Origin of the sequence: Haladaptatus litoreus, from assembly GCF_900156425.1 — an archaeon.
GTDB classification, from domain to species: Archaea; Halobacteriota; Halobacteria; order Halobacteriales; family Haladaptataceae; genus Haladaptatus; species Haladaptatus litoreus.
On the sequence record NZ_FTNO01000008.1, the window covers coordinates 55,363 to 113,033 of the forward strand.

The following is a 57,671-nucleotide window of genomic DNA, read 5'->3' on the forward strand; positions in this document are numbered from 1 at the left end:
TGCATCCGCTCGTTCCGCACGAACTTTCGCGTAGTGTAATCTGTTCGAATGAAAGACCGACCAGTAATCACGACGCTCAGCACTCTCTCGTCCCACAGTATGATAATTCTGCAAATCCAGCCACACATCCATCGGAGGCGGTGAGAGCCGTTTCAGATGGGTTGGAAGTCGCCGACCGTGGGTTCGGTCACTACTCCCGGGGATGGCATCCGTTGTCTCGACAATCCAGTCCATTTCTTCGTCTGGTGGATAATGCAGATGCTGCCCGTCATCGCAACTCCGAATCGCCATTGCCCCGTTATCTCGTACCTGTTCCCAAAGGAGCGAGAGTATCGACTCTTGGTTGGCAACGTGATGAAAGAGATAGCTGGAAAACACTATATCAAACGTCCCGAGATTCGCCTTGTTGAGGTTGTTTACATTCAACCATCGGTACTCAATATTCGACGCCGAATATCGGTCTTTGGCAACTTTCAGGACTTCTTCGGCGTCATCAATCGCAACAACTTCGAACCGGTCGTCATCACCAAAGCGAGACTGAGTGACCGTCCCGTAGCCACATCCAGCATCGAGAACGGAGTAGGGTTGTTCAATGCCTTTCTCTTGCAAATGTCCGACAATCTGGTCGATATTACGATTGTCTTGTTCCTCATGCATCGCGGCAGACAATTGCAGGCGGTCATGATCGACTTCGGGATCATACTCACTCGGCCCCTCATGCTCTTCAGCAGTATTCGAAACACAGTCCGATGACGAGAGCAACTGATCCATCGTCCGCGCTAGAGCGTTCGTAAGTTGTTCTTCATACTCTTCCTGATCCACATACGTGAAATACCCCGTCGATCGGCAGTCGTCCCGAAATTCTTGCAGGCGCTCGTATTGCTCCGGATCAAGCCGATTCGGTGGAATATCGCGCTCGGAAAATCCAATCACTGCCGGCAAATCTTCTTCAATCGCCAGCCGTTGCACGGCGTCAGCAAGGCTCTCGCCACTGGCCGTTCCAGCGTCAACTGTCGTCCAAAACGCACCTAACACAATGTCAATCTCGTCCGCAAGATCGGACCGACTCACATCGACGTGATTGGCATCGACAGGTCCTAAGTAGATGTTTTGCTGGCGGCCGATCGAGGCGTTCCAATTCAGGACGACATCTTTTGCGACTTGCCGCTCTGCTGTAATCTCGGAGGGCATCGCGAGGAGCACACGATATACAGTTGATTCAGTGGGCATTGATGATTCGTAGTTCAAAGCCCCGGACAAAATGCGTACCGAATCAGATGTCTGAGGGGTCGAATTCCTCTAACTGTTGGCGTTCATCGTCTGTCAGCTCGCCTGCCAAGTAGTGCTGACCCAAACCTGTAATCTTATAATAACCACGTGTTTCATCCGTTCGCTCAATGAGGCCCGCAGCTCGCAATACCCGCACCCGGTTCCAAACGGTGCCTTCAGCAAGGTCCATATTGACAGCGATGGCTGTAGGTGGAACCTCATAGTCTGGGAGCGCATGACCGTCTAGAAATTCCAGAATGTCAAGATCGCTCATTCGGAGCCAGGCTATTCGCGCTCTCATGGGAAGTGGTAAGTACTCTATGTTCGCATAGCACCGGCTAAAAACCCACGCAAAGTCCTGCTCGCTCTCGTCGGCGTCGATGAGTATATACTCATTTAGTAGTGAGCGTACCCAACCAATTTATTACAATGGGCCATATAGATGGGAGTAAGAGCCGATGATCGAAGTCGCACTTCCCAATGCGAGAAGAAGTCGAAGCGACGCAGGTGTGCGTTGGAAATGTAGGGATGAAACGAGGAATCACTCGTATGTGGGAGCTCATGTGCGCACTGACGTCATCGAGCTGGCACGGTTGAGAGAGATGAAACTACACTAAGCAAACTTCAACGCCAAGAAATGACTGCCACGCCAGAGGTCATTTCCCGGCCCAATAGCCAGAAGACATCGTCGTATGGTTCCAGACAGACGACGCATGTCAATCGCATGGCTCTTGGGTCAATTGCCGCCGGTACGCAAATTAGCGAACGTCCGTGGGTCCAATCACTCGTTCGCAGGCGTACCGGCCACCTCTGGCACAGAACACATCCAAGTAGTACACTTAGCTATGTCCCAGAGCAAACGCAACTTAGACACCAGTTCTTGTAAAGCTTCCCCGCTGTCCGACACGCAATGCCGGCTAAATCAGTGGGCAAAATCTCCAGAGCAGAATCATCCGAGCTCGTCGTCGACGGGCCCCTCCACATCCTCCCCACGTCTCTCAAAGCGCATATCCTCACTGACGACCGCCAACGAACTCAAGCAGCATCCGTACCGTGATCCCGAGCAGTTGCAGACTGTCTTCGAGCAAGCAGGAACAATCGCTGACACCGCTGCCCACTTCGACATATCTCAAACGACGGCTCGCCTGTGGTTGATTCAGTATGAGCTGTACGATCCCGAACGGCAAGGAATGTCATCTGTTGCGAATCGGTTGGAAGAGCTATCACCTGAGGATCTTGGACTCCCACCTTTGGGGGAACACCAATGAGAACGACGGATTCCGGAGGTGAGTACTGATGTCGATCGGACTATCGCCCGACGAAGGTGATGAGAACTCGGTATCAGACGACGACTTTGCCGCTGCGATGGGGATTGACGTACCAGAGCCAAGCACATCGAACGCGACCACGGCAGAACAGGAGGCCCCAAGCCGGGAAACGATGTGGGCGAAACTCCAGCAGCAGGCTGAGCAGATTAAATCGCTTCAGCAACACCTCGAAACGCTCGAGCAAGATCATACGGAGGTCAAGAAAGAACTGGCCGACGCACGAAATCGTGCCGACCACGCCGAAGCCGTAGCCGACGCTGCAATTGGTCACGTTCGAAACCTCCACAAGGAACTCAATTCACTTCGGAATGGTCAGCAGGGTATCAATAAGACACTCTGGGAAGACCGTGATAGCCACGATGGAACGGGGAAAATCAAGTCATTCAACTCTCGAATCTCTGATTTGGAACACGACCGAGTCGACGTGAGCGACCTCATCAATTCGGATGCGACCCACGACCTCGAAATTCAACGGAAGACGGCCGCACGGCTGGCCGCTGAGCGCGAGGACGCCGACTCGCCTCTGTCGGGGAACAAGCATCGCATGACGTTCCTCTGGCGCGAGTTCATCGAATCAGCGCAGAAAACGAAAGGCGGGAAACTCGAGCTTGATTCGTCGGCGTGCCGCCGTCGGTTGGAACACCGCGCCGGGATTCACGATCCGAACACAAACACGGTACAGCGGTCGATGAAAATGCTGGCGCGTCACACACGGCAAGACGGCGGGGTGAGTGGGTCGGACGAATGGGACGACGTGGACAACCTTGTCCGCTTCGAACCCGGCGAGCGAGGCGGACAAGCCGCTCGGTTGGTCGCTGATGCGGATGAATTCCGTGAGTTTGCTGCTGAACAATCACGGGCTGCGCTCGAACAGGGAGGTGACGAGTAGCGATAATTACACTGTCGTAATTATCTCTTGAACGCGGGGCGTAATTTCGTCCTGAAGCGGTTCCGGAGTATTCCTCCACAGATGACAAGGGGGGCGCAAATTGCGCCCTCCTTCGATGCGGAACGAACGGTTGGCTACTGTGGGGTGTAATTACTCTCACTTTTCTCACCGCGCTTGCGAGGTGGAAAATGGTGGGTGAACAGGTCTGGCGTGATTACGCTCCACTTTCGGGCGTTAATTACGACAGTGTAATCTTGTTTGGGTGTGCATCGGTGAGAACGAAAATTCATGTATCGTGTTTCCGCCATGTCTTTCGGTGATCATCGTCCAATTTCATTGGAATCACTAAGGGGTTATCACCCAAGGAGACGTGCCAGCAGACCCGTCAAACCGGCCAATTTGGGATATTTGGGCCAGCCGCTGTCCAAACCCGGACACTGGGTTGAGCATCCGGCTGATGACATCCACGGCAAACTTGTGTGCCAGTCAGTGACAACGAGATCATCGATCGGCCTATTGAGAACCTTGGATGTGACATGCGGACCGTCCGATCAAGAGTCGGATTTGTCCGGTATCTCTATCCTTTTCTTGAGGACTGTCTCTTGTCTAATACGAGTGTTGAGTAATGTCGAGATTCATACTACTTGGGATGCTAAGGTACCTGCCCGTCTTATTGGAGTGAATATGACAGCTTGAATATTCTGCCTTAATAGTTAATTATAAAAATTGATCAGCTAAATCCCTTACATAGGTTCGCTACTAATGCATACTCAGCTGAAACCACACCAACTCTTGTTGGTACCTGTGAAAACTTGCATGCTCCAGGAGGCCAAATCAATTCAAACGCTCTATCTCCGGCTCCGGAATCAGCCTAACCGGTCCAACGGAGCTTAACGAGACTATGACATCTTTATCGAAATTAGAGAACGCTTCTGACTTTATAAATAATTATTTCGTCGTTTGGGTGATTGTCGCTTCGTTGTTAGCGCTCTATCAGCCGGAGTTATTCACATGGATTGGCAGCTATATCTCCCCTTTGTTGGGTGTTGTCATGCTTGGGATGGGGCTAACGCTGACGCCGGTTGATCTCAAACGAATCGTTGACCGGCCACGAGATGTAGTCATTGGGTCGCTCGCACAATGGACGATCATGCCAATTACGGCGTACCTCTTGGTACAGATTTTCAATCTGCCCACAGAACTCGGAATTGGTATCATTCTCCTCGGGGCTGCTCCAGGCGGAACGTCGTCGAACGTCATGACGTATCTAGGAAAGGGAGACGTTGCACTCTCGATTGCGATCACGTCATTAACCACTATCGTGGCTCCGATTGTGATGCCAGCGTGGGTACTCTTTCTCGCTGGCGCGGATGTACAGGTTACATTCGCCGAAATGTTTCAGGAGATCTTGTTCGTAGTGTTCATTCCTGTCGTTGCAGGTGTCATAATCCGTCAGTTGATGGAACGAAAGGCGCCGACCGCCGCAGAGACTAGCTTAGTCGTCTTTCCCTCGATTAGTGTGATCGCTATCGTCGTTATCGTCTCGGCTGTGGTCGGTCTCAACGCCGAGAATATCCTCTCCGTGAGTGCGATTGCGGTCGCTGCAATGATCATCCACAATACAGTCGGATTTGGTTCCGGGTATGCGATCGGGCACGTAGCAAACATGCCAGAGGATCGTGTTCGTGCCTGTACGTTTGAAGTAGGACTACAAAACTCGGGATTGGCGACTGCGCTCGCAGTTGCGTTTTTCAGTCCGTTGACAGCGCTCCTTCCCGCACTGTTCAGCGTCTGGATGCTCATTGTCGGTCCCACGCTCGCGACTTATTTCGCTCGCAAAACCGACGATAGTCACAAACCACAAACCGATCACAGTACAGTGGGAACTGATTAATAGAGTCGATACCTCTATGTTGATCTTGATTATTGACCGTCTTCAACAGATCCTTCGGACGGGATGATTTTTCCAGGATTCAGTGTTCCCTTCGGATCGAGTGCACGTTTGATTGCTCGCATTGCATCGATTGCGGCCGTACCGTGCTCCTGTTCCATGAATTTTTGTTTCCCGATTCCGATGCCGTGTTCGCCGGTCGCGGTTCCGTCGAGTTCGATGGCGCGTTCAATGAGTTCCGCATACGCCTCGCGAGCGCGGGCGGCCTCTTCGGGGTTGTCGTAGTCAGCGAGTACAAAGTAGTGTAGATTACCATCTCCAGCGTGGCCGAAGCATGGGATAAAAAAGTCGTACTCCTTAGCGACGGTAACAACCTCCGCGATCATCTCAGGGTATCGGCTAATAGGGACAGTCACGTCGCCAGGTGGCCCGATGTCGAGATCAGGGCTGTGCTCTTCGGCGGCGTAGGTGATATCCTTTCGAACTTGCCAGAGCCGTTCCATCTCCTCACCCGAAGCGATTTCCATCCGGTCGAGGTCGTGCCCTTCGAAGATGGTCCGGCAAAAGTCGATCTCCTCTGCAATGCCGTGGTTGGCGTGGAATTCCACGAACACCATTGGTTGTTTCGGTAGATCGACATCGGCATACTCGTTGGCTAGCATCGCGGTCTGGTCGTCGATGAGTTCTATTTTAGCCACGTCTACACCCGACGTGATTGCATCGGAGATTGCCTCGGTAGCGTTGTTGAGCGTTGGAAAGACAGCACGGCCACCTTTGATTTGTTCGGGACGCCCAGCAAGTTCGAGGGTTGCTCGGGTGATGATGCCTAACGTCCCTTCACTCCCGATGAGGAGTTCTTTCAGGTTGTACCCGCTTGACGTCTTTGCCGCTTTACTTCCGGCTTCGATGACTGATCCGTCAGCCAACACCACCTCTAGCTCGAGTATCCAGTCAGCAACTTCACCGTACTTTACGGTCCGTTGGCCAGACGCGTCGGTGGCAATCATTCCCCCAATAGTTGAAATCGCACCGGACGACGGCAACGGCGGGAAGAACAATCCGTACCGCTCAAGCGCCTCATTCACTTCGTCGCCAATGATTCCCGCTTCCACGTCGATTTGGAGGTCGTCGGGCCGAATTTCTCGGACAGCATCCATCCGCGTCGTGTCGAGACTAATGCCCCTGTCGACCGGCGTGGCGTTTCCCTCTAATCCCGTACCTGCAGCATACGGAGTAACTGGGACACCGTGATCGTTCGCAGCTTTCACGACTGCGGCGACGTCCGCAGTAGATTCGGCGAAGACGACAACGTCGGGTTCGGTCTCGTCCGCTTCTCGGGTGCCAAAATCTCCCGCGTGGTTCTCCAAATCGGAATGGCCCTGGGAAACCTCGCCGTCCAACTCGAGGTTCGTAAGGAATGAGCAGTCATATTCCATACAGCATCGAAGCCAGCGTTAAGACATAAAGTTCCGGTCAGTGGTAATTTGTGAGAAACGATCTTGGTATGGCGAGGATTGACGGTTGAATACAAGCGATCGCCTGTTGTGGCGGCAGACACGGTGTTCAAGTTGCTGAAGCAAACTGACATCGGCTAGAATAGATTTCGATGTGGTGACCGCGGGTCGATGAGCAACTGCTCTGATTCAAACAGCGGTTATGTCGTAAATGCGTTGATATCGTAACTAGAAGAAACGACTCTCTGGCTCTGTATGAAGCGCATGTAGAAGTGAGAGGTGCTAAAATCGTGCATTCTGGGATTGCTATTGCCTGCGTAGTCTCATCTTCAGACTCTGCCAGAAGTTGAGATTGCTGATCTCAATGCACGAGTGCTGGGCGAGGATTATCGACCGTCCATTTAGCGCTCGTAGACCTCGTCGATCGCGGTGACGAACTTCTCGACGTGTTGTGTTCCGATAAGGATGTCTCGGCCATTTGTACGCTGGATCCACACGCCACGATTGCCACTCACGTTGTAGGCTATCTTCCCCGGTGTCCAGCGGATGCCCCACCCGCCAAACTCGCGAATCGGATCGTATGTTTTCGCCTCGTATCGCTCGATCTCTGACCAGGAGACCCGACGGAATGACTGATGAAGGGGCCACATTTTGACGTAGATTCCGTCGTTTCTGACTTCGGTTGTGAGACGAATGCTGTAGACAAACGCCGCGATAGCTCCAACGAGAGCGAGTCCGATTACTGAGACTGGCCCTAGCACAAGCATGAGCAGCGCAATACTCGTGAGGAGTGTCCAGATCCACCACTGGCGAAACCGCTGCACTTCACGATATGCCGGGTCTGTGTCCATGAAATCGTCACTATAAGTTGGTGCTCCTCAGTAATGGGGTCATCGAATACCAAGGGGAGGCTCCATTATATCGAATTTATTATTGGGATTCTAATTCGTCGAAGAACTCACTAACACGCTGTTCGATTTCATCTCGAATTGCACGTACTTCCTCCATCGATTTCCCATCCGGATCGTCGAGTCCCCAATCACGATTGTCGCCACTCCAGGTGGCAGGACAGACGTCCTGTGCTGAACAGCCCATCGTGACTACGTACTCGGACGCTTGGAGCTCTCCAACGGTGATATCACGCGGCACGTTTTCGGAGAGATCAATTCCGATCTCATCCATCACAGTTACGACTTCTGGATGCACATGAGGCTTTGAGCAGAAGTTGGGACTGGCTCTCTCAATGCATTCACTCACGGTGTGGAGCTCAAACTCTGTGGGGATATCTCGGGCGGAGATGCTGCTGGGATGCTACCGTAGATGTTCCGAATGACCGTCGAACAGTGAGGCGAACTGTATCAACAGTGCAAGCACGATGGCCAGTCCAAGCATGGGGTACTCAACCCTGACGAGCATCCATTTCACCGTTTCAGAGGCGTTCATAAGGCTGATCAGGACGGTCGCGTAGTGTTCGGGATTTGTGTAGATTAGGATAACCCAGAGATTCTCCAGGGAATCGAAGAGTCGAAAGGAGATCGACAGTGTCGGAGACGACGACGATGTCCTCTACGAACTCCCCCGCTGCAACGACAACAACAACGTCACCGAAACCAAGGTCGGCGTCATTGGCATTTCAAACGACTTTACATTCCGCGACAATCTCTCAGGCCGTGTTACCGATTCGCTTTGCGACGAAGAGATTCATTTCCCGCCATACGATGCGAATCAGCTCCGTAATATCCTTGACCAGCGTGCCGACGAAGCATTCGTCAATGAAGTTCTCAAAGACGATACGATCCCGCTTGCTGCTGCTCTTGCTGCCCAAGACAGTGGCTCTGCTCGACAAGCACTCAAACTCCTTTTTAAGGCTGGTGATCTCGCCCGTTCTCGCAATGAAAGCCGGGTAACCGAGGATCTTGTTCAAGAGGCTGATGAGATCGTCCAACGGGGAAAGGTGGAAGACGAGTTAGCGAGTCTGCCAACACAGAGCCATCTCACCCTGTTTGCAGTGTTCCAACAGGAACGCCAGGGGAAGACTCCTGCTCGAAGTCGTGACATCTACGAAGTCTATGCTGATGTTGCCAGCACGATCGACGCTGATGTTCGGACCGATCGAACAATTCGCGAGCGCCTTCGGCATCTCTCGCTAAAGGGCTTCCTCAATGTATCTGAAGTGAATGAAGGACTGTCCGGCGGGAGCTATTATGAATATTCGCTCGGCATCCAGCAAGACACGATCGCAGAAGCACTCCGGGAAACAAACCGCCTTTCAGGTCTATTTTGATATGAGAGTAACGACGGTTTGAGCAATACCTGAATGGTCAAAGTAGATTGCACCGTGGTCCTAAAAATGGCAAATATCGATGGCGTCGGTCAGGAATTCTAACAGCAAGTCCCGCATAACAATGCCCATCGCGACCTCTTAATGAAATGCGGACGTCGACGGGTGGTTCCTCGCTTGCCATGCCGCGCGATGTCCGAGCCAACAAAAAACGTCAGGTCACACGTCATACTCCCACAGATGGCCATGCTCTGCTTTCCAGCATGGCCATATTGTGTGCTCCGATGGGGGATTCCGGAGACGAGAGAACGGGTTGCTTACTGGCAAAAGCACCATCGGCATCCTGTCAATGGCGGCACTCTGTGCCGTGGTGGTTCGAATCCACTCCCGTTCGTAGTGCCATCAGGTGGCGGCGGTGGATGAGACGGTGGTATTATACAGATGCAGAGAAAAGTACCAGGTGCATTCAGAGGGCGTTCCTGACTTCCTACACAAAAACGAGTGGGCGGGGGGGAGTAAAGAAGATTCGGTCGTGACGTAGTTCCTCAGTTCTCTTTTCTGCCATGTGACTGGAAAAGACTCTCACAGCGGCCCTTTTTATTCGTCATTCTATATTAATAAAAAACTCTTTCAATATTGAAATGATATTTTTCTCCAGTCGCTTTTAAAAGAGAACGTCGAAATTATCCAGGATGTGGAGGAACTCGTCCGCGCCGTAGACGCCCCCGGCGACCTCACGGCAGTCTACTCATCGTCCTGTAATCCACCACTTCATTCGTTTCCAAATAGGTGCATCTTGCCGCTCAATCCGGCGTTCTTGTAACGACTTTTCTTGCTCGACATACTCAACGAGTTCCTTATTCTCCTCGCGCTGGGCCAGAATCGTTCGTTTTTCGTTCTTGAGCCGGTCGATTTCTCGATCTTTCTCTGTGAGGCGCTCTTCATAGCGCTCACGCACAGTGTCAAGTTCATTTTCGTATTCATCACGCACCGTCTCAAGTTCGTCCTCCACCTCGCGAACCCTGCCGTATGCTTCGATGCATGTGCGGATTTTTTCCGGTGCACTCTCACCCTCGATCTCCGCAAGGATCGCCTCGTGCTCGCCATACGTTGTAACCGTATAGCGGTCTTTTGTCGCCTCCTCCCGTGACTGACCCATTTGTGCATCCGCACGCATGCCGTGCATATCAAAACATAGCAGACGCGCGTCAGACATGGCGAAAACATGCGTATATGCCTACGCATGCGAATATGCATGGCACGTGCATGTGAGAACATGCGCGTATGTCGGCGTATGTTCGCTGATGCACGCGAACCACAACCTCGGAGGATGGGATCGCTGTGTGCCTTTGTTTCTATTCCAAAAATCCTATAACAGATGCTAAGTAGCTACTGCGCAGCGAGGACATATTCATTATCACGGTTTCTGTGACTCAGTTAAATCTCAAAGATGGATAAAGAATTTTGAAATGTCACTTCGAAAATGATGGCCTTGTGCAGAAGTTGAGACTGCTGTTTTCAATGCATAGCGGTCGGTTACATCCGTCCTGATGAATACTTCCGTTTCGAGGGACAAACTCAATTGAATCGTGCATCCTGGGTACGCTGTTGCCGGTGTAGTCTCAACTCCCACGTCCGCTACAGAAGTTGAGACTGCCGTTCTCAATGCATAGAGAAGGAGATCTTATCGCTTGTTGATTTTACTGAGAATTTGCTGGCAGTGTTGAGAAATACTCAAGAACCGATAGCCAACTCATTAGTGTTCGAAACGAGACCGATTTTATCCCAAGAAAGCGCCTGCTCTTCTGAATACATATATTACCGTAAGGGCGGCCAGTAGCGAAGTTGCTAACGCGACAATATTCGCGGTGAATGCCCCAACAAAGTGTGAGAGAGTAAAATAAAGTACTGCAGGGAGACCCATCACAGCCAGTAGGACAGCAGTTCCTATCGTGATCGTCTGATCTACACGCTTCTCTGCCGAATTATTCATACTCACGATAAGACGACGTGATAAATGAATATTGTGTGTGGATGACGAATTCTTATTTGGCTTCCCGTAGGCACGCTGGAACCATATTTGATTGATTATCGCACATACAGAAACATGATCGTCTCTCTGGAGTAATCTACAACGCTATTGCCGGTGTTGTCTCATCTTCGGTGCGTGCATAAGTTGAGACCAGTGTTTTCAATGCATTGAGTACACTGGCGGAGAAGCTATGCTTCTTCAGAAGTTACAAGTTGATTTGTTTGTGGCCCTTTCAGAGCCACCCGTCAGGCAATTCGTCGCGATGATTGTGTATCAATTGAACGAGTGGCCGAATTTCCTCGAATCGAGGACCTTTTCGGACCTGATTTGTCTCTCGATCCCATTCGATAAAGCCCGCGTCCGCCAGTTTCGGGAGATGCGTATGGGTCATCTGGATTTTGAGGTTCTCCACATCCTCGTCTTCTATCGTGACGTCTGCTGGGATTTGCGTGTCCCCGTCGTCTTGTGGATTATGTTCGAGCAGGGCACTGAGTAGCCTTCGGCGATATTTGTTCGAAAGTGCATCGAGACTGACGTCTAAGCTTGGGCGTGGTAGTTCTCTCATAAGTTGATACCCTCCTCTCGTTTTACTGCACGATAGCGCGGTGCTGCATGGCCCGCAATCATAAACAACACTTCGAGCGGTGGAGGGAGTGGTTCCTCGGCAGGCGATTTCGTTCGTGAAGTATGTGGGTTGTCACCAAGAATCTCTCTTCTCATATTCAGTTGATAGAAACGTTATACCTGCAAAAGGACTGCCTTCGCAAGCGATGGCTCTTATACCGGTGACTCTATTTTGGGTGTTTCTCGATTACTCACTTCGGTAGTGAAGCCATGGGGGAGTAAAACCTACATTTACTCCACTCCTAGACCGAGTAGACAGCTCACGATGGTTCGCACAGACTATGGGTGAGAAACGAAATAGGAGATACAGACTATGATTGTGATCGCTGATGTGAGTATTCCGGCCGATGCGTTCCCGTTAGGCCGTATCCTTGAGGAATACCCCGAGATGGAGATCGAACTCGAACGCATCGTCCCGCTGCACGATGCTGTCATTCCCCTTTTTTGGGTGAGTGATGGCGATACGGAGGCGATCGAAGCAACCCTCAAAGAAGATCCATTGACCAAGAGTGTGAGACCACTCACACAGACTGATTCACGCGTCCTCTACGAGGTCGAATGGAGCCCCGAAGTCAATGGCGTCGTGCAGTCGCTGTTCGATTCCGACGCCCGATTGCTTGAAGCGGAGGGGACCGTCGACGTGTGGGATTTCCGCCTGCAATTTCGCACCCGTAGTGATCTCGATCGCTTTCGGGAAGCATGCGAGGAGAACGGTATCCCGGTGACGCTGCGGCGGTTGTATAATCCGGCGCTCCCGGAGGAAAATGGCCAACTTTCAGCCCGGCAGTACGAGGCGCTAGTCTCGGCGTACAAAGGCGGCTATTTCGAGGTTCCACGCGGAACATCGATGAGCACGCTCGCCGCCGAATTCGAGATCAGTGACAGTGCTGTCTCTCAACGGCTTCGCCGAGGGACCGCTGCACTCATTGCCGAGACGCTACTCCCGGAGTATTCTCAGTCCTAGGTCTCCTTCGTTGCTAAAGGCCCTCGTGACAGATTCTGTAATCTGTGTCTTCCTATGTAGTGAGGGACTTCTCGTTCTTTCGGTCAACCAGTAGTGGCGGATAATTGCCTTCACAGCTGAAGTCGACAGTATCTCATCTCCCACACTAGCTTCAGTTGTGCAGGCTAAAACTCCACCAATGAAGATTTTAAGTCATTAATTCCTTCAGTACCGAAGGAAAACACTCTAAGTGTCGGGTGCATACTGGCGACTATGGAGCGTGACGACCACCCGTCGGTCGACGAGATCTTTGAGGTGCTCACTCATCCTCGCCGGAGACTCCTCCTTCAGTACTTCAAACATAATTCGAATCCAATTGATCTCGATGATCTTGCGGCGCGCGTCGCCCGATGGGAGCAAGACCCCGCTGCGGTGCCATCCGAAATCGAAATTGACCACGTGCGGACCGCTCTTCACAAAACCCATCTTCCGCAAATTGATGCGGTTGGACTGATCGTCTATGATCTCGACAGCCACGCGATTCACTATGATCAATCGCGAATTCGGGCTGCGATGGAAAATGTCGTTAATGTCATCGAATTCCTCTATACGCAGCAGCCCGATTCCAAGTAATCAATAGGTAGTCCAGATGAGTCCAGCCGATTCTCGGTGGGTGAATGTGGCCTTACATATCCGTTACATCACGCTTCTTTGGATACTGTCTGAACGCTTCGTGTGAGGAGCGAATGTTCATCTATCCGATCGATCATCTTCTTCCACACATACATTAGGATGCAAATTTACATACAGAGTGTCTATTTACGACGTTCTCGAATCAATCTGGTGAGAGAGACGCACATTCATGACCAGCCAAGACGATGTCTCTGAGAGCAATATTGGATCACAGAATGCATCGACTATACGAGCACCAAACGACACGGAGTCGGTTACAACCACGATCATCGAGCGTATTCATGCCCATGAAGACATCTCTCCTAACGACCTTCCTCCGCTCTATGTGGTGATTGACCCTGAAGCACTTGATTTGTTGTTCGCGACGAAGCGGGATGGGTCACCCCGATCTACACCGGGGTCTGTCTCGTTTCAGTACCAGGATTATCTGGTACGGTCACGAGCGAGAACAACGTCACTATCGACCCGCATGGTATCGAGGACTCGTGACATCGCCAGCGGAAAGGGATTGCAGAAGTTGCGACTGGCATGCTCAATGCATAGCTAGTGTGTCTCAGAAACCCACCTAATAACCCAGTCAGTACTCAGCATACCTCGACTCCCAAGATCAAGGGTGGAACATGTATAACCGTCCAGCGCCCCTCTTAGTAAAGAGTAACACATGGATATCTCAGAGATTCTTTCGACAAAGTTCACGGAGTTCGACATCGGCACACCGCTCTCAAAAGTTGCCGGGGCGTTCGAGAATCAAGAACTTGATGCCGTCATCGTAACAGATGGCGACGAGTATCGCGGTGTTGTTAGTCGCCGACAGCTGGCTTCCTCGTCCAACCAGCCGTCTGCGAAGGTCGGCTCACGGGTACAACACGTCCCAACCGTCGACCGAACCGAGGATGTCCGCGAGGTTGCGCGGCTCATGATCGGTAGCGACGCCAAAACGCTCCCCGTACTCGACGACGACCGTGTTGTCGGTGTGGTGACCGGCGATGCGGTCCTCAAGGCTGTCCGTCCGTTTCTCGATGCAGTGACCGTCGACGACGCCTACACAACGGAGTTGATCAGTGCGGCCCCTGAAACCTCGATCGGAAAAGCACTTAATATGCTTCGAGAAGCCGGAATCGCCCATCTCCCAGTCGTCGACGAGGACGACCTCGTGGGGATGTTGAGCCTGTACGACGTCATCGAGTTCACGACGCGAGGCGGCAGCAAGAGCCAAGATGGTTCGTCGAGCGGCTTCGGTGGCCGCGGCGGTGGCGGGCAGAACCGTGGTGGATTCGGCGCGCGCGAGGGCGATGCCGACCGGATGCTCGATCTTCCGGTACAGAACCTGATGTCCGATGCAGTCGTGACCATCGAGCGGAGCGCACCGCTCGACGAGGTCGTCGAGACGATGTTCGCCCGGGAAATTTCCTCGCTCGTCGTCACGGCCGACGACACCAATGAGCCGATCGGTATCATCACGAAAACGGACGTCATTGAGGCGCTCACCTGGGAGCGCGATGATCGGAACCCCGTGCAGGTGTTCGGGCTCGACCTGTTGGAGGGGATGGATTACGACGACGTCTCCGCGCTGATCGAGAGCATGACCTCGAAGTACGGTGAGATGAGCGTGATCAAGGCCAGCATTCAACTGCAGGAGCACAAGGAACAGAGCCGGGGCGTGCCGCTGGTGCTGGCACGGATCCGGTTGGTCACTGACCGCGGCTACTTCACGGCTGATGGGGAGGGGTACGGTGCCTCTCACGCCCTCCGTCTCGCAGCGAACGCAGTCGAACGCCAGCTGCTCAAAGGGAAGACCTACGGCCAGTCGAAGAAGCATCCCGACACTGATGAGCAGGAACAGCTCTACGGCTGGTGGCTCGGGGGGTGAATCCACGAGGTTCAGTCCACCTCTCGATGGCTTTCCTACCGCTGGGTAACGAATGAGTGAGCTGAGGGAGCGCCAAAGGGGGTGAACACGCTAATACGACTACACCTCGATGAACAAAGTATGCCGATGCACCGCGATGGTACGCAGTCATTCATCAACTTCATACAGATGTCCCCCCAGGATCACCCAAAACACTGCAAGGAGTGTGGAAACATCGCTCGCGCCCAGTCGGAGTGACGCAAAAAAGCGTAATGAGGATGGCCTCTACTTCGTGCATACTTGTCCGGAGTGTGGTACAGAGGACGACATGTTTCTCAACCTCGCCCCAGAACACGAACGGTCTCAGGGGTGGGAAAGGCGATGCGCGACGTATCTCCCGGGATTGATTTGAATCCCCCAAATCTGCGACAATGCGAGGCTGAACCTGAGTCAGGGCCTAACCCTGCGTTTGACGGATGAAATCGTCGAGTTTTGCTTCGATGAGTGTCGCGACGCGCTCACTGTATTTCCAGAGTGCAGCGTTGAGTCGCTCTTCGGTTTCGTCGTCGAGATCGTCGGCCCCTCGAAGTACGGAGTCGCTGGTGATCTGTGGGTGGTAGACGCAGACAACGCCGAGTGAGGTATTCGGACTTGAGGTCCCCGCGGTGTGGATTCCGTACTGATCGGTTCCCCAGACACCATCGCCACCCTCTCGCTCCAGTTCGGAATCGAGCGCATCGAGCATTTGCACCTCTTCGGGGGAGAGGATGGGATCGTCGCCTTCGAACAGTTCAGTGTACGCCTCCATTCGGGCACTTTTCGTCCACTGGTCCAACTGGGAACGCGCCCGTAGTACGAGCTGTCGTTCGTCCGGAAACTTAGCCATACTTCTAGCACGACGGCCAGGTGAATCAACGTTCGTATGACACCTGCAGTCGGAGGTGGTGACGGTGGCGCACTATCTCGGGCAGAACGGTTCGTCTCACACGCGGACGCCCCAGAAGAACGCGATCCCGAGGACGGTGACTATCGAGAGGAGGAACTGTAACGGCGCGCCGACCCGAATGAAGTCAGAAAATGTGTACCCACCGGGTCCGTAGACGAAGAGATTCGTCTGGTATCCCACCGGCGTCATGAACGCCGTCGAGGCTGCAAACGTGACCGCCAGGACGAACGCGAACGCGTTTGCCCCGATCGACTGGGCAGTGCTGGCAGCCACCGGAATCATCAACACAACGCTCGCGTTGTTGCTGATGACGCTCGTCAACAGTCCGGTCGCGAGATAGAACACCCATAGAACGCCGATCGGCGGCAGGAACGTCCCCGTCGCCGCGACGGTACCCCCGAGCAGCGTTGCAGCTCCCGTCTGCTGCAGGGCGATGCCGAGCGGGATGACACCTGCGAGGAGGAAGATCACGTTCCACTCGACGGATGAGTAGAGTTCAGTCGGCTTGAGGACCCCGGTGAAAATCATTGCCACGACGCCAGCAAGTGCTGAGACGACGATCGGGAGGACGTTCAACGCGGGCAGTGCGACCACCCCGGCAATGATCGCGACCGCGAATGGGATTTTCTCGCTCCGGTAGGTCACCTCGTCGAACTCGTGGGCGACGATGAAATCTTCGTTCTCGACGAGTCGCGTGAGGCTATCAGGCGGTGCCTGGACCAGGAGCGTGTCGCCGACGCGAATGCGGATGTCCTCGAACCGATCCCGGACGACGTCTCCACGGGTGCGAAAGGCCAGAACGTTCGCGTTGTAGCGCTGTCGAAACGATGAACTCGCCAGCGTCTCACCAACGAGAAACGATCCCGACGGGATAACGACTTCAACGAGCACAGGTTTTTCCTCATCCGAATGCAGGTCGGCCTCGGTTCGTGGACCCCCCGATAGTGTGAGCCCTTCCGCATCTATGATGTACTCGAGTGTCTCTCGGTTCGTCCTAAGCCGGAGCGTATCGTTTTCGTGGATCTCTTTTCGAGCGAGCGGTTCGTCGAACTGCTCTCCATAGCGAATCAGCTGTAACACGTCGATATCCAGGTCGTCGTCGCCGAGCGCCTCCTGGACAGTCTGGCCGATCAGTGGTGAGTTCGCCGGGACGACGACGTCAGCGAGGTACTCCTGGAGAGCATACTCCTCGACGAGATCCTCGTCAGCCGGAATCCGTTTGGGAAGGAGTCGAACGCCGATCGTCATGAGATAAAGGGTACCGACGGCAAAGACGATGACACCGAGTTTGGTGAACTCGAACATTCCAAATGCATGTAATCCGAGCCCGGGCGACTCCGCACCGAGCTGGGCTGCGATATCACTCGCGAGGATGTTCGTCGATGTCCCGATGAGTGTGAGCGTCCCCCCGAGCATCGACGCGAACGATAGCGGCATCAGTAGCTTCGACGGCGACGTTTTCCCCTCGTGTGCGAGATCGGCGATGACGGGAACCAGAATCGCGACGACCGGCGTGTTATTGATGAATCCCGAGACTGGGCCAGTGACCCCAACCGTCGCGGCGAGTTGCTTACGTCGGTCGGTCCCGGCGAAGGTGGTCATCTTCCGGCCGATCAACTGGACGAGGCCGGTTCGGTTGATACCCGTACTCAGAATGAGCATCGCCAGTACCGTGATCGTCGCCGGGTTCGCGAACCCGGAGATGCCCTCCCGAGGCGAGATCTGCGTCCACGGTTCGAGCACCATCAACAACACCATCACCAGAATCGCAGTGACATCGATCGGAAACCACTCGGTCGCGAAGAGTGCGAGAGCGAGGAGAATAAGAGCAAAGACAACGAGCATCTCCGCTGTCACCGGTGTCGAGGCTAGCCCCTGGGTTGCCAGCGGAATTGAAAAGAACGGCATACTGTGTAGAGGTAGTCACATGAGAAAAGGTCTGGTATCTCGACCCGACGGACGACTGTTGGTCCAGTTGCGACCTCTGACCGGATGGCTCTGCTCGGTTGACGCCGTAAATGTTGTCCATGTGAAGCGGAAGAAGTCGGTGCTACTTGTCAGACGTCAGCGCATTTGTGATCCTTTAATATGGGTGTGAGCGTATTTTTACGAACGCAATGGCATTTTTAAAACGAATCGGGAGAGTTCGAGCAGTTCAAGCAGATGGCTACCGAGACCGCTACGCAGAATTCAAACTACCAGTGTGAACCGTGTGAGGCACGCTTTTATTCCCAGCTCGAACAGTGCCCCGAATGTGGGGCTGTTTTCATCAGGTAATGAGTTCAGAGACTGACTCGGCGTCTTCAAGACAACTCTCAAACAGAGAATTGGCCCACTCACGTAGCGGTCTCGACTCGGACTCGATCACCACGTGGACGACGCGATGGGTGTCGGTGGCCATCACATCGAAATCACGTTCGCCCATCCTGACCTCGCTGGGTGGATGCGAGCACACGAATCTAACGCAGGAGGAAACGGAGGACGCTGATTATAGCGTTGTAATCACGGGGGTTCGCAGAACCCCCTCTCGAACCACACCACCACACGAGATTCACACCGCATTGCCGGTGACACATGGTGGTAGTAATCGGTTGGTTACGGTGGAGTGCGTCTTTTTCTGCGTCATTTTCTGCGTCATTTTCTGCGAAATGGAGGGGGTCGCTCTCGCGATCCCCCTCTCTTATAACGTTGTAATCGACAACGCCCACTAGCGATAGTCAAGGACGAGGTGAGTGAGACCGTGCCGACGTATTCCAGAGTAACCAGTCAGCAGTTGGAAGACACCGTCCAATCATCGGTGAGGAATGGTGTGCTAGATAAAGAGGACAAGTTCAGCACGACCGTCAGGACAAGACAGCAGCCGAGCCGACGGTCGGTAGCACGCCGACGCAATCGGTAGCGGCCAATACGGCAACCATCCACCCATGTGTCACTCGACCGGCTGAGCTTTGGGAAATTGATAGCTCCCGTTGATGATTGGTTTGCGCGGTTGATAGAGCCGGACAACGTAGTGCCAGTCCTTTGGCGTGTAGAGGAAATTCGGTTGGTCGGGATCACCACCGAAGTGGATCGTGACGCTGCCATCGTCGGCTCGCTGTGCGGTCGCGTTGTTGATCGTGTACGCGTCGTACTCGTTCTTCTCGAAGTAGAAGTCCCCGTTGTAGACGCTGACCGACCAGAACCCGTCGACGGGAACGTCTTCGACGGTGAGTGTGTAGGGCATCTCGCCGTCGTTTTGAGCGGGCGTCCGGTGGAGGACCAATGCTTCCGACGGTTCCGGAACGCCGGTCCACCCTGCCGTACTGGCGATAAAGAATTTCACGGGATCGACCTGGCCGACGTCTCCAAACGCATCCGAGTAGTCGTCCAGCGTGAGTCCGACAGTGATGAGCGCGTCGTTGAGTTCTTTGTATGATTCCTGGTCCCAGTTGGGAATCTCGAATGAGCCAGCCGATGCCTGCTCTACGTCGGTCTTGTCCTGGAGTTGCTGGACTTGCTTCACATCGGCCGGATCGTTCGAGTCGACGAACGCGCGAATCAGGACGCCAACGTACCGCGTCTCTACCATATCTCGTGTAATCGTGTACGCGCCAGGTTCGGTGACGCTCAGTTTCACATATTGGCACTCGTTCTGGACGTTCATCGAACGATATCGGTCACCGCTGTCCGGGAGCGTGATGGTGACCGGTTCGGTCAGGTCGAACACCCCGAGTGAGGCGAGCACGTCGCGGTCTTCCCCGATAGCTACCTGGTTCTCGATAGGAGTTATACTCTCGCGATGATAGAACTGTCCGAACCCGCCATTGTTGACGGTTCCCTGCCATGTGATGTGACAGTTGGCGCGCGGGTAGTTCGCCCATGTCACCGGGACTGCATCGGTATTGTCCGTCGTCTGTTGCTGGGCCTGTTCAGTGGTCTGGCTCGGCATGTCTTGGTGAGCGCTGGCACTACCAACGCCCAGTGCGAGCAAGCCGGCGAGCCCTGCTCCTTGCAGCGCACTTCGACGGGTTGCCTGCAGCGGGTTGAAATTCGATTCTGCGTCAGTCGGCGTGTCGTGTGTGTGTTTGTCCATGGCTCATGTCTCGTTCGCTCAAGCGTTTCCCAACAGCACTGCCCCACCCGACTCTCACTCTCATTCGACAGTACAACATAAATAAATAACTTTAATATAACATGAATTCTACTGCATATAGGTGGTGAGAACTGTCGAACGACCTGTTCAACCTTGATAGATGTCCCATTTACATGCTGAGCAGGGTGCCTCTGGTCACGCCCCGAGGCTTTCCGCAGGTTTGGAATGAACACTTTCTACACCTCGCTTTCGTTCCGTTCGAACGGTTCGACGTCGAGTGTCTTGTTCGTCCTGCCCGCCGAACCAACGACGATACTGAAATCAATTTCAAAAACAGAGAGTCACCCGTTTGGCTATAGTTCGCTCTCGTCCACTTCGGGCGGTTCGACGGCACCCATCTGCGTGAGCATTCCTAATTCATCGGGACTCTCGTATCGTTCGCGTATCTTCCCGTCCTCAATTCGGTCGAAGAACATGCCGGTCATCTCGATTTGTTCGTTCGTCGGTTCGATGCCCATCGCCTCGCCACTGTGCGTCCCCCGCATGGTGTACCGGATCGCAACCTTGTCGTCCGACGCAATCACGTCCTCGACAGTCGTTTCGAAGTCCGAGAAGACGGTCCGAGCCTCTTCGGCTGCTTTCCGATACTCGTCCATTCCGTGGAGGTCCATTCTCGGCGCGTGATAGTCGATGTCTTCGGCGACGTACTCGTTCATCGCATCGAGATCGCCGGAACTGTTCCACAGTTCTTCGATTTCGTGGCGGCTGACTGCCTCGGTGTCACTGGTACTCATGGGTATCTCCCCACTTCGAGAAGGCCAGAGAACAGCATAAACGAACGACATTGTTCAGTTCGAAAACGGCTGCTAGAAGCCAGGAAACGGCGCCTGATCGTGGTTGAAACGATTACTTCCGTAAGGAACAAACACACGACAGTCAGTCCACACGGGATTGTCGGACACTTCGTACCTCCATCCGGACGAGTATTCATCGGCTTTCCTCAGGGGGAGTCGAACAGGTACACATCTGGCCCTGTCCCGGATCCAAGAGGATCTCTAGGCATGTCGAATCGTGCCAGCGATTTACGATCCTGATTCGCGGTTGAACGTGGTTGCACTATAGACGAGATCCCCACTGAGTCGCGCCATCTTTGTAACCGTGAGCGTTCCGCTCAACGTCCGCACGTCCTCGTTGACTATCCCCGCGAGCACCAAATCCTGTGCTGCCGACTCGACTTCCCCCTCAACCGTTGCTGACTGGCCAATGATCAATGATGAGTTCCTGGCATCTGGTCTTCACATCCCCTTTGACAGTTCCACCGATGGTGAGGAACTGACTTTCGGACTCGACATCTTCCCCAACAGTCCCAGCGATATTGAGGTTCTGACTATTCATCGTGATGCCCCCTTGAGCGGCGCCAGTTCGTGCGATAACAACGTTTTTGGCATTTACCCTGAGGTCACCAGTGACCGCTCCACGGACAATGATGATTATGGCGGGCTGTCAGACTTTGCGAATCTGACAACGTCTTGGAAACAGGAAGCCCCACCTTCACACACGACCCGTCAGGCGAGCGGTAGGGTGGGGTAGTTCATATCGACTTAGTTGCGCAAACTGGTCAATTCAACCACGCGCTCTCTCAATGTCAACACCCATATAGTAAATGAACATTCATAAATAACCTTGATTGTATTTCTCGACAACCTTTTTGTCCAACACCGTTGTAGCAGCGTTGATGACTTCAGAATCATCATCACACCTCGACCCATCGGCTATGGGAATGGCATGTGGGCTATTCTGGTCATTTGGGGTGGCCGTCATCGGGCTGACTGCTCGACGAGGGTGGGGGCAACGGTGGGAACAGTTGTTCGCTGACATATACCGTGGCTATAGCGAAACCAGATCCGGAATCGTTATTGGGGCTGTCTGGGCGCTTCTCGACGGGTTCACGACCGGATACACTGTCGCCTGGTTATACAACCGCTTCAGTTCGGAGTGACGATTCGCCTACCGTCACTCGTCTTGAGACAGAGCGAATAACTGGGGTGATGTGACGTCCTCTCCCCCTGTTTTCGCGTGTGAGGAGACCCCGCAGAGCGTCGCAATCACTCCTCCACAGGGACGACCTCGGGCATGTCATAGGACCCGTCGACCACCGACCAGTAGGGGCCGTAGAACCGAGCCGCAAAGCGCATGCCACCGTCGGGGGCCGGTAGCCAGTTTTGCACCTTCTCGGAGTCATCCGGTTTCTCGTGTTGCACGTAGATGACGAGTTCGTTGGCTTCTGTGTGCAACTTCCCTTCGTCGAGCATGTAGCTGTTGATGCTGTAGCGGTCGAGTTCATTTTCGACGAAGTAGCCCTGCGCGTCGTAGATCGGAATCTCCCAAAACTCGGTGACTGGTGGAAGGTTGTCGAGGTCGAATGTGATGGTGTATCGCGTCGACCCGTCCAATGGGTCGCCGCTCGCGTCGGTGAATCGAAACCCAGCGACGTGTGATTTGGGCGAGTCAGGGCCCGCATAGCCGAAGTCGGCCATGACAGCCCGGGTCAACCAGTCGGTTCTGAAGTCCCCCGTCGGCGCAAGGACTTGCCAGCCGTTCATGTCGACCAAGCCCTCTTGACCGGTAGTTCTGACGCGCTCGAATCCGTTCTCGAACCCGCAGATCAGCGCCTCCTGCACTTCATTATCGAGGGCGGACCACTCGAACTCCGTTCCCGGGGCGATTCCGACCGCTTCCAACCGGTCGAGCATTGCAGCCTCCTTTCGTGAGTCGTCGATGAGCGACATGCTCGGGTCGTTCAGGACGAGGGTGAGGAGGGTGAAGAAATCCGCTGCAGTCTGATTTTCGACCTGCTGCGTCGTGAGATCCTCCATTCGTGGGATCGTCTCGTAGTCGCCGGGGACAACTGGCTGTTCCGCCCGCGGCACGCCCGAGTGGTCGTTGGCGAGCCACTCGCTGAGCGGGGTAATAGTCGTCTGGTCCTGCAGGTCGTTGACGTGCGCGATTTCGGCTTCATCCGTGGAGTCGCGCAGCGCGTACCGAACTTCGGTTAACAGAGTCTTCGTCGGTGCCTGGACGACGTCGGTCGCGGCGAAGTCGCCCGGGATATCGCCCTCGTACCCGTCTGGCAGAATCAGGTACGACCGGGCATCGGTGCCGTTGAACTGATTCCCAGCGTAGAGGGGGTAGATCCCGTACTGGTCCATCAGCTCCAACGAAAAGTAGCGGTCGGTGACCTCGGGCATCTCGATGACGATGGGTTCGTCCTGCAGGTCGAGGAAGCCCTGCCCGTACAGGGTGGTGGCATTCGGACTGACGACAGCCGTGAAGTCGGCCGTTATCGGTCGGCCTTCGTTGGGATAGTACAACCGATTGACGCCCACGAAGACGTCGCTGTCTTTCTTCTGCGTGTAATTGAAGCGCGTCTCGTAGAAGATGACCTGCTGGAGGCCGTAAAAGTACGCGTCTTCTGCGATCGATGCCACCCTGGAATCTGTTCCGTCATCTGCAGACATCTCGTTCCGGGGCTGGCGGGCACTGGCACTACCGACGCCCATCGCGAGCAAGCCGGCGAGGCCTGCCCCGCGAAGTGCAGTGCGACGGGTTGCCTGCAGTGGTTCAGATTCCGTTTCAGCCGTTTTGTTGTGTGTGTCTTTGTCCATGGCTCATGTCCCCCCCTTCTTTCGCGTGGTGCTCAGCAGCACTGCCCCACCCGACTCGCACTCCATACGACGGACTCCTACAAAGTCCTGTCTCTAAATCAACATAAATTCCAGACAGAATAGCGGTGAGAACTGGTTGGCCACCAGTTCAGTTCTGATCTGAGATCTGTTGTATGTGCACTGAACAACCTCACCATCTCCTGTTTACATCAGTCACTTTGACTTTCCATCCCGATGTATAGAGGAATAACGAGGAGACCACAGTCTCCAGAACAGATTATGACGAACCGAGATACGCCGTCCCATTCACCCCAAACATCCACCAAAACCGAACCGGAGGTTATTGGAAGCAAAGCGAGAGCCCTTGATAAGGACAAAACAACGGTTGAGCGGCTTTCGATTCCTCGCTCCTCACTTCAGCGAATTAGCCTCCTTGCGGTGCTGTATCTTTTGAGTTTTGGTGTGTTTGTAACGGTGTTCAAACAGGATTCAGGACAGGCGTCACTTCCATTGTTTCCGACCGTTATCCTCATCGCGTTTCTGTTCGAACTTCTCGACTCGGCAGCAGGCATGGGTTTCGGCACGGCGCTATCACCACTGTTGTTAGTTCTCGGCTTTCCTCCATTGGCAGTTGTCCCGGCACTCCTGGTCTCCGAGACGGTGACCGGTAGTGTTGCCGGGGGAGTCCATCACGAACTCAGAAATGTCTCATTTTCATTTCGTCCGCTTAACGACGCGACAAAATTAGTGCTCTTACTTGCAAGCGTGGGAAGTCTCGCCAGCATCGGTGCCATTTTGCTAACATATTTTGCACTTCAGCTCCCGGACACGGTCATTCGGATCTATGTCTCTGTACTGGTACTGCTGATGGGATTGATTGGAATCATCCGAGCTCGACTGAAAGTACGGCTCGAATACCGTCCCCGTCGGTTGGTTGGATTCGCACTGGTTGCTGGATTCAACAAAGGAATCGGTGGCGGTGGATTTGGTCCAGTCGTAACATTGGGGGAAATTCTGTCTGGTGTCTACGAAAAAAGTGCGACGGCTATCGTCTCCCTTGCAGAAGGTATCGTTTCACTTGTTGGCGTTATTACATTCCTCTACATATCATCTTCGGGTGTTCCGGTCGATTTTACCCTACTGCCATCGATCTTTACCGGCGGATTTTTGGCGGCGATCGGTGCACCGTATCTCGTTCGTGTTTTCCCGAACAAGATATGGCGCTATCTGATTCCGTTGTATGCGACCGTTATCGGCATCCTGGGTCTCACCCTTGGAGTTGAAATATGAATGTCCACGAAACAAGTGTCGGGCGTTTCGTCGTTAGTTGTGTTTTCGGCGGCACCTCTATAGTTAGAGGAGGTGTTCCGATGATGGTATGTGGTCGTGCAGACCACCAATTCACGCTCCTGTCGTCGATGAAGACAATAGACTGATGCTTTGCTTATGAGATTGGTAATGATGTCTCTATAATCTGGAGCGACAATTCTAGCGACAGTTTGCTCAAGGCGAAGTGGTTAGGGGAGTCCAGCAGTCGATATGTCTCGGAGAAATTTCCTCAGAGCAGGGTGAGAGCAAACAGGAAATAAATAACGATGCTGATGATATCTTGAAGCGCAGTGGCCAGCGGACCGCTGCCAAGCGCCGGATCGACATCTAAAAGGATGAATCCTATCGGGATAAGCGAAGCAAGGAGAGTAGCGACGGCACTGGAGACGAACAAAGAGAGTCCAACCACGACGCCGATCTGCAGTGAACCGGCAATGAATGTGGCACCCAGACCGCCGAGCACTCCGATCATGCTGCCAATGATAAGCCCGATAAAGAGTTCTCGTAGCAGATACGGCCCATAGTCGATATCCATGACGGCGAATGCCCTGACAGCGATGGCTTCTGACTGTGTTCCAACTGAATCGGCGATATAGGCGATGACCGGGGGAAAGAAGGCGAGCGCAATGGTTTCCCGCAAAGTTGCCTCGAACTGGCTCGAGATGACGCTAAGGAACAACCCGACCACCAGCCCGAACAGGAGCCACGGGGCCCGGCTCCGGACGGCAAAGCGCACCCGAGCGGAGGCAAGGTCTGTTATCTTGATTCCTGTCTTTTGGATCCCGGCGCTAAGGAGAGCACTCTCAAGGTGCTCTCTGTGCATAGTGTCGATGATGGCTTGGGAGGTGACAGCACCGATGAGTCGGCCATCACCGTCTACTACTGGTATCTCGTCCCTGTCCTCTTTGACAGCGAGGAAGACAGCGTGCTCCCGATCAGCGTCGGGATGCATACGGGCCTTCGCGCGTTCCATCAGGCGTGAAGCATGAGTGGTATCCGCCGCCTGTAAGAGGTTCGTGATGTCGATCCGGCCGATAAGTCTCCTGTCCTTGAGAACGTAGATTGTGTCAGCACTCTCCCACTGGTTGCCGACGAGCTGTTCGAGGATGGCTGCGACGGTGTCCCCCGATTGGCATGTAGGAATCTTCGTGGATGTAATGCTCGTAATCGTTCTATCCACCGCACCTGGCACCATATCAGAGACGTATACGACGGATATCCGGAAAACATCTCCCGTGGGAACGAGATGTTGTGGTGTCTCAGAACCACTCCACTAGTTGAGAGCCAAAAACTCGGGGGAAAACTGGTCTTGGCAATGCTTTGTGGGCTATTCTATACCGAGTCTTCACTCGGGGCTTCCCGATCTTCGATTATGGCGTGAACGCATCCGTATCTGCGATACAGACGTGTCTATTAGTGCCTTGTTTGGTGTGACCCCAGCAATATAGAGAGTGTTACCGATGACACCGCTTCCGGACCCGGTGCGAATTGGCGCAGGTGCCTGCGAGAGAGTCGTATACGTGTTTGTCGAGGGATTATAGCGGACGGTATTCCGAAGATACGATCCGGGGTAACTCGTTCCGACAATCTGGTAAGTCAAATAGATCTGATTGTTAATCACTGGATTGTTGCGACCAGCATAATACCCTGCCCGCGGCGTCGCTCGCAACGTAGACACTGTTTTGGTGACAGTATTGTACCGATAGTTCGAGCTTGCCGGACCAATGTTCCCACGCCATCCACCAATCGCGTGGATGCAGGCTTGCCCGTTCACCACGACACGTGCGGCGACAGGCCACCGCTTCGCTGCTGGCATCAGGGCGAGTCGTTGATTCGCCACGGTATCCGTTACCGGATTGAACGTCCAGATCCGTCGGCAATCGAATCCACCGACGGGATCACCCCGTGCACCGAAATCCGTCGCGTCAGTGGGATGGGCCTTTTCCCATGCGACCGAGGTCCCTCCACCCAAACAGTAGATAAGGCCGTCAGATGGATTGTAGGCAGTGCTCATCGCCCAGTTCGGATAGGACACCGAACACCTTTCGTCGCAGTGAGGTCCGTCCATCCACTTCCGGGTTGGAATACGTAGATTTTGTCCGTCGGTGGCGTACCCGTCGTATACGGACTATCGGCTGGCGCGCCACCGAAACTATAGACTTTCCCGTTGGCGGCAACACCACTCGTTCCCCACAGTGCTGCCAGCATGTTCTCGAATTGCGTCCACTGACCTTGCGATCCAACCGTCGGATTGTATCCATACGTGTAGGAAACCGTTTTCAGTCCGTTGTCGGTTCTGATCCCGCCGAAAATATAGAGTATATTATCAAGAACTGCAGCTCCCATGTTGCTTTGTACCTGTGGGAGCGATGCTTTTGCGGTCCACGATGCGGCAGTAGCGGTCACCGAGTTCGTCTGAGTCCCGATCTCGGCGGCAGTCGGACTACTGACTGTCACTGGCTGTTCGATGCCAATAGCACTCAGATCAAGCTGCCATGTGAGTAGCTCATTTTGATGGGTTGGTTGCCAATTCGGCAACGAATTTGTTACAGCCCGTCTCGAGTGTTTGTGGTGCTATTGTCGACGAACTACCGAGCAGATCGCTGGAGATTTGGAGCATCTGGTCGCTCAGGTTCACGTACCCGAAAATCACTCTACCCATCCCCTCTGTAGATTCACATCGTACCACGAATAGCTCGATTTGGGATGCTATGGAGTCTGCTCACTCTCTGTGGTCTGTATCACTGGCAGATGAGGTCTGATCATGACCGGCAGCGATACCCGTGGCGATGAGACCACTGGTGGCTGCAAGGAACGTCCGTCAGCCGAGGGGTTTGGGATCCATGGTGCATCCGAGTGGTGGCGGTGAAGAGAATTAAATCGAGAAGACAGTTTTTGAATAGTGAACTGAGAACGAACTGCCTGTAACGAACTGCAAGGCGTTCAGATGCGACCTGCTTTCCGAGGATCACATGGTCAGGACTGGCTTAGAATACGACAAATGTTGATCGATGGCTAATTTGATTCCGAGAGACGTTTAGAACGGGTTTGCAGTAGTGAACTACCTCACCCTACTCGCTCACGGCCGACGCGGTTCGCTCCTTGAGAGTGGGGCTTCCTGCTTCGATGATGCTGTCAGACTCTGCGAGTCTGGCAGCCCATCAGATCCGGCGAATCGATGAACGCGCTTTGCAGATACAGATGTACCCTCACTTGGCAAAATGGTCGTTCAGGCAATGAGACACTGCTTGTCTGTGACAGTGAATACCTTTTTGCCATCGATAAGCACTCTCTCACCGACTGCTGCACCGAAGTTCGATTCGGTTGACGCAGGCCCCAGTTCGATGACGGGACCCGCGTTCGTGAAGTCAAAACTCTCACCGGGTTGGAGCGTGAGTTCACCTTCGTTCGATCCGCCGAAATTAAAGGCGACGAATACCGTCCTGTTTGTCGGATTTGTAAGTTTACAGCCATCTATCCGAAGGTTGAGGGTTGGTGTCGCGCAGTCAGCGGCGGGTGGGCTCGTTGCCGTCGGTTGAGCGTCGATGGCGAAGGGTTCAAGATTGAGCCGCCAGGTGAGGCGTTCATCTGGAGTTGTCGGCTCCCATTTCACAGTAAAAGTGTTGCGACCTGGTTCAAGTGTTTGAGGTGGTTCACTCGTAGCATTCCCGACGAACTCGCTCTGCACGATAAGTTCCGTATTGTTCGGATTATCATACGCGAAAGTGACGTTACTGCCGCCGTCGGTTGGGCCACAGTGTTCAAAAAACGGCTGGACGGGATCCGGGATAATCTGCTGGAAGCACTCTTCCAGATTTGGATTCGCCACCGTGATTACCGGTTCACCGAACTCCTCATCGAACCCTGACAAACGTGTGATGACGAAGCCGCTGATATCATCAATATCGCCTGCGTTCGATCGATCGATGATGGTTCGTCCGCGGACGGGACCGATGACATTGAACGACGTCGCAAACCCATCGCGGGCGAACCACACGGTGTCGATAGAGATTTGTTCAAAGTTCCCTTGCACGATAGCTCGGTCACAGTCGAGGTATTCTATGGATCGTTTGCGATCTTTTGTTGGTTTACCGATCTCCCGCGGACACACGCGCCGGCCATTAAGGAAGATCGTCGCGCTGCCGTCAACGCAGAAATCGGTTATCTCCCCAGAGAAACGGTAGACATCGACCTCGCCTGAAACGGATCCACAGACTCGCTTGCCTGTGATACGATCACTCTTGTCGACAGTTACCTCGCGGCCTTGAATCGGTAGATCGTCCGCATCAGCACTCTTTTTGACACTCCCACTCACCTCGAACTTATATGAAATGACATCCTCGGGGGTACCACCAGTAATTACGAGTTGGTTTGGGAACTGGAATGCTTCTCGCTCACACCACGGTCCCGCGTATGGATTGTCCGCACTGTACAGTGCCGGGGCGCCTGGAACCGGTATCGGATTCGGGTCAAGTCGCAACGATTCGATGGTGAACGGATACGGCTCGAACTGTTCGACGGGATGGAAAATTGTCACACCACTGATCGGGTCTGGAAAGAGAATCTCTGTTCCGATACCTGCTTCGTCCCAGAAGCTCGCGTTTAATTCGATACCTTCGAACTCCCCGATTACTCGCGCCGTATTACAGTCAAGAAATTCAACCGGTGTCTCTGCGGCGGGATTATCCCCGAGCTCATCGGGGAACACACGTTGTCCGTTCAAAAGGATCTTCACTCGCTGAACAGTCCGGCGGGTGAGCGAGATTCGAAATCGAATGATTCGTCCTGTGAAACTGTACGCGTCGATTCCGCCCGCAATGGTGCCCGTCACGTAACTCTGATCGTCCGAAACGACATCCCCTCTGTCCGCGGTGATTCCATGATCAGAGACGGGCGCACTGCCACCTCGCCGGCTCTTCTGTATGCGACCGCTGACCACAAACTGGTATTCGACGACATCGGTGGGTGACCCACCGGCAATGACGAGGTAATTGCGCTTGTTTCCGCAGTATGTCCCATGCTCGTGACCACGGCCCGCACTGACGCCTGTTCCGAGAAGGCCAGCGGTCGCGCCGAGGACGGCACGCCGGCTTACACATTCCAGTTTCATAACTAGGAACGAGTGCTTCTCCGGCAAGAAGAATAAATCGGTAAAATCGTTTAGTCTCGCTTCAGGATCAGAAGGAGAAACTTAGTCGGTATTCATACCAACACAGGTCGATCCTAGCTCAGAACAGGTTGACTCTGACTAGACTGACTGTTAAATTCGTTCTCGTCGGAGAACTCTACTTCGGTACGTCCGCCGGTCATTGTACTCGGTGTGAGATCTCCCAGTCGATCGCTTCAACCGGTGAGCATGGGAAATGAGTAGTAGCGACGTCCACCGTGCGCTGTTGTGCTCGGTCAAGCAGAGCCGTGCTGTCGCACTCTCATCATCATATCGGTTGGTTAGAACGATTCCGCCGCCAATTAGATGGACAGAAGGATGTCAATCCCATCATCTTCTCAATAATAGCAGTCTTCAACTCCATTACTGAATTTCTGCTTCGGGAGCCTCCCGAGGTGTAGTCCGGCGACCCTTGATCCACCCACTGATGGAACCACCGACACCACCTGAAATGGCTTGAATCATTAAAACCGTGAAACCCCAAACGCTTTGACCGAATTCGAGGACGACTTGGCCAACCACGAATTCCGCAAACAACCCATATATGATCCAACTGACCAAGAGAATAATCCCGACGAAAAGGGCAGCGACTCCTCCATTTATGGCGCCACGATATGCCCCCACGACCATCGAGCCGGCAATGAGACCACCAACGAGACCGGGTATCACTTTCAGTGGGCTAGATATTAGAGCGGGCGGAATAAACCATGTGATGAGGAGGGCGAGAATGAAATCGATGAGAAACCCTGCACTGATGGCTCTCCAGTTAATCTCCATGACCAACCGAGAAGTAAGTCCCACGAATAGTTAACTATTTGTAAAATGCATCTGACTGTTGTGGTTGATGTGATGTGGACAGGTACAGGGCCGCTAGCTCACCAGGTACGTCGTCGATGGAGACGATATACTGGTGGGATTCGTGTTCTCGTGGCTCTCGTTGGTGACCTCTAGTAGTCAATATTCGAACAGAACACTGAACTCGTGAACTTCCGCGAGAAGCGTGCCGAGAGTCAGCAGGTCGAGGATAAGTATCTCGATGTGCTAGAGCACGCGAAGACGAACGACGTGATGGTCGCACGATTAGGCTATCGGGAAGTCGCGACCCACTACGGCTGTGCGTACACAAACGACGGCTATCGAGTAATGGAGGAGATGGCCGATCGAGTACCCGGCGTGACCTACAAAACGTCGCGAACGTTGTCAGTGGACGATGCAATGGACGTCGGCGGTCACCACATCGAAATCACGTTTGCCAATCCCGACTTAGAAATGTTACCGACGGCAGCTGGGAACTTCTGGGGATTGATGAACTATATAGAAATAGACATATTCCGATTCTCCCATTGTGATTGCCGACATCCAAACACTCCCTCCCTTCCATCGCAAATGTTCCGTAAGTCCTGAATGAAACGGTCTCAAATCTTTCAAGAATCACCAGCAACGACCATCATATTTGCAAGTACACTTGTCGCTGTAATGGGTGTCTCACTCATTAGCCCAGTACTGCCTGCTGTCCAAGAGGCCTGGAATATTACGGAAGCACAGGCCAGTTTATTGCTCTCCGCATTTACTTTACCCGGAGTGTTTTTGACGATTCCGATCGGGATTGTCATCGATCGAATCGGCCGAAAACGGATTTTCATCCCATCGCTTGTCATCTTCGGTCTCTCCGGGGCAGGAGTCGTCTTGCTCTCAAGTTTTGAAATGATACTTGTTCTCCGAGCGATCCAAGGGGCGGCAAGCAGTGCGATTGCAACGCTTACAGTCACACTGATTGGTGATCTCTATACTGGGGAAAAACGACGGACTCTGATCGGGATGAATGCAGTCTTTCTTGCGGTTGGTGCCGCGGGATATCCGCTCTTGGGAGGCGCACTCGCAACTTTGTCGTGGATGGCTCCCTTCATTTGCTTTCTACTTGGAGTAGTAGTTGCACTGCCAGGAATTGTCTTTCTGGAAGAACCTTCTAATAACAATTCCGGCGCAGATACCAGTATCCGGGAGTTTGTGACCGGGGCAGCGCCGATGAAGCCCTATCTGGTTCTTTATACTGCGATCTTCGGTATCTTTCTTCTCCTCTATGGAGCACAGCTCACCGTTGTCCCGTTCATACTTGCTAATTCCTACGAATACTCATCAGGAGTAATCGGGCTTCTTCTTGGACTGCCAGCAGTAACGATGGGCCTGACAGCCATGCAGGGGGACAGGTTGCTGCAGTCATTTTCGAGTTTCCAATCCATTGCACTCGGATTCACAAGTTATGGAATTGGTCTCGTCATCGTATCTATGGCTAACTCGGTATACACGGTTGCTGGTGCCCTTTTGTTATTCGGCGTAGGGCAAGGACTCGCCGAACCAATTACTGACACTGCACTCAATGAGCTGGCACCAGACGAATTTCGCGGGAGTATAATGAGTATTCGGACAAGCGTTCTTCGTCTTGGAACTACTATTGGACCACCGGTATTCGTTGGTCTCGCGACGATTGTTGGGTACGCACAAACGTTGCTCATTGGTGGTGGTGCTGCGCTACTCGTCGGGGTTGGTTGGCTACTGGTCCGAGGCTCACAGACGTCACGCGTAGTGGTTTCCGATCAATAATCCTCATCAAGAGTGTCATCCTCGAAATGAATTTTAGAGATCGGACCATGTCTTCCTGAAGACCAGATCAGAAAGTTCTTGATGCTGATTTCACTCGGAATACTGTCAATCGCCATCTCAAAGGAGCAATGAAGATATCTGATTGTATATGTTTCGTCCGTTTCCGATGTGGATTTCCGAAATACTGGTTATCGACACAGGTGGTCCAAGACACCAGACTCACCTACCTCATAGAAAGGACAAAAACAAAGGATTAGTTCAGAATCAGTCGAGATGAAAATGATGGCACAGCACCCGAAATACAAGCTACAACAAAAGACATGAAAGATATCTCACTCGCATAGCTTTTCGTACATGGACCTGTAACGTATCGCATGCAAATTACTGTATACGGCCCCCTCAGAAGTGCAACAGGTGAAAAAACCGTATCAGTAGCGTTCGACGGCGGAACCGTCGAAGATGCACTTGGTGTTTTTATCGAGAACTATCCGAGAACGAAATCGCAACTCTATACCAACGACGGACAACTCCGGATCAGTGCCCGAATTTCCGTAGATGGGGAGCGAGTGAATCTGGACGATGAATGTCCAGCTGATGCAGAGCTGACAGTATTCCCTGCCGTACAGGGTGGAACCGATAAAAACTCCAGTGGACTTGAGTGAGCAGTAGGTATCTGTGTAGAGGGACGGTATGAGCAAACCCGTAATACCTCTCAGCAGACAAGCCTGGTTGTATCGGTCAATTGCTGGGACGAATGATAGTTGAATATAGAATGAAGTTCAGAGATCGTACTGTACACGAACGAGATCCGCGAGACCCCGCTCTTCGAGGCGATCCATCGGTGCAAGCATTGTGAGCTGGACGACACCGGGAAGTCGTCCAATTTCGACACCCCCGGTAAAGGTACACCGAGCCCGTACCTCACCTTCAGTCATATTGAGGAGTTTACCTGCGCGTTCGAAAGCATTCTCCGTCGCATCGTTGATTGTCGCCCCGCTGCCGATTATCTGCAGTGGCCCCATCTCATCTATTTCGTCGATATCGTACTCAGTGGCGAGTTGTTTGCCGCGCTCGATTTCCTGCTCCGTGTGCGGCTTGCTAATATGCGGTAGATCTTCCTCGTTTGGCAGGAGAATCGGACCGTCGATATCGAGGTTTTTGATCACTTCGACATCTAACTCAGCACGTCCGCTCACATCGGTGGTGTGGAGCGAAAGTTCACCATCACCCTGGTTGGCATGCATATCGCCGATGTAGACACCGCCTCCATCAATCTTAACGGGGCAGATGAGAACAGCACCTTCACGGACGGCATTAATATCCATGTGGCCGTCGGTTCTTTTGGCGAGTTCTTTCTCGTCGGCGAGTCCCCAGTCGTGGTCAGCTCCAATGAGGAATTGGCCGAAATCACCTGCATTATGAGAATCCGGAATTTCTATCGGTGGCGTCGTTCCAATGTTTCCGATGAACGGACGGAGATGTCCGAGCGTACCCGGCATCTCCGAAGGTTTGTACAGCAAAATCGGGTGTTGGCGGGAATTTTCGGGGAGCGCCATCGCCTCATTCGCCCGATTTGCCAAATCATCAGCGCCACTTTCACCAACGGTCAGCCCAACTGTCTGGTCGTCGTTGAAGGCAACAGTATAGCCATATTCGAATCCAAACGAAGAGGCGTTAGCGCCGCACTCGGCGCACTTTATCGCCTCTTCACCCGTTCCTTCGACGATACTCTGTGGCCACTTTGTCCCACATTCTGGGCATTTGTGGTCGACGAATGGATCGTCGTCGAATGCATCCTCACGCTCACGCATACTGCCGGTGCTCGTCGCAATACTTGTTACCTCAATATCGTTGATTTTTAGTGCGATCGCGTCACCAACGTTTGCATTCTCGACTCGTATTGGCCGGGTTACCTCATGACCACCTTTAAATTCGGGCGTTATCATCGGACCCCAGCAAGCCGGCGGAGTGTGTACTTTGATCGTGCCACCGTCTGTAACGGCGCCAGCCCACTCTTGTTCAGGACCCACGAGGCCAAGCGTATACTGATCGACCGAGAGTTCTTGCTGGATTTCTTTTTGTGCCATGGTAGCTAGGTACGTGATTCGATAACAAATATCTTGAGCAACCATCTAACAGTGTAATCCAATAGACGACGGCGAACTTCGCTGGCGACACTCGATGCCCCGATACTTGTACTCATCCTCACCTGCAACCGTCCCGAAGTACTTCGTTAAGGCACCAGCATCCGAATCGCGCAACGGCACAAACGATATCCAATCGTAGTGGGCTTCATGCTCAAGCCGAATCTCTACCTCCTCGGAAATTTCCGATACAAGCGTAGACAAGGACGTCTGATCCTCCCCTTCGATCGGCGTCACCCACACGCTATCGACGATACCATGGACAATCCGCCATCCATGCTCCTCGAGCATTGCTTTCGTCTCCAACAGAATCTCCCTGGCGTACGCGTTGATTGCTTCGTGGCACTCGATCCGCCCGAACTTCGCATTTGAAAAGCCCTGATAGCCGAAACAGGACACCAAAATCCACTTGATCGCACTCGATTGCCCTTCCAACTCGTCGCGACGATCTTCATCGTCAGTCGCTTGAATCTCGGCTTTGATCACATCCCGATCCTCGATCAACGGCTCAAGCACATCGGGTAGATATCCTCGCTCGTCACAAATCGAATACCCGATGCCCGGCACATCCTCGCGACCGGCATGGCACTCACAGCGAATCTTCTCGGGACTCACGTTCCGTGTGACGATGATATTCGGATACAACGAAGAGAAGTCGAGTTCGTGCACGTCTTCGTGGAGCCCGACGTCCGGCGCAAAGGTGAACCCACCCCGGTCGGCATCGTGCAATTGGCGCATCGTCTTGAACTTCTCGTGTCGCCACGAACGCCATGGAACAAGCACATCCCGCCTTCGTGCTTCCTGAATCTGAATCCCGGTCAGAATATTCCCAATCGAGGACCACGCTAACTCCTGCAGTGGTTTGCCCGATTGCTCGACAAGGTACAGACAGCCGTCGAGGTTGGTCTGATTCCACATGAACGTATTCGAGCCGTCGATGATCACTCGACCAGGGAGATTGTAGCGTGCCGGTGAGTGGCCGACTTGTCCGTAGCTTTCGTATGTTGATTCGCCCGCCAACTGCTGCCACCCTGGACGTCGTCCAAGCTGGAACTCCACACCAAGTCGATTGGCCTGCTGGAAAAGAACGGGAATGAGGTCGCTGGTATTCAAGAACAGAACGTCAGGGTCAATCGACTCAACGCGATCCGACAGTGTGGTTAACACGTCTTCCCCACTCCCGGTTACCGTCTCATCGTCAATCGAGAGTTCGGTAACCCTCTCATTCGCGAGTTCCGTCTCTGGCACAGCAATCTGCATCTGTGAGAGTTCGCGGGTCGGGAGTGGGTCGATCCCCTCTTCGAGACAGTAACGGAACTCCCGCGAGAAATCGACGTTGTAGCAGCGATACTCACCAGGCGAGCCCCACTTGCTCACCATCCTTGCCACTGAATTTACCGCCTTGAGGTCGACCACATCCACTCGGAGTACTTGCTCGAGGTCGTACCGGAAGCTCACGCGTTCATCAACTACGGCAACCCGAACAACGGCAGGATGGTCATGAAGGGCAGTTCGTGCCGTCGAAAAGTCTCCATCGCCATGCACAGAGACGTAGATTGTCGGCGTATACGACTCATCAACTTCACACTCTACCCCCGTCTCGGTCACCGACCACCGGAGTACGTTGCCGTCGGTGTAGTCGATTTTGTACACCATGACCTCATCCCAGACCGTTCAAATCGTCCTTGAGGTGATCAAGCCGTTCTTCCAAATCGTCGAGTTGTCGCTGCTGTTCAATGAGGATCGAGACCAGAATCGGCGTCTCAACGAACAATGGCTTGTGAACTGTACTGGGATCAGTGTGCAGCTGGGCGTACTCGAAGAGGCGATCAAAGACCGCTTGATCAGTCGGTCGAAGTGCTCGTCGATACTCGTCCCACCCCGCCGCAATTTGGTTGTGGTTCAACATTGCACGTAAACACGACCATTGTGACAGCCTTAGGCAAGCCAGGGTCGTTTCCGAATATTCCAATACCAGAAATGTCGATAGGAATCGGTATGAGTGTCGGTTGTGCTGGTCACCACATTGGAGAAAAAACACGCTCTGTCAGATCACTACGTTCGACTGGTCGACTACATCAATAAAAGCCCACTGGAAACTCGAGATATCTCTGAAACTTGATCAAGGTGACTCTCACATTTCGTTCGCAAAATCTCGATGACAGCGGGATAGTGTCGAATGTATTAGTCAATGAGTTTGTAGAGAATTTCACGACTCCTCTAGAACCATCCAAAGGAAGCTATACACGGGCCAATACCGTTTCCGTTGACCGCGTTCTGTACAATTCTTCGATAGGCAGTCACGATCCGAGATACTAGCCAGTGGTCGCAAAATTCAACACGTTCTACCCGTTTCCGATTCCAATTTCCGAAACTCCGGCTCTCGACAGACAAAACATCGAACAACAGAATGTACGTAACTTGTTGAAAAGGTGGTTCAGGAGGGAAAGTCAGCTCTCACAACCAGCCACGACGATACTGTCAGGTGATGGCATCAGAGTATGGCGTCGTACTGGCTTCTGTGAGAGCGTATCTTCACCAACGGTATAGAGAGTAAAATAAGTTCGTCAGACATAGATTGATTTATTATATTATTTTCTAAAAAATGAGACTAGTTTATAACGAACACGATTTCTAGCGATGTTTTCATTCCACCCAGTGAATTCCGCGGTAAGCGGCTGTTACTCAACTATCTGGAAGGCTAAAAGAAAGTATGGCGACGCAAACAACAACCTGGTTCGGCTCCACGACCGACCACTCTAGTCCGAGTCCACCACCTCACTATGCACTGGTCGCCTCCAAGACAATTGACCTCGAATCCTCGAGTTCGGAGCTTGTTACTGGTGTCGTTGAAGCACTCACTGACGTACTCGAGCCAGCTGGTGACCAGACCACGCTCTCGCTGTACGAATACGTGAATCCAGATGCGCTCGAAGAAATCATCGAAGCAAGTGCATCGAAACAGAGCGACGTTGAGGTACGATTCACGATCGAAGACTATCTCGTCGTCGTTCGCAGTAATAACACCGTCCTCATCTACAAACCACTCGAAGCCAGTCAATAGATGAGAAGTCTCGACCCGAACCGCCGCAGCGGTTCTCTCACGCTAAGCATGATATGGCGAGAAATGTTATCCCGTCTCATGTCATTGGCCCACACACAATGATTGACAAAGTAGAGGAGGAAGTAGAGATGCTCAACCGGCATCTAGAGGTTTTCCAGCGGGTTGATGACAGCGAACCGATCGGGATTGTGAAAATGTCGGATGAGCTGGGCTATGCCCATCACGAAATCCGCTATTCACTTCGACTGCTCGAAGAGGAAAACCTGATTGACCCAACGCAAGAAGGTGCGATTACAACTGACGAGACAGGCCCGTTCATTGAGACCCTTGATGAGCAGATCGACGATGTCACAACGAGACTCAGTGCAATGAATATGAGCGACTAGTGATCAGTGAGTCGGAGTTTTTCCTCGACTTCGTACAGATGGCCCTTGTTGTACAATCGTTCGATGATATCTTCGGCAGTAGGCCGCTCGAGATCTTCTTCCTCCTTCAAAATCGTATAGGCGTGGTTATATGTAAGTTCGCCCTCATCCGGGAGTCTCCTTGCGAGTGCATCGAGTGCCTCTTGCGCAAGTGGGGTGAGGGGGGATTTTCCATTTGGAACCATGCGTACTCTCAAATTTAACCACCTCACAGGTAAACCCTCGGTCGGGGTTGATTCGTGCCACTAGTTAGTTCATTGTGATAAGGGGAATGAGCACGCGATATGAGGGAGGATGGGTTTTGGGATGAACACAAGGCCCCCACATCACTTACTGGGATACGCTCACTGCATTCCATTCTTTGGACGCCATGGATAAAGACTTCAGCCAACCAGAGTGGAAGTGAAACTGAAGACACGGGAAAAGGTTACGCCCCTAACGTTTCTCACCAACAACGCCGAGTCGAGAGCGCATCCGCCAAGGCGAACGCTCTTGGGTTAGTATATAATACTAACCACCAATGCCCAACACAATCAAACGGTCTGGCGATGGGCTTGCTCTCCAAGTCACAAAACCTGCCCGAGCCGCTGGACTCGTTGAAGAGACTGAGGATGAGAACATCCATCTTGCCAATATCCGCGTGATTGCATTCGACGGTCTCCTTCTTGTCGTCGACCTTGACCGCATCAATAACGAGAACATCGTCGAACTCGCCACGTCAGCTGCTTTAGACACCGTCTCGATTCATCGAGTCGCAAACGCATCACTTCAAATCGCAGGCAATGGGTATCAGGTGCAACTCCCCGGTGCTGCAGATGCAGGATTCCACGTCGGTGATCGAGCGCCCTGCACATCAGCGCCGAATCTACTCGTGATTGCAGCCGAAAAATCGACACGAGTGGCAGCTGATATCGCGGCGATTCGGCGTGAGCAAGTTTGAAACCTGTAGAAAGACTCGGTGTGCCGTTCGTCCAAATCCGAACAGGAGTGTCTTTCGCAAACAAAATCCAGCCGTGGGGACTACTCGGATGTCGAAAGCGGCCCATCACGATGGTCACTTACAGCATCAACCACCACGCCACTATCCTCTAACTATCAGTGAAAGTGAGACGTTCCAACACAGGCGTACACCCCTCGTTTTCAGTGAAAACCGAAATCAATCCTACCTTCGCTGAGAGTAGACGGAAGCATTAGTTAGACCCCTCGTTTTCAGTGAAAGCGGAACCAAAACTGCAGTTACAACTACTTCACTAACTAGACTAGAATAGTAAGTAAGTAGTTATGGGTACCGGCAATTATAACGGCAAGTAATAGAGAGGAAATCCTATCGCACTCTTCGTGTTTTCAGTGAAAATACGGTGTCTGACAATCACACTATATCCGTCCTTTTAAGTAAAACCCATCGACAAAGAAAGAGCGGTAGCTCATTTCCATACTTTCACTGAAAACGAGGGGTGTCTCCCGTCATCCATCGATTACCGTATATCCCCATTTGAACCTCTTGAGCCTTGTTCCGAACCTTTCACTGAAAACGAGGGGCGGTAGAACTAAGATGCTCCTTCAAGAAGAGTTGTGATAACGTGCCAAACGATCCAATTCCTACGCCGGATCCCGAGGATATCGCTGACGATCCGCTTACCCAGCGCAATGACTCTATCTTCGCACGCCGGGAGCTACTCCGAATCGGGCACGTTCCCGACAGCGATCGCATTGTCGGTCGTGATGGAGAAATCAAGGATATAGAAGAATTGCTCCGACCAGGCGTCTTCGGCGATCCGCCGGGAAATGCGATCGTCTATGGTAAAACAGGATCCGGTAAATCACTCGTCTCTCGACACGTTACTGGACGTGCCCGAGCAATTGCTCAAAACAACGATATCTCCCTCATTTCCGCCTATATCGATTGTGACCAAGCAAACACCATTACTCGAGTTGCACGATCTCTCTCACAACAAGCCGAATACCAGTCTACTCGCTCGCTAGATATTCCAGATAAGGGGATTGGCTCGAGCGAGTACATGGACTATCTCTATACGCTCCTTGAGGATGCTGATGTCCTTATCGCCATTATCGACGAAATTGACAAGCTAGGTGACGATGAAATTCTATTTAAACTCTCAAGAGCGGAAGAGAGTGGTAAAACGGATTGTTATATCGGTGTCATCGCTATCAGTAATAAGATTGAGTACTACGAGAACCTCGATGAGAGGGTGAAGTCAAGCTTCCAGGACGATGAACTCGTTTTCCATCCGTATGATGCCAGGCAAATCCGTGAAATACTGAATAAACGCCGCGATGCATTCCAACCGGATGTTCTCGACGATGGAGTTATCCCACGCGTTGCAGCGCTTGCTGCGCGTGAACACGGTGATGCGCGGAAAGCAATTGAAATTCTCTCAAGTGCGGGTAAGCTGGCTGCTCGGAATGGTGATTCGAGTGTATCGGAAGACCATGTCGATGCGGCACAGGATTATGCAGAAATGTCGCGATTCCAGGAGCTGATTCGTGGGTCAACTCCACACTCGAAATACGTCTTGTTTGCACTTGCGTACCTACAGAAGTCATCGCTGAAACAGGCCTTTAGCACAGGAGAAATCTATCGCGTGTATGAGGACGTGTGTAAAAGTGAGGGGACGGATCCACTCAGTCACCAACGAGTGCTGGAGTTACTAAAGGAATGGGCGTTTAGCGATGTTACGGAAAACCGGCATACTGGTGGTGGAAAAAGCGAGGGGAGCTATCGAGAACACTCACTCTTACGCGACTCTGATATGGTTCTCGACACTGTGTTTGAAGAGCCGAAAACGAAGCAGAATATCGTATCCGATCTTCAAGACGGCTAACTTTTTGCCCGTAACTACTGCTTTCAGGTACTTTTCAGTCACACAATTTTTGGCTACAATGCGTCGCTACAGCTTCGAAAACTCACTAGGAGTAGGTCAGCGCTCAGGGCGAGGTGCAGCCTGATACCGCTCGATCGTATCAGACTTCTCTACGCGAGCATATACCGTCTGCAACGTTTCTTCGGCACGTAGCAACCCGTGTTCGCCGAGAAACGCTCGTCCCTCATCACTGAGTCCGTAGAACTTGTATGGGAGATCATTCTGCCGTTGCTCGTCAGCGAGAAACACCTCTTCGACGATCCCCACATCAACGAGTTGCTGGAGGTGCTGACGGATCGTCGTCTGGCTCTTGCTTGGATTCACATAATCCAGTTCTTTCAGCGTTGGAAGCTGTGATGGGTGTCCGAGGATGTCCTGGATGAGCGAGAACCGCGTTTCTTGGGTGACAACGTTCAACCGTTTTCGAACGTTGTCGAGGTTGGATGACGTGTGGCCAGACGTACTCATACCACTTTCTTCGAGTAGTGCGTGCAAAAGCGTTTCGCCGAAATACGAATCGGCTCATTACGATGCAGTTCCTGATGAAGTCGATGCATTGATACTCAGCGATTGTGAGTACGAAGACAATGAGTACGGAGGAACCGACTATCGAGGAATTTGCAGAGAAAGCCGAGGAGTATCTGCACGATACTTCACTCACTCCGCAGGAATATGAAGACCTCAAACATAGTGTTGCAGAGCTCTCGCCGATTTTCACAAACGAGTCTTCCTACTTCGTTCTCGGTAGCTACGGTCGCCCGGAGATATACCGGCTTCAGTTGGTTAAGGATCGTCTCAACCGACGGAGCGATACCTACGCATTTCTCATGGTGGATATCCGGAGTGAATGGGTCAACACCTATGTCAAATTCCGACTTCTAGCGGACTATACCGACTACATTGTCGGTATCACCGAGCACGACCGTGGTGGTTTTCTTGTCGAACAGGGATACTTCACTGCTCTGGAGTCCTACTTCACGAAGACGCGAGTTTTCAAGCGCGAATATTCCACTCTGGATTCCGATACAGTCGATACGAACGTCGATTCCGAGAAGCCATACAGTGGGATGCAGACTGCAATCTTCGACATGCTAAACGATGCAGGCCGCCTGTGTATCTGGCAGACTGAGGACGACCTTTTGGAGTGTGCTGAAGGACTCCCCTAGCTACTGCTCTTCGTCGATACCACGTGCGTCAAGGACCAACCGTGCCATCTTTTCGGGATTGTCCGCCGCTAACCGAACCATTGCATCGTGAACCTCACGACTCTCGTGATTCCGAACGCCTGCGTCTCGCAACTCTCGCGTCATCTCGAGATCACGTGCATCTTCGAACTCCTGCCACGACTCTTCGCGTGCGTAGATACTCCGTCGCAGGTCTGGGGAAAACTCGAATGCAGGCGTTTTTCGTGGATCTTCTGGCTCTTCCGATGTCTGAGATTCGTACGAGTCGTACGATTCGCTCGATGTTTGCGATTCGCCAGAATTGCTCGAATCGGACGAACTGTCCGAAGTTGGTGTCTTCTCTGCTTCCTCGTTGATTGCGTTTTCAAGATCGTCAAATGCCGTCATTCGTGTACCACCTCCCCTCGCTCAACGATTTGAGCGAGTTCATCGTAGGCTTCGAGTTGGTCGCAGGTCTCATCGTAATCTCGAAGTGGAACACCTTCATCGTGTGCACGGTCGATCGCCGCTCGGTGACGAATCCCGGGCAAATTCCCGTTTTGCTTTCCGTTGTCAATCGCGTCCCACTCATCATCGGTTACTCGTGCATAGTTCGGCACGAGCCTTGATACACCATCACGGCTGTTGATCTCCTTGAGGAGCGACCGGTCACGGGTATCTTGGTCGATACGATCTTGTAAGTCCGTGGGTGTGATCGCGAGGATGTTTAACTCAAAGTACTGCCGTGCTTCTTGTACGAGCCGTTGAACAGTGCTGGAGAGCCCGCTTTCGTATCCGCTCTCCGCACGAAGGGGGATGATAATGTTCCCTGTTGCGTACATGGCGTTGTCGTTCAACTTTCCGCGATTTGCAGGACAGTCGACTACAATGTACTCGTACTCGTCCCCAAGCAACGGACTGATGAGATTCTCCTTGAGTCGTGTCGTTCCCATCGTCGCTTCCTTTAGGCCACTCTGCACGTCTTCGAGCTGTACGTGGGCGGGGAAAATATCGAGCCCGTGGCTTACTGTTTGAATGTATTGCGTTGGGTCCTCACCGTTGATGAGAACGGCTTCGGCGTGATTCTCTTCGGCACTATACTGATCCGCGAATCCGAGATTCTGACTCATGTGGCCGTTGTCGTCAAGATCGACAACGAGAGCTGAGCCGTTTCGATGAGCTAACTCACGAGCAAGGTTAATCGCCGTCGTTGTCTTTCCGAACCCGCCTTTGAGCACGCCGACAGAAACGGCGCGCGGTTCTCCGCTGTTGTGTTCTTCTGCCATGATTGATCCTCTTGTACACTACGAACTTTACGAATCGTAAGAATCGCAGACATCCTCCGAATCTCGAAGTTCGTAAACTTCGTGAGTGCCTCTGCCCCAATCATTTTATCGTGAATGTATAAACATTACGTGCGAACTGTGCGAATCGTACGCATCGTAAAAATCGAGCGAATCGCAAACATCGTACGAATTCCATAGTACGAGGCTTTCTATCGATTGCTTAGAGGATAAGAAACAAAGCTAACCGAGCGAATTCTACGGTTCGAACGAATCGTGAACATCCTGAGAATCTTGAACTTCGTAAATATCGGTGGTGGCGAGACTCCAATCAACTCTCCGAATTCTCTGATCGTCGTGTGCGAACTGTACGAATCGTACAATTCGTACGAATCGCAAACGTCGGACGAGTTTCAGTACAAAACCTTCTGTCGTCGGTTCAGAGACCGAGAAACACAGCTATTCCACCGAAATCCTTGATTGTACGAATCGTAAACATCGCACGAACTTTTAACATCGCAAGCGGCGTTGTACCAAAACTCATTCTAGAAGTGTGGTGATAATGTAGAGGCATCATCCAAAGGGATGCTAGTCCGCGCGAAGTCGCGATAGTTGTGCCATAACAGAGTCCGTCCATATCTCTAGTTCCTGTTGTAGCCACTCTGTGGTTTCTGCGAGTGGTTGAGCGACGTGGAGATATTTGACGCCACCACTGGAGACGATGCGCGGATATCGAGTGACTAAGTCCTGTTCGTATAGCGGTTGCAGTTGCTTCCCAATTGTACTCTGATCGCGGCCGAGAATTTCAGCGATCGTGCTGCGTGGATAATCGAGAACGGTGAGATATACACGGAATGCTGCTTTATGAACTCTACAGACCGTGGCCATTGTCTCCGTGAGTTCCAACTCAGTCTGAATGATCGGGTCTGGATGTCCACGAGGGTGCGGGCCCGTACAGCTGCTCGTTGGTATCGTCAGCGTAGGGCATTTTTTCAGGTGCTTCAAGAAGTTCGAGATACAGTCCCCACTCCACTCGACAATAGATGTAGGTCAAGCCCGCCGTTGGTCCATCCTCGTTTGTTTGTGGCCCGTCAAGCATCGTAACGTCATCCCGGTCAGCCAACTCATGGATTGCCACATCGAGATCGTCGACGTGGAGCGCAAGATGCATCGCTCCAATGTCGGAATTCTTCGGAGGTGTTTCGTCTTGGTCGGGCGCGTCCCACTCAAAGAGTTCAAGATTCAGTGTTGGCCCACAGCGCAACATCGCAAGGGAGGCAGTCGCATCTGGATGCACATCGAGTCGGCGCTCCATCGAATCTCCGTCTGGATCACCAAACGGCCCCTTTCGGTACAGCACGTCGCAGTCGATGGCATCAACAAAGAACTCAACGGCTTGGTCGAGATCAGGAACGGTTAGCCCAATATGGTGGACGTTTTGTGCCGTCAATGGATGGTTAGTACCCATATCGTAGGGTTCAGACGGCAGCGACAAGAGGTTACTTTTCGAGGAGAACGATACCATCTCCCAGTGAATTAACTGGTTCTGCTAAGAGGACGTCGAACCCAACGCTATGAGCGTGGTCAACAAGCCAATCTCTACTAATTAGGTATTCATCGTCACGAGTGCGGACATTGTCACCAGCCTCTAACTCGTGGTCGCGCGAGAACTCGCCAACCTCTTGTGCGTGTTCGATAGCGGCTGAATTGATCCCGTCAAGCGCGGACCAGAACGTAGACGCAAACGCCTCAACGCCTCGATGTGCCCATCGGGTTTGAATCTCGCGAGCGGCAGCCGTATCACGCGCGTTATTCTTCAAGAATGTCTCTGCGATGCAGATATGACCACCTTCAGGAAGGGCCGTATAGCACTCTTCAAGAAAGTCTACTTTCTGTTGGAGTGGATCGGGGATATGGTGGAAGGAGTATAGCAGCACCACCATTTCGGGGAGTGTGGTGACGGTTTTTACGTACTCGGTCATGTCGGCTGTTTCAAACGTGAGGTTTGAAAGTCCGAGTTTGTCGGCGTTCGTCCGCGAGACCTCGACGACAGTTTCTCGGTTATCAATGCCAAGTACCTCAGTTGCTGGCGTTTCTTCAGTGAGTCGGATAGCGGTCTGCCCTGTCCCAGATCCCATCTCTACAATTCGATTAGGAGCCGCATGTGAGACCAGCTCTACAACGTTATCCTGCAATGCTAAATAGTACGATGTCTGGCCGAGGTATTTCTCGAACGTTTCGTCAGTGGTGTAGAAGCTCGGCGTACTGTCGTAGTCACCCATCGATCTGCCCTCGCAGTTTGGAGCCGAACTGTTTCAGGACAAGCATAGTAATCATCGATCGCATTGTTGAATGCAATCTATTCTACTGGAGTATAACAGATTCGGTAGCCGGGATAATCGGGTGCGCGAATTGTGTAGAGGTAACCGGTGTAGTCCTCTCCATGGATCGGCGCTAACTCGGGGCGCTCGTCGGCCGCAAAGTAGTCTGGCGTGTTCGAAACGGAGTCCCAGAGGTCGTCGTCTTCCCCGATAAACTGCTGGCAGTTAACACCAACGTGATCAACTTTATCGACAATACCGAACTGGAGGTCGCCAACACCATGGGTATAGCGCGTAAGAGAGATGCTTTGAGTCTCCGACGAATAATGGGCTAACTCGTTCGGCCACGTGAGTCGATAATAAATTGTAAGGCTCTCACCTGGTGGGAGCGGCTGTGGAAACAGGAATTCTATTTTCTGTTCAAATGACGGCTGTTGATCGGTGAGCGTATTGATTTCCAACCGCTGGCCATCACGATCATTCAAATGCGCGATGGGATCCATGTCCTCGAACCGAATTTTGTTCTCGCCGCTCTCTTTGTGAACCACAGCATTTGTTGGGTTTGTCCCGACGTTCTCGATCGTCACCCAGCGGAAGCTGTTCCACTCGTTGGCTGGCCGGTCCAGAAAGTCAATCCGCTTCAACTGCCGATAGAAGTGGGAGTGATCGATCAACTGTGGGTCGTCGTTTTCTAAGCTCCATGACGTTGAGATTCGGTCGCGGCGCAATCGAAGCACTGCTTCATCTACGCTGTCAGTTGAGGCGTACGTCCCGCTTTGCTCAGTTACAACTCGATTTGCGACGATTTCCGTAACTTGGTGCAGAAGATTCGCGTGCTGTAGGCCTTTCTCTGTCAGAATGAGATGGTCGTCTTCACATCGGAGTGCATTGTGGTCGGTAAAGCGGTCGATAATCTGCCGAATTTGGCGGTTTGACGTTGTTTTCCCCATCGTTTGGAGGCGATTTTCGACGTCACGAGTGACCGTCTCGACCTTCGCAGACTGTGACTCACTGCGGTGGCCACCTGGAGCACTCCTCGCGGCCACCGAATCCAATAGGAAAAACGGTGCAACGCTCCGTGAACCGGACAAGGGCACGAGGCATGCCTTAATTTGCGCTTTGTCAGTTGCAGATGTCCAATCAATAGTATCTAACTCAATTCCTAGCTCTTGGAGTGTCTTGACAGCACGGTCGAGAATTTCACTGCCAGTGTCTGTGAGTCGATAGCCGTGGTCAGAGTGCTCGATCAGGGCTACATCAGCAGTTTCGAGCGCTAACGATTGGAAATGGCTTGAAATAGTCGATTGATCTCGATTGATGGCAGCCGCAATCTCTGTTTGAGTTGTTGCGGCACCAGTGTCGATGAGAACGAGTGCGGGGAGCGTTGTTGGAGTGACTGTGCGGAGGATTTTGCCGGCGGTCGTGAGTACGGGTGTTGGCCAATCTCGACCAGGGAGGCGGGAAAGCATGGTGTAGTGGATAGTTATGGATGTAATATAGCCCGACGTAAGCGTTATGGATATAATATTATCTCGTATGGATATAGAATATCCATATCCCAAACACTTAATTCAATATTGGGATGATAGAGGAATGTGATGGGCCACCCCGAAACGGAGAACGATCCCACTCAGATTCTTCCTAGAGTTGGTGGTGGTTCTGACGACCTCGTTGTCAATGCGAGAGATAGAAAACATCAGTCGCAGAGGCTCGCTTTGCATCACTGGACGGTGATAAATGCTTGTTCAGCCAAAGGTGTTCTCGCACTAGTTGAGAGACTTGCAGTTACGCGAGCCGAATTCCAGAGCCAAGAAATGACAGCCACGCCAGAGGTCATTTCCCGACCCAATAGCCAGAAGACATCGTCGTATGGTTCCAGACAGACGACGCATGTCAATCGCATGGCTCTTGGGTCAATTGCCGCCGGTACGCAAATTAGCGAACGTCCGTGGGTCCAATCACTCGTTCGCAGGCGTACCGGCCACCTCTGGCACAGAACACATCCAAGTAGTACACTTAGCTATGTCCCAGAGCAAACGCAACTTAGACACCAGTTCTTGTAAAGCTTCCCCGCTGTCCGACACGCAATGCCGGCTAAATCAGTGGGCAAAATCTCCAGAGCAGCATCATCCGAATTCGTCGTCGACGGACCATTCCACATCCTCCCCACGTCTCTCAAAGCGCATATCCTCACTGACGACCGCCAACAAACTCAAGCAGCATCCGTATCGTGACCCAGAGAAATTACAGCCTGTCTACGAGCAGGCAGGAACAATCACTGGCACCGCTGCCCACTTCGACGTGTCACCGACGACGGCTCGCCTGTGGTTGATTCAGTGCGAGATTTATGATCCCGAACGAGAGGGACTGTCATCGGTTGCGAATCGGTTGGAAGAGCTATTACCTGAGGATCTAGGACTCCCACCATTGGGGGATCACCAATGAGCACGACGGATTTCGGAGGTGACCACTGATGGCTCCCGAATTGACGTCTGAGAACGATAACGAGAATTCGATCACGGATGACGATGTACCCCCCTCGATAGAGATCGACAGGGCCGAGCCGAGCGTATCGAATGCGAATACGGCTGAGCAGGAGCTCCCAAGCCGGGAAACGATGTGGGCAGTCATCCAGCAGCAGGCCAAGCAGATTGACACGCTGGAAGAGCAGGTGGAGACGTTAGAGCACGATCGTGAGACTGCCAAGAAGAAACGGGCACACGATCGGAGCCGCCTGAGTGCACTCGAGGAAACAACCGACGAGATACAGGACGACGTCGATGATCTTGTGGATCTTGAAGAGAAGAACGCTCGGACACGGGCGTCTATAACACGAATCATCAACCTTGTGCGCGACTACGAGAGTGCAGACGGAGTGGATGATGAGTCGGATAATCTGGCCGCGGAAGCGTCTAACGTTGGCCGGCAACTCTTCGAGACGGTTCAACGCTCCGAACAGAATACCGAGCTCATGAACTTCCGCGAGAAGCGCGTAGAGAGCCAGCAAATCGAAGACAAGTATCTTGCTGTGCTGGAAGCGGGACAGAAGCTTGCGGCGGAAAACGAGACGATGATTGTCCGGATGAATTATCGAAAAGTCGCAACGCACTACGGGTGTGCGTACAAAAACGACGGCTATCGGGTGATGGAAGAGATGGCCGAGCGTGTGCCCGGTGTGACCTACAAGGAGTCGAAGAACCTTGGACCAGAAACAATGGGTGTTGGCGGTCGTCATATCGAGATCTCGTTCGCTCATCCCGACCTTGCCGGATGGATGCGAGCCCACGAAGCTGACACAGGAGGGAAGTAACCACGAAAGAGCGGATTATAACGTTGTAATCATGGGGGTTCGCAGAACCCCCCTTTGTGGCGGCCCCACCGCAAGAGATTCACACCGGTTTGCCGGTGACATACGGTGGGAACGGTTGTACGGCTACTGTGGAGTGCGTCTATTTCTGCGTCTATTTCTGCGAAACGAGGGGGGTTGTCTCGGCCAACCCCCCTTATTACAACGTTGTAATCGATCGCGCCCATTCGCCCCACACAACCCAGCTACCGATCTCGTCTTCGTCTGTAAAAGGGGTGAACGACATGATCCGAGGTAGTTGAATGGAACCTGCGCTGAGTCACCGACCAAGGAGCCGTGCCAGCAGGCCGCCAGAGTTGTTGTCAGCGGATTCTGATGGTCGCAATGCAGTTTCCTCTCGTGCCTTGTTCGCGTACTTCTGTGCTTCTTGCGCTTCAGAGAGACGTGCATTCAGGGTTTGTTTGTCAGCTTGGAGTTCTGCGATTCGTTCGTCTTTCTCATCGAGAAGATCCTGTGTTCGATTGAGTTCGCCTTTCAAACGTTCTGATTTCTTGAGAAACTCTTCTCGTTCCTTTCGTAATTCCCCGTCCCCATTCTGATTGTCTTCATTTTCACTTCGTATTGCTTCGTAATGGTTCAGCTTTTCTCGCAGAAGGCTACTAACCGAGATATCCCGCTTTTCGGCTTCTTGGCGGTATTGTTCGGCCGTATCGTTGTGTATACGTACCGAGAGGGGTTCCATACAGTTGTATACAAACCGTTACGCTTCGTATTTTCTAATGTCAAGTGATACTTTATGCTCTGTCTCTATCTATAGTCATTCATGTATTAGCTTTCTCCAACCTGACGGCGGATTTTCGATGTAGCGACATGAAGTTTATAGCTGTATGAACGGCTACTATCGTACGATAGAGGGCTTGTAGCCTTGATTTACACTGGAAGTGGTGGTGTGTGTTTTACTTCCCAATAAATCCATAAGCGGAAGTGGAATCGGCCGGGTCGCCGCCCTCGGCGAAGCAGATTTCGTCGACCGTACAATTAGGAGGCTTGCGGCCCAATTCCAGTTTCCGAAAAGAATGATTTACATCGACTTCCATCTTCGCCATCCATCACTTCTCTTTGACTACTATCCGTGATTCTGCTCTCTGTTGCTGTTCGTTGACGTCGTCGACAGATACGTCTCAACCCGCATCAGATTACTTTTATCGAGGCCGAACGCCTTGATATCGTTGTGATCTGTAGTGTTTGTCATCTCTAGTGCCCGCGCCTGATCGATACCAAACGGAATCGTCTGCAGCGGTTCGGCAGCAGACAGAGCAAGCTCTACTAACTGCATCGGCACTGGGATAATGCGGACTGATTCCCCTGCAGCATGATAGAGCATGCGTGTGACCTCCCCAAACGTAAGTACTTCGGGGCCTCCGAGATCGTACACCTGCCTCACGTGACGGTCTTGCTCGATTGCATCTGCGACGATTTGCGCCACATCCTCTACCCATATCGGCTGAAAACTCGGTTGATCCCCACCATCCGGGAGAAACGTGACGTACGGCGTCGTGTATTGTTTGATGAAAGCGAACGTTTCACTCCCTTTCCCGAAAATGAACGAGGGGCGGAGAATTACCCAGTCCAGATCTGAATACTGAGCTACCAAATCGCCAAGACCCTGCGTTCGCCAGTAAGCGATCGGACTGTACGGATTTGCACCGAGTGAACTCATCTCGATATATCGTGATACATCGTGTTTCTGAGCGGCGTGTACTGCATTCATCACGCCGCCGATGCAGACGGTGTCGTGGAACGTTCCTGGTCGTGGTTGATGAAGCGGTGGGAGTGCTGTGAGGTTTACTGCGGCGTCTTTTCCTTCGAATGCCGCATCGATAGAGTCGTAGTCCGTGATATCGCCCGATACTAGTTCGACAGTATCCGGAAGAACCTCGGCGTCCGGCGACCGAGAGAGCGACGTGACTGTGTGACCTCGGTTGACGAGTTCGGCACAGACGTTTCGACCGACAAACCCGTCTCCCCCCGCGATGAGAACGTTCATACGCAGACTGGCACTGTTTTCGACTGTAAATATTCGTCTCGGTTTTCATTTTCATAGCGAATAAATGAATCCTCGCTTAAATCTGCACTATCTTATATACCGATTCCAGCTGCCGTACTGGTCACGAATACTGCCGCGAGGAACGCTCAAAACAACGATGAGGATACCGACAGTAACACTACTCCACACCGAGACTATTGAAGATCCTAAGAGAATCCATGGGGCTACGATGACCCATATTCCGAGAGGAACGTTCAGGAATCGGATGGTACGAACCGGTTCTCCCATCGCAATGACGGAAAACGTGACGACGAGCGCGCCAACGAGATGGCTACTGTCTGCGGCGGCACCAACCGTTCCGAAGAGGGCAGGCGACGACATTAACCAGAGACCTAACCCTGTTGTACCGAGAAGAGGCCAAGACACGGACATTCCCCAGAACATCGACCACCACGAGTCTGCATCCGAGCGTGTCTTTCCATCCACACCAGCATCCGAAGTTGCGAAGGTATCACCCATCCAAAAAACATGCCACAGTGAGACGTCCCCTCGCGTCTGTTGGTAGAGGAACTGGCCCATCGCGGCGACCTCATCAACCGTCAGTGCAATCATGAACAGCATCGCGAGCGCGGATAGCAAACAGAGCGTACACCACGTCCCGACGGCTAACGGCTGGAGGATTATGAGAACGATGCTAACGAAGCCGAGGGGGATAACCACGATACCAAATAGCGTCACCATCCACGGCATCGTTCGCCACCGGCGCTTATCACCCATGAACCCCATCAGGACTTCGACCGCGTACGCGACGGCACCGAGACCGGCGTCAGAGATCGGGAACATCCTCGAGACATCGGACGTGAGCACGTTCTCCGTTCCACGGCCGAAAAACGGGTCGAAGACGAAGTCGGTATAGCCGAGCTGGAACGTGGCCATGTGGGTCGAGAAAAAGAAGCCGATAAGTCCAGCAATAATAATCGGTGCTCGTTGTGCCGCTGTCGATGGGTTGTATGTCCAGCCTCTCGGGATATCCGGCCCCGACATCTCCATTCGCATGACGACGAGCACAGCGAAGGTGATGACGAAAACACCGACGAGCGTGTCATTCAGGTAGACGTCGCTCGTCGGAGCCCAGAAGAACAACGGGGCAAGCAGCAACCAGACACCGACGAATCCGTTCACGTAATTCGCGACGCCACTACCGAGTAAAATCACAGCACCACTGAATACAATGAGGAGCACTCCGCTGACCGTGTCGCTGATGGTCATCGCGAGACTCTCGTACCCGAAGGTGAACGGACTGGCTATAAGCCAGAGTCCGAGGATAATGATGGGATACTGCGGCCAGATCTCCATCGTGGGATGCTCGAGCATCATCGCTCCCGGTGCTCGCGACTCCTTATGTTGGTGATCAGCCGTTCTATCAGATACCATGTCCTGGTTCCCACTCACCGTTTCCCACCCGATGGTTCTCTTCGGTGGCATCGGCCAAAGAATCACTGGCAACACCTGTGGTGGAAGATTTCTGGCTGCGCTTCTCGGAAATACCGAGTCTGTTGAGTAACCAACGAAAAAATCGATCACATATCGATGAGTTTGGTAGTACAGATTATCCGGTGTATCTCAGGCGTGCGCGGTATATCCTGCATTCTCGACGGCTTGAACGAGAACCGCGACATCGGCATCACCTTCGATACTCGCTTGTTCTGCTTCGTGGTTTGCAGTAGCATCAGTGATGCCGTCGATACTACGGAGAGCGTCTTCGACAGTCTGTTCGCAGTGTCCACACGACATTCCTTCGACAGTGATGGTCGTCGTCATACATCTCAGTGTATGGGTGGCTATCTTTTGTGGACTTCTCTTTAGATTGGTCGGTAGAAGCAGTCTAGGGACATTGGAAACGAAAGTCAAAAACACGCACAGCTTTTGGCTCTCGGTGACGTAGTGCTGCTATGCGCGATCTGGACGAAACCGACCTCGAAATCCTGAAGCTACTGATGTCGAACGCTCGTCGGCCCTACAGCGATGTGGCGGACGCTGTCGATTTGTCTCCGCCTGCCGTCTCGGATCGGGTCGCTCGACTACAGGAGCGGGGAATCATCCGTGGATTTACGCTCGATATCGACTCCTCACAACTTCGCAAAGGAACTCCTATTCTGGTAACTCTTGACGTCGCGGCTGACAGTCGAGACATTCCGTCAGTCAAGGAGACACTCCTCGATACCGGTGAAGTCGAATACGTGTTTACTACTGCAGAAGCTGACCTCATTGCATACGTGCGGGTACCCGACATTGATGTCGCTGCGTGGCTTGACACGATCTTCGACGAGGGAACGATCGACGACTTCGAAGTGACACTGTTATCGGGTGCGGATTGGTCTCCTGACCTTGGTGGGATGGAGTTCGCGTTGACCTGCGCGGAGTGTGGAAACACGGTCGATCGCGAAGGAACATCGACTCGTATCGACGGTGACCTCTATCAGTTCTGTTGTCCGTCGTGTGAAGCCCGTTTCGAGGAGAAATATGAACAACTCCAACAAGGAGTGGACTGAGCAACGGTCAACGCGTCGGCGCTTTTGAATCGAAGCTTTTCGAGCTCCGTTTCCGAATAGATGAAAGGACAAATCGATTGAATGGTCAACCCTTATAATATTGTAATGAGCCAGCATCGAGTCCACATCGATATTCAGGGAATGAGCTGTGCGAACTGTTCCCGAACCATCGCCGATTCCGTCGAGTCCCTTGATGGGGTGTCGGAAGCAAACATCAATTTTGCGACCGACGAAGGAACCATCGAGTACGACTCGGACGAGGTTTCGTCAAAGCAGATCTACGAAGCCATCGAGACCGCCGGCTATACTCCTGTCACGGAGACGAAGACGATCGGCATTACGGATATGTCGTGTGCGAACTGCTCGGAGACGGTACAGAACGCGCTTGAGCGGACACAAGGCGTCATCGAAGCAGACGTCAATTTTGCGACTGACGAGGCTCAGGTCAGATACAACCCTGCTGAAGCGACGCTCACGAACCTTTACGATGCTATCGAAGATGCCGGCTACGCACCCGTTCGCGTGGACGGCGAGTCTGGTGAATCTGCCACAGATCGCCGCGATGCCGCCCGAAAAGCCGAAATCCGCAAACAATTACGGCTCACTCTGTTCGGTGCAGTACTCTCTGCACCGCTCATTTTCTTCCTTGCTGAGAAATTCATTCTTGGCGGAGGTATTCTTCCGGAGACGGTATTCGGAATCGAGTTTGGCTGGGTCGAGTTCCTGCTCGCGACGCCGATTCAAGTCGTTCTTGGGTGGGAGTTCTACAAGAACTCCTACAAGGCGCTTGTGAAGAACAAGAGCGCCAACATGGACGTGCTCATCGCGTTAGGCTCGTCTACGGCGTACCTCTACAGCGTCGTCGTACTGCTCGGACTAATCGCCGGAAGTCTCTACTTCGACACGGCCGCGCTCATCCTCGTGTTCATCACGCTCGGCAACTATCTCGAAGCACGCTCGAAGGGCCAAGCGAGTGACGCTCTACGCAAGTTGTTGGAGATGGAAGCCGATACTGCAACCGTCGTTGATGAAGACGGTACCGAGAGTGAGGTGCCCATCGAAGACGTGACCGTAGGTGACCGGATGAAGATCCGTCCCGGTGAGAAAATTCCCACTGATGGTGTCGTCGTGGATGGGCAGAGTGCAGTTGACGAATCCATGGTTACTGGCGAATCGGTACCCGTAGAGAAGGAGGAGGGGGACGAGGTCGTCGGATCGACCATCAACGAAAATGGTGTCCTCGTCGTCGAAGCGACGAAGGTCGGGGAGGACACTGCACTCCAGCAGATCGTTCAGACAGTCAAAGAAGCACAGTCCCGCCAACCCGATATTCAGAATCTCGCCGACCGAATCTCCGCGTACTTCGTTCCCGTCGTCATCGTGAACGCCCTGTTTTGGGGGGCGATTTGGTATCTTTTCCCCGGAACACTGGCTGGCTTCGTGGACGCACTCCCGCTGTGGGGATTAGTCGGTGGTGGCCCGACCGCTCTCTCCACGTTCGAATTCGCGGTTATCGTCTTTGCGAGCGCGGTACTCATCGCGTGCCCATGTGCACTCGGGTTAGCTACGCCAGCAGCAACGATGGTCGGCACCACACTGGGTGCACAGAACGGCGTCCTCTTCAAAGGCGGCGACGTTCTGGAACGGGCGAAGGACGTGGATACCGTCGTTTTCGACAAAACGGGTACCCTGACGAAAGGTGAAATGGAACTCACGGACGTTGTTGTATTCAATGCCGATGGACAGCCGCGGACGGATGGCGGAGACACAATTGCCAACGGTGGCCAACTGACTTCCCGCGAACATCTCACCGAGGCCGACGTGCTGCGTTTTGCTGCCAGTGCGGAGAGCGGAAGCGAACATCCACTCGCACAGGCCATCGTCGAGGGAGCCGAAGAACGTGATATCGAGGTCATGGAACCTGACTCGTTCGAGAACGTTCCGGGGCACGGTATCCAGGCAACGCTCGGTGGAAGCAAGATTCTTGTCGGCAACCGCAAACTCCTGCACGATAATGACGTCGCTCCGGACCCGGCCGAAGACACGATGCAGCGTCTCGAAAACGAAGGGAAAACGGCGATGCTCGTCGCGTACGAGGGCGAACTCATTGGGGTGGTCGCTGATGCCGATACGGTCAAAGAGAGCGCAAGAGATGCGGTAAGTGCGCTTCAGCGGCGTGGCATCGACGTGATGATGATTACCGGTGACAACGAGCGTACTGCCCGTGCTGTTGCCAAGCAAGTGGGTATTGACTCCCAGAACGTCCGTGCTGGAGTCCTTCCCGAAGACAAATCCGATGCAGTTGAGACAATTCAGGACGAGGGACGAAAGGCGATGATGGTCGGTGACGGCGTCAACGATGCACCGGCACTCGCCGTCGCCTATGTCGGAACCGCTATCGGGTCGGGAACGGATGTCGCCATCGAGGCAGCGGACGTGACGCTCATGCGGAACGATCCGCTCGATGTGGTGAAGGCGATCCGTATCTCGGACGCCACATTAGCGAAGATCAAACAGAACCTTGTGTGGGCGCTGGGCTACAACACAGCGATGATCCCACTGGCGTCGCTCGGCCTGCTTCAGCCGGTGCTGGCTGCGGGTGCAATGGCGTTCTCCAGCGTGTCGGTGCTCACGAACAGCTTGCTGTTTCGCCAATACACTCCTGATCACGATTACAAACTCTTCGGTAGACTGCGCTAACTATCCGTTTCACGCTTCACTAGTGGTAACTCAATTACTCCGAACGTGACTGCAGCTAACGTATGCAGAACTACGGTTCACAGTCATCCGCCTGTTCCTCCAGATTCGTACCGAAGTGCGTGAGGGAGCTTTCAATCTTCAATTCGGATATCAAAATGGGTCGTGATCAGATTTCCATCCGGTTTGATCTGAAGGTACAGCCGATATCGACCTGGTGTCGGGAATGTTGTACCGAACTCGACGCGACCCGGTTGTGTGTTTGTATTCTTCGGATGAATATGGAGATACGCGAGATCACCCTCCCGGAGTGCGACGAGATGACCGCGTGCTCCGAGATAGTCCTGTAAGTCCGAAACACGCTCGTCGTCACGATGGATCTCGAATGATAGTTGCGTCTCTTCATTTGCATCAATATCGTCGGTGCGTCGTTCAACCGTATATTCGTCCGTCATCGCGTGTCGCGCTATCTCTGGGTTCGACTCGAACGTGGCAGAACCGTGTACGAAGAGATCAAATCCGAGTGTCATTGACCGACCTGCAATCGAGATGTCCACGAATGCGCGATACACCCCCGGTTCGGGGAGTGTGAAGTCTTCGACGCGGCACGTGCCGTTTGAGCCGATATCGGGGTGTAAGTGCTGGAAGTGAGCCAAATCCCGGCGCACTACGATCAAGTGAAGGAGCTCTCCGTGTGAATCTTCGAATTCAGTTACTGTATTTCCCTCATGAGTCTCGACTTGAAACGACCAA

General features: G+C 52.9%; 52 protein-coding genes and 1 pseudogene (2 of these 53 only partly in view). 20 read left to right on the forward strand and 33 right to left on the reverse strand.

All coding sequences use genetic code 11. The features are described from left to right. A protein-coding gene (locus BW974_RS22945; protein WP_076433371.1) for a class I SAM-dependent methyltransferase crosses the window boundary here: on the reverse strand, positions 1–1,230 show its 5' portion. 126 nt of this gene lie to the left of the window's left edge; 1,230 of the gene's 1,356 nt are visible here — the first part of the coding sequence; the start codon lies at positions 1,228–1,230; its stop codon lies beyond the left edge, outside the window. Positions 1,231–1,273: 43 nt separating this feature from the next. Then, positions 1,274–1,543, reverse strand: a complete 270-nt coding sequence (locus BW974_RS22950; RefSeq protein ID WP_217694402.1) for a winged helix-turn-helix domain-containing protein — start codon at positions 1,541–1,543, stop codon at positions 1,274–1,276. A 1,022-nt stretch (positions 1,544–2,565) separates the two neighbouring features. On the opposite strand from BW974_RS22950, the gene BW974_RS22960 reads away from it, so the two are divergent. Together BW974_RS22960 and BW974_RS22965 are read left to right on the forward strand one after the other, a co-directional pair. Then, positions 2,566–3,486, forward strand: a complete 921-nt coding sequence (locus BW974_RS22960; protein ID WP_245800273.1) for a hypothetical protein — start codon at positions 2,566–2,568, stop codon at positions 3,484–3,486. A 901-nt stretch (positions 3,487–4,387) separates the two neighbouring features. Next, entirely contained in the window at positions 4,388–5,380 is a 993-nt protein-coding gene (locus tag BW974_RS22965; protein ID WP_076433375.1) for a bile acid:sodium symporter family protein, read from the forward strand. Positions 5,381–5,409: 29 nt separating this feature from the next. Here BW974_RS22965 and BW974_RS22970 read toward each other — a convergent pair whose 3' ends face one another. The 3 genes from BW974_RS22970 to BW974_RS22980 form a co-directional block, all read right to left on the reverse strand. Continuing rightward, entirely contained in the window at positions 5,410–6,813 is a 1,404-nt protein-coding gene (locus tag BW974_RS22970) for an FAD-binding oxidoreductase (protein ID WP_076433377.1), read from the reverse strand. 419 nt (positions 6,814–7,232) lie between these two features. Continuing rightward, the gene (locus tag BW974_RS22975) at positions 7,233–7,598 is read right to left on the reverse strand and encodes a DUF6141 family protein (RefSeq protein WP_245800274.1); all 366 of its coding nucleotides are present in this window, start codon (positions 7,596–7,598) and stop codon (positions 7,233–7,235) included. 163 nt (positions 7,599–7,761) lie between these two features. Continuing rightward, on the reverse strand, positions 7,762–8,088 hold the full coding sequence (locus BW974_RS22980) for an arsenate reductase/protein-tyrosine-phosphatase family protein (RefSeq protein WP_281247742.1): 327 nt from the start codon (positions 8,086–8,088) through the stop codon (positions 7,762–7,764). Positions 8,089–8,365: 277 nt separating this feature from the next. Here BW974_RS22980 and BW974_RS24430 point away from each other — a divergent pair, with 277 nt between their 5' ends. Next, a complete protein-coding gene (locus BW974_RS24430; protein WP_245800288.1) occupies positions 8,366–9,115 on the forward strand; it encodes a Cdc6/Cdc18 family protein in 750 nt (249 codons plus the stop codon). Between the two features lie 745 nt (positions 9,116–9,860). On the opposite strand, the gene BW974_RS23000 is transcribed toward BW974_RS24430, so the two are convergent. Then, positions 9,861–10,328: a hypothetical protein gene (locus BW974_RS23000; protein ID WP_139329009.1), complete on the reverse strand. Its 468-nt coding sequence runs from the start codon at positions 10,326–10,328 to the stop codon at positions 9,861–9,863. A gap of 1,048 nt (positions 10,329–11,376) precedes the next feature. After that, positions 11,377–11,709: a DUF7344 domain-containing protein gene (locus BW974_RS23010; protein WP_076433391.1), complete on the reverse strand. Its 333-nt coding sequence runs from the start codon at positions 11,707–11,709 to the stop codon at positions 11,377–11,379. Between the two features lie 372 nt (positions 11,710–12,081). Between BW974_RS23010 and BW974_RS23015 the strand changes: the two genes are divergently transcribed. The 4 genes from BW974_RS23015 to BW974_RS23025 all read left to right on the forward strand — a co-directional run bounded on the left by BW974_RS23015 (position 12,082) and on the right by BW974_RS23025 (position 15,274). Then, complete coding sequence (locus BW974_RS23015; protein WP_076433393.1) at positions 12,082–12,732, forward strand: helix-turn-helix domain-containing protein; 651 nt, start codon at positions 12,082–12,084, stop codon at positions 12,730–12,732. A gap of 252 nt (positions 12,733–12,984) precedes the next feature. Next, positions 12,985–13,344 carry a DUF7344 domain-containing protein gene (locus tag BW974_RS23020; RefSeq protein WP_076433395.1) on the forward strand — a complete coding sequence of 120 codons (360 nt, stop codon included), beginning with the start codon at positions 12,985–12,987 and terminating at the stop codon, positions 13,342–13,344. A 229-nt stretch (positions 13,345–13,573) separates the two neighbouring features. Continuing rightward, positions 13,574–13,951, forward strand: a complete 378-nt coding sequence (locus tag BW974_RS27380) for a DdfA family disk-determining factor (RefSeq protein WP_175609800.1) — start codon at positions 13,574–13,576, stop codon at positions 13,949–13,951. A gap of 114 nt (positions 13,952–14,065) precedes the next feature. After that, the gene (locus tag BW974_RS23025; protein ID WP_076433397.1) at positions 14,066–15,274 is read left to right on the forward strand and encodes a CBS domain-containing protein; all 1,209 of its coding nucleotides are present in this window, start codon (positions 14,066–14,068) and stop codon (positions 15,272–15,274) included. Positions 15,275–15,710: 436 nt separating this feature from the next. Here BW974_RS23025 and BW974_RS23035 read toward each other — a convergent pair whose 3' ends face one another. The 6 genes from BW974_RS23035 to BW974_RS27385 form a co-directional block, all read right to left on the reverse strand. Further along, on the reverse strand, positions 15,711–16,139 hold the full coding sequence (locus BW974_RS23035) for a DUF7539 family protein (protein ID WP_076433399.1): 429 nt from the start codon (positions 16,137–16,139) through the stop codon (positions 15,711–15,713). A 96-nt stretch (positions 16,140–16,235) separates the two neighbouring features. Then, positions 16,236–18,044: an SLC13 family permease gene (locus tag BW974_RS23040; protein ID WP_076433628.1), complete on the reverse strand. Its 1,809-nt coding sequence runs from the start codon at positions 18,042–18,044 to the stop codon at positions 16,236–16,238. A 1,084-nt stretch (positions 18,045–19,128) separates the two neighbouring features. Further along, the gene (locus BW974_RS23045; RefSeq protein ID WP_139329010.1) at positions 19,129–20,271 is read right to left on the reverse strand and encodes a DUF1214 domain-containing protein; all 1,143 of its coding nucleotides are present in this window, start codon (positions 20,269–20,271) and stop codon (positions 19,129–19,131) included. 353 nt (positions 20,272–20,624) lie between these two features. Next, positions 20,625–21,065 (reverse strand): ester cyclase, encoded by a 441-nt coding sequence (locus BW974_RS23050; protein ID WP_076433401.1) that lies wholly within the window; start codon positions 21,063–21,065, stop codon positions 20,625–20,627. A gap of 288 nt (positions 21,066–21,353) precedes the next feature. After that, a complete protein-coding gene (locus BW974_RS25170) occupies positions 21,354–21,542 on the reverse strand; it encodes a polymer-forming cytoskeletal protein (RefSeq protein WP_076433403.1) in 189 nt (62 codons plus the stop codon). Beyond that, positions 21,514–21,765: a polymer-forming cytoskeletal protein gene (locus BW974_RS27385; RefSeq protein WP_084186460.1), complete on the reverse strand. Its 252-nt coding sequence runs from the start codon at positions 21,763–21,765 to the stop codon at positions 21,514–21,516. Before BW974_RS27385 ends, BW974_RS25170 begins: the two co-directional genes overlap by 29 nt. 241 nt (positions 21,766–22,006) lie before the next feature. Between BW974_RS27385 and BW974_RS27390 the strand changes: the two genes are divergently transcribed. Further along, positions 22,007–22,270 (forward strand): bacteriophage holin, encoded by a 264-nt coding sequence (locus BW974_RS27390; RefSeq protein ID WP_076433405.1) that lies wholly within the window; start codon positions 22,007–22,009, stop codon positions 22,268–22,270. A 106-nt stretch (positions 22,271–22,376) separates the two neighbouring features. On the opposite strand, the gene BW974_RS23070 is transcribed toward BW974_RS27390, so the two are convergent. Further along, the gene (locus BW974_RS23070; protein WP_217694403.1) at positions 22,377–23,936 is read right to left on the reverse strand and encodes a DUF1254 domain-containing protein; all 1,560 of its coding nucleotides are present in this window, start codon (positions 23,934–23,936) and stop codon (positions 22,377–22,379) included. A gap of 279 nt (positions 23,937–24,215) precedes the next feature. Between BW974_RS23070 and BW974_RS23075 the strand changes: the two genes are divergently transcribed. Further along, the gene (locus BW974_RS23075) at positions 24,216–25,226 is read left to right on the forward strand and encodes a sulfite exporter TauE/SafE family protein (protein WP_084186475.1); all 1,011 of its coding nucleotides are present in this window, start codon (positions 24,216–24,218) and stop codon (positions 25,224–25,226) included. A gap of 268 nt (positions 25,227–25,494) precedes the next feature. Here BW974_RS23075 and BW974_RS23080 read toward each other — a convergent pair whose 3' ends face one another. The 4 genes from BW974_RS23080 to BW974_RS23095 all read right to left on the reverse strand — a co-directional run bounded on the left by BW974_RS23080 (position 25,495) and on the right by BW974_RS23095 (position 31,209). Continuing rightward, positions 25,495–26,460 (reverse strand): magnesium transporter, encoded by a 966-nt coding sequence (locus BW974_RS23080; RefSeq protein WP_076433407.1) that lies wholly within the window; start codon positions 26,458–26,460, stop codon positions 25,495–25,497. A gap of 815 nt (positions 26,461–27,275) precedes the next feature. Next, complete coding sequence (locus tag BW974_RS23085; protein ID WP_076433409.1) at positions 27,276–27,722, reverse strand: Kelch repeat-containing protein; 447 nt, start codon at positions 27,720–27,722, stop codon at positions 27,276–27,278. A 772-nt stretch (positions 27,723–28,494) separates the two neighbouring features. After that, entirely contained in the window at positions 28,495–30,000 is a 1,506-nt protein-coding gene (locus BW974_RS25175; protein ID WP_217694404.1) for a hypothetical protein, read from the reverse strand. 795 nt (positions 30,001–30,795) lie between these two features. Then, positions 30,796–31,209 (reverse strand): DUF5518 domain-containing protein, encoded by a 414-nt coding sequence (locus BW974_RS23095; protein ID WP_076433413.1) that lies wholly within the window; start codon positions 31,207–31,209, stop codon positions 30,796–30,798. 204 nt (positions 31,210–31,413) lie between these two features. On the opposite strand from BW974_RS23095, the gene BW974_RS23100 reads away from it, so the two are divergent. From BW974_RS23100 to BW974_RS23110, 3 genes are all read left to right on the forward strand, one after another. Beyond that, positions 31,414–31,836, forward strand: coding sequence for a hypothetical protein (locus BW974_RS23100; protein WP_245800275.1), 423 nt, complete (start codon positions 31,414–31,416; stop codon positions 31,834–31,836). Then, on the forward strand, positions 31,837–33,033 hold the full coding sequence (locus BW974_RS23105) for an MFS transporter (RefSeq protein ID WP_076433415.1): 1,197 nt from the start codon (positions 31,837–31,839) through the stop codon (positions 33,031–33,033). 374 nt (positions 33,034–33,407) lie between these two features. Next, entirely contained in the window at positions 33,408–33,695 is a 288-nt protein-coding gene (locus BW974_RS23110) for a ubiquitin-like small modifier protein 1 (protein WP_076433417.1), read from the forward strand. A gap of 117 nt (positions 33,696–33,812) precedes the next feature. Here BW974_RS23110 and BW974_RS23115 read toward each other — a convergent pair whose 3' ends face one another. From BW974_RS23115 to BW974_RS23125, 3 genes and pseudogenes are all read right to left on the reverse strand, one after another. Then, positions 33,813–35,120, reverse strand: a complete 1,308-nt coding sequence (locus BW974_RS23115) for an acetamidase/formamidase family protein (RefSeq protein ID WP_076433419.1) — start codon at positions 35,118–35,120, stop codon at positions 33,813–33,815. A gap of 60 nt (positions 35,121–35,180) precedes the next feature. Next, positions 35,181–36,833 (reverse strand): annotated as a pseudogene (locus BW974_RS23120) (type B DNA-directed DNA polymerase); the annotation flags it as partial. Positions 36,834–36,837: 4 nt separating this feature from the next. Further along, positions 36,838–37,086, reverse strand: coding sequence for a DUF8156 family protein (locus tag BW974_RS23125; protein WP_076433421.1), 249 nt, complete (start codon positions 37,084–37,086; stop codon positions 36,838–36,840). Positions 37,087–37,890: 804 nt separating this feature from the next. On the opposite strand from BW974_RS23125, the gene BW974_RS23130 reads away from it, so the two are divergent. Together BW974_RS23130 and BW974_RS23135 are read left to right on the forward strand one after the other, a co-directional pair. Next, positions 37,891–38,241: a HalOD1 output domain-containing protein gene (locus BW974_RS23130; RefSeq protein ID WP_076433422.1), complete on the forward strand. Its 351-nt coding sequence runs from the start codon at positions 37,891–37,893 to the stop codon at positions 38,239–38,241. A 98-nt stretch (positions 38,242–38,339) separates the two neighbouring features. Further along, a complete protein-coding gene (locus BW974_RS23135) occupies positions 38,340–38,627 on the forward strand; it encodes a hypothetical protein (protein ID WP_076433424.1) in 288 nt (95 codons plus the stop codon). Here the strand turns inward: BW974_RS23135 and BW974_RS26065 are convergent. After that, complete coding sequence (locus BW974_RS26065) at positions 38,624–38,851, reverse strand: hypothetical protein (RefSeq protein ID WP_175609801.1); 228 nt, start codon at positions 38,849–38,851, stop codon at positions 38,624–38,626. The two genes, BW974_RS23135 and BW974_RS26065, sit on opposite strands and share 4 nt — an antisense overlap. Positions 38,852–39,186: 335 nt before the next feature. Here BW974_RS26065 and BW974_RS23145 point away from each other — a divergent pair, with 335 nt between their 5' ends. Together BW974_RS23145 and BW974_RS23150 are read left to right on the forward strand one after the other, a co-directional pair. Beyond that, on the forward strand, positions 39,187–39,606 hold the full coding sequence (locus BW974_RS23145) for a hypothetical protein (RefSeq protein ID WP_076433425.1): 420 nt from the start codon (positions 39,187–39,189) through the stop codon (positions 39,604–39,606). Positions 39,607–40,246: 640 nt separating this feature from the next. Continuing rightward, positions 40,247–41,509 carry a Cdc6/Cdc18 family protein gene (locus tag BW974_RS23150; protein WP_084186461.1) on the forward strand — a complete coding sequence of 421 codons (1,263 nt, stop codon included), beginning with the start codon at positions 40,247–40,249 and terminating at the stop codon, positions 41,507–41,509. A gap of 96 nt (positions 41,510–41,605) precedes the next feature. Here BW974_RS23150 and BW974_RS23155 read toward each other — a convergent pair whose 3' ends face one another. After that, the gene (locus BW974_RS23155; protein ID WP_076433427.1) at positions 41,606–42,016 is read right to left on the reverse strand and encodes a helix-turn-helix domain-containing protein; all 411 of its coding nucleotides are present in this window, start codon (positions 42,014–42,016) and stop codon (positions 41,606–41,608) included. Positions 42,017–42,135: 119 nt separating this feature from the next. Here BW974_RS23155 and BW974_RS23160 point away from each other — a divergent pair, with 119 nt between their 5' ends. Next, the gene (locus BW974_RS23160; protein WP_076433429.1) at positions 42,136–42,714 is read left to right on the forward strand and encodes a DUF8170 family protein; all 579 of its coding nucleotides are present in this window, start codon (positions 42,136–42,138) and stop codon (positions 42,712–42,714) included. Here the strand turns inward: BW974_RS23160 and BW974_RS23165 are convergent, their stop codons facing one another. The 5 genes from BW974_RS23165 to BW974_RS23195 all read right to left on the reverse strand — a co-directional run bounded on the left by BW974_RS23165 (position 42,715) and on the right by BW974_RS23195 (position 47,877). After that, positions 42,715–43,119, reverse strand: a complete 405-nt coding sequence (locus tag BW974_RS23165) for a DUF7970 domain-containing protein (protein ID WP_076433430.1) — start codon at positions 43,117–43,119, stop codon at positions 42,715–42,717. Next, entirely contained in the window at positions 43,116–43,997 is an 882-nt protein-coding gene (locus BW974_RS23170; RefSeq protein WP_076433432.1) for a ParA family protein, read from the reverse strand. The genes BW974_RS23165 and BW974_RS23170 overlap by 4 nt, the downstream gene beginning before the upstream one ends. A gap of 904 nt (positions 43,998–44,901) precedes the next feature. Beyond that, the gene (locus BW974_RS23185) at positions 44,902–45,462 is read right to left on the reverse strand and encodes a VOC family protein (RefSeq protein ID WP_084186462.1); all 561 of its coding nucleotides are present in this window, start codon (positions 45,460–45,462) and stop codon (positions 44,902–44,904) included. A 31-nt stretch (positions 45,463–45,493) separates the two neighbouring features. Next, positions 45,494–46,276 carry a class I SAM-dependent methyltransferase gene (locus BW974_RS23190; protein WP_076433438.1) on the reverse strand — a complete coding sequence of 261 codons (783 nt, stop codon included), beginning with the start codon at positions 46,274–46,276 and terminating at the stop codon, positions 45,494–45,496. Between the two features lie 77 nt (positions 46,277–46,353). Beyond that, on the reverse strand, positions 46,354–47,877 hold the full coding sequence (locus BW974_RS23195; RefSeq protein WP_139329012.1) for a hypothetical protein: 1,524 nt from the start codon (positions 47,875–47,877) through the stop codon (positions 46,354–46,356). A 911-nt stretch (positions 47,878–48,788) separates the two neighbouring features. On the opposite strand from BW974_RS23195, the gene BW974_RS26860 reads away from it, so the two are divergent. Continuing rightward, positions 48,789–49,625, forward strand: a complete 837-nt coding sequence (locus tag BW974_RS26860) for a hypothetical protein (RefSeq protein ID WP_245800276.1) — start codon at positions 48,789–48,791, stop codon at positions 49,623–49,625. 316 nt (positions 49,626–49,941) lie between these two features. Here the strand turns inward: BW974_RS26860 and BW974_RS23205 are convergent, their stop codons facing one another. From BW974_RS23205 to BW974_RS23220, 4 genes are all read right to left on the reverse strand, one after another. Beyond that, positions 49,942–50,364 carry a hypothetical protein gene (locus tag BW974_RS23205; RefSeq protein ID WP_076433442.1) on the reverse strand — a complete coding sequence of 141 codons (423 nt, stop codon included), beginning with the start codon at positions 50,362–50,364 and terminating at the stop codon, positions 49,942–49,944. Between the two features lie 384 nt (positions 50,365–50,748). Continuing rightward, positions 50,749–51,669: a complex I NDUFA9 subunit family protein gene (locus BW974_RS23210; protein WP_076433443.1), complete on the reverse strand. Its 921-nt coding sequence runs from the start codon at positions 51,667–51,669 to the stop codon at positions 50,749–50,751. An 87-nt stretch (positions 51,670–51,756) separates the two neighbouring features. Further along, positions 51,757–53,043, reverse strand: a complete 1,287-nt coding sequence (locus BW974_RS23215; protein WP_217694405.1) for a vitamin K epoxide reductase family protein — start codon at positions 53,041–53,043, stop codon at positions 51,757–51,759. Positions 53,044–53,292: 249 nt separating this feature from the next. Further along, positions 53,293–53,490 (reverse strand): heavy-metal-associated domain-containing protein, encoded by a 198-nt coding sequence (locus BW974_RS23220; RefSeq protein ID WP_076433447.1) that lies wholly within the window; start codon positions 53,488–53,490, stop codon positions 53,293–53,295. Between the two features lie 131 nt (positions 53,491–53,621). Between BW974_RS23220 and BW974_RS23225 the strand changes: the two genes are divergently transcribed. Together BW974_RS23225 and BW974_RS23230 are read left to right on the forward strand one after the other, a co-directional pair. Then, positions 53,622–54,221, forward strand: a complete 600-nt coding sequence (locus BW974_RS23225; RefSeq protein ID WP_076433448.1) for a winged helix-turn-helix transcriptional regulator — start codon at positions 53,622–53,624, stop codon at positions 54,219–54,221. Between the two features lie 105 nt (positions 54,222–54,326). Further along, on the forward strand, positions 54,327–56,921 hold the full coding sequence (locus tag BW974_RS23230; RefSeq protein WP_076433450.1) for a heavy metal translocating P-type ATPase: 2,595 nt from the start codon (positions 54,327–54,329) through the stop codon (positions 56,919–56,921). A 131-nt stretch (positions 56,922–57,052) separates the two neighbouring features. On the opposite strand, the gene BW974_RS23235 is transcribed toward BW974_RS23230, so the two are convergent. Next, positions 57,053–57,671, reverse strand: the 3' portion of a protein-coding gene (locus BW974_RS23235) for a hypothetical protein (protein ID WP_076433452.1). It continues 164 nt past the right edge of the window; the window shows 619 of its 783 coding nt (coding positions 165–783); its start codon lies beyond the right edge, outside the window; its stop codon occupies positions 57,053–57,055.

Excerpts from the sequence above, each read along its gene's own strand:
- BW974_RS22950 (WP_217694402.1), bottom strand. The coding sequence starts at position 1,543 with ATGAGCGATCTTGACATTCTGGAATTTCTAGACGGTCATGCGCTCCCA.
- BW974_RS22960 (WP_245800273.1), top strand. The coding sequence starts at position 2,566 with ATGTCGATCGGACTATCGCCCGACGAAGGTGATGAGAACTCGGTATCA.
- BW974_RS22965 (WP_076433375.1), top strand. The coding sequence starts at position 4,388 with ATGACATCTTTATCGAAATTAGAGAACGCTTCTGACTTTATAAATAAT.
- BW974_RS22970 (WP_076433377.1), bottom strand. The coding sequence starts at position 6,813 with ATGGAATATGACTGCTCATTCCTTACGAACCTCGAGTTGGACGGCGAG.
- BW974_RS22975 (WP_245800274.1), bottom strand. The coding sequence starts at position 7,598 with ATGCTTGTGCTAGGGCCAGTCTCAGTAATCGGACTCGCTCTCGTTGGA.
- BW974_RS23000 (WP_139329009.1), bottom strand. The coding sequence starts at position 10,328 with ATGTCTGACGCGCGTCTGCTATGTTTTGATATGCACGGCATGCGTGCG.
- BW974_RS23010 (WP_076433391.1), bottom strand. The coding sequence starts at position 11,709 with ATGAGAGAACTACCACGCCCAAGCTTAGACGTCAGTCTCGATGCACTT.
- BW974_RS23015 (WP_076433393.1), top strand. The coding sequence starts at position 12,082 with ATGATTGTGATCGCTGATGTGAGTATTCCGGCCGATGCGTTCCCGTTA.
- BW974_RS23020 (WP_076433395.1), top strand. The coding sequence starts at position 12,985 with ATGGAGCGTGACGACCACCCGTCGGTCGACGAGATCTTTGAGGTGCTC.
- BW974_RS27380 (WP_175609800.1), top strand. The coding sequence starts at position 13,574 with ATGACCAGCCAAGACGATGTCTCTGAGAGCAATATTGGATCACAGAAT.
- BW974_RS23025 (WP_076433397.1), top strand. The coding sequence starts at position 14,066 with ATGGATATCTCAGAGATTCTTTCGACAAAGTTCACGGAGTTCGACATC.
- BW974_RS23035 (WP_076433399.1), bottom strand. The coding sequence starts at position 16,139 with ATGGCTAAGTTTCCGGACGAACGACAGCTCGTACTACGGGCGCGTTCC.
- BW974_RS23040 (WP_076433628.1), bottom strand. The coding sequence starts at position 18,044 with ATGCTCGTTGTCTTTGCTCTTATTCTCCTCGCTCTCGCACTCTTCGCG.
- BW974_RS23045 (WP_139329010.1), bottom strand. The coding sequence starts at position 20,271 with ATGGACAAACACACACACGACACGCCGACTGACGCAGAATCGAATTTC.
- BW974_RS23050 (WP_076433401.1), bottom strand. The coding sequence starts at position 21,065 with ATGAGTACCAGTGACACCGAGGCAGTCAGCCGCCACGAAATCGAAGAA.
- BW974_RS27390 (WP_076433405.1), top strand. The coding sequence starts at position 22,007 with ATGACTTCAGAATCATCATCACACCTCGACCCATCGGCTATGGGAATG.
- BW974_RS23070 (WP_217694403.1), bottom strand. The coding sequence starts at position 23,936 with ATGGACAAAGACACACACAACAAAACGGCTGAAACGGAATCTGAACCA.
- BW974_RS23075 (WP_084186475.1), top strand. The coding sequence starts at position 24,216 with ATGACGAACCGAGATACGCCGTCCCATTCACCCCAAACATCCACCAAA.
- BW974_RS23080 (WP_076433407.1), bottom strand. The coding sequence starts at position 26,460 with ATGGTGCCAGGTGCGGTGGATAGAACGATTACGAGCATTACATCCACG.
- BW974_RS23095 (WP_076433413.1), bottom strand. The coding sequence starts at position 31,209 with ATGGAGATTAACTGGAGAGCCATCAGTGCAGGGTTTCTCATCGATTTC.
- BW974_RS23105 (WP_076433415.1), top strand. The coding sequence starts at position 31,837 with ATGAAACGGTCTCAAATCTTTCAAGAATCACCAGCAACGACCATCATA.
- BW974_RS23110 (WP_076433417.1), top strand. The coding sequence starts at position 33,408 with ATGCAAATTACTGTATACGGCCCCCTCAGAAGTGCAACAGGTGAAAAA.
- BW974_RS23115 (WP_076433419.1), bottom strand. The coding sequence starts at position 35,120 with ATGGCACAAAAAGAAATCCAGCAAGAACTCTCGGTCGATCAGTATACG.
- BW974_RS23125 (WP_076433421.1), bottom strand. The coding sequence starts at position 37,086 with ATGTTGAACCACAACCAAATTGCGGCGGGGTGGGACGAGTATCGACGA.
- BW974_RS23130 (WP_076433422.1), top strand. The coding sequence starts at position 37,891 with ATGGCGACGCAAACAACAACCTGGTTCGGCTCCACGACCGACCACTCT.
- BW974_RS23135 (WP_076433424.1), top strand. The coding sequence starts at position 38,340 with ATGATTGACAAAGTAGAGGAGGAAGTAGAGATGCTCAACCGGCATCTA.
- BW974_RS26065 (WP_175609801.1), bottom strand. The coding sequence starts at position 38,851 with ATGGTTCCAAATGGAAAATCCCCCCTCACCCCACTTGCGCAAGAGGCA.
- BW974_RS23145 (WP_076433425.1), top strand. The coding sequence starts at position 39,187 with ATGCCCAACACAATCAAACGGTCTGGCGATGGGCTTGCTCTCCAAGTC.
- BW974_RS23155 (WP_076433427.1), bottom strand. The coding sequence starts at position 42,016 with ATGAGTACGTCTGGCCACACGTCATCCAACCTCGACAACGTTCGAAAA.
- BW974_RS23160 (WP_076433429.1), top strand. The coding sequence starts at position 42,136 with ATGAGTACGGAGGAACCGACTATCGAGGAATTTGCAGAGAAAGCCGAG.
- BW974_RS23165 (WP_076433430.1), bottom strand. The coding sequence starts at position 43,119 with ATGACGGCATTTGACGATCTTGAAAACGCAATCAACGAGGAAGCAGAG.
- BW974_RS23170 (WP_076433432.1), bottom strand. The coding sequence starts at position 43,997 with ATGGCAGAAGAACACAACAGCGGAGAACCGCGCGCCGTTTCTGTCGGC.
- BW974_RS23185 (WP_084186462.1), bottom strand. The coding sequence starts at position 45,462 with ATGGGTACTAACCATCCATTGACGGCACAAAACGTCCACCATATTGGG.
- BW974_RS23190 (WP_076433438.1), bottom strand. The coding sequence starts at position 46,276 with ATGGGTGACTACGACAGTACGCCGAGCTTCTACACCACTGACGAAACG.
- BW974_RS26860 (WP_245800276.1), top strand. The coding sequence starts at position 48,789 with ATGGCTCCCGAATTGACGTCTGAGAACGATAACGAGAATTCGATCACG.
- BW974_RS23205 (WP_076433442.1), bottom strand. The coding sequence starts at position 50,364 with ATGGAACCCCTCTCGGTACGTATACACAACGATACGGCCGAACAATAC.
- BW974_RS23210 (WP_076433443.1), bottom strand. The coding sequence starts at position 51,669 with ATGAACGTTCTCATCGCGGGGGGAGACGGGTTTGTCGGTCGAAACGTC.
- BW974_RS23215 (WP_217694405.1), bottom strand. The coding sequence starts at position 53,043 with ATGCTCGAGCATCCCACGATGGAGATCTGGCCGCAGTATCCCATCATT.
- BW974_RS23220 (WP_076433447.1), bottom strand. The coding sequence starts at position 53,490 with ATGACGACGACCATCACTGTCGAAGGAATGTCGTGTGGACACTGCGAA.
- BW974_RS23225 (WP_076433448.1), top strand. The coding sequence starts at position 53,622 with ATGCGCGATCTGGACGAAACCGACCTCGAAATCCTGAAGCTACTGATG.
- BW974_RS23230 (WP_076433450.1), top strand. The coding sequence starts at position 54,327 with ATGAGCCAGCATCGAGTCCACATCGATATTCAGGGAATGAGCTGTGCG.